Origin of the sequence: Pantoea sp. B9002, assembly GCF_013385945.1 — a bacterium.
GTDB lineage: Bacteria > Pseudomonadota > Gammaproteobacteria > Enterobacterales > Enterobacteriaceae > Pantoea.
On record NZ_JACAPA010000001.1, the window covers coordinates 115,343 to 156,676 of the forward strand.

Annotated in this window: 40 protein-coding genes (1 of these 40 running past the window's edge); 20 read left to right on the forward strand and 20 right to left on the reverse strand. The window is 54.3% G+C overall.

Annotated features, from left to right (window positions below; translation table 11 throughout):
* Positions 1 to 408, forward strand: partial view of an exodeoxyribonuclease III gene (gene xthA, locus HX773_RS00525; protein WP_176970008.1) — the 3' portion only. Its footprint begins 399 nt before the window's first position; only the last 408 of its 807 coding nucleotides appear in the window; its start codon lies off the left edge, out of view; the stop codon is at positions 406 to 408.
* A gap of 32 nt (positions 409 to 440) precedes the next feature.
* On the opposite strand, the gene HX773_RS00530 is transcribed toward xthA, so the two are convergent.
* The 4 genes from HX773_RS00530 to HX773_RS00545 all read right to left on the reverse strand — a co-directional run bounded on the left by HX773_RS00530 (position 441) and on the right by HX773_RS00545 (position 4,429).
* Positions 441 to 737, reverse strand: coding sequence for a YnjH family protein (locus tag HX773_RS00530; RefSeq protein WP_176970033.1), 297 nt, complete (start codon positions 735 to 737; stop codon positions 441 to 443).
* On the reverse strand, positions 737 to 2,659 hold the full coding sequence (locus tag HX773_RS00535) for a DNA topoisomerase III (RefSeq protein ID WP_176970009.1): 1,923 nt from the start codon (positions 2,657 to 2,659) through the stop codon (positions 737 to 739). Before HX773_RS00535 ends, HX773_RS00530 begins: the two co-directional genes overlap by 1 nt.
* A 21-nt stretch (positions 2,660 to 2,680) precedes the next feature.
* Positions 2,681 to 3,724: a selenide, water dikinase SelD gene (gene selD, locus HX773_RS00540; protein WP_176970010.1), complete on the reverse strand. Its 1,044-nt coding sequence runs from the start codon at positions 3,722 to 3,724 to the stop codon at positions 2,681 to 2,683.
* Between the two features lie 153 nt (positions 3,725 to 3,877).
* Positions 3,878 to 4,429, reverse strand: a complete 552-nt coding sequence (locus tag HX773_RS00545) for an NAD(P)H nitroreductase (protein WP_176970011.1) — start codon at positions 4,427 to 4,429, stop codon at positions 3,878 to 3,880.
* Positions 4,430 to 4,599: 170 nt separating this feature from the next.
* Between HX773_RS00545 and sppA the strand changes: the two genes are divergently transcribed.
* From sppA to pncA, 3 genes are all read left to right on the forward strand, one after another.
* Positions 4,600 to 6,459: a signal peptide peptidase SppA gene (sppA, locus tag HX773_RS00550; protein WP_176970012.1), complete on the forward strand. Its 1,860-nt coding sequence runs from the start codon at positions 4,600 to 4,602 to the stop codon at positions 6,457 to 6,459.
* A gap of 85 nt (positions 6,460 to 6,544) precedes the next feature.
* The gene (gene ansA / locus HX773_RS00555) at positions 6,545 to 7,558 is read left to right on the forward strand and encodes an asparaginase (RefSeq protein WP_101764219.1); all 1,014 of its coding nucleotides are present in this window, start codon (positions 6,545 to 6,547) and stop codon (positions 7,556 to 7,558) included.
* 15 nt (positions 7,559 to 7,573) lie between these two features.
* Positions 7,574 to 8,182 carry a bifunctional nicotinamidase/pyrazinamidase gene (gene pncA / locus HX773_RS00560; RefSeq protein ID WP_101764218.1) on the forward strand — a complete coding sequence of 203 codons (609 nt, stop codon included), beginning with the start codon at positions 7,574 to 7,576 and terminating at the stop codon, positions 8,180 to 8,182.
* 36 nt (positions 8,183 to 8,218) lie between these two features.
* Here the strand turns inward: pncA and HX773_RS00565 are convergent, their stop codons facing one another.
* The gene (locus HX773_RS00565; protein WP_101764217.1) at positions 8,219 to 8,500 is read right to left on the reverse strand and encodes a YeaC family protein; all 282 of its coding nucleotides are present in this window, start codon (positions 8,498 to 8,500) and stop codon (positions 8,219 to 8,221) included.
* Positions 8,501 to 8,502: 2 nt separating this feature from the next.
* Positions 8,503 to 8,913, reverse strand: coding sequence for a peptide-methionine (R)-S-oxide reductase MsrB (msrB, locus tag HX773_RS00570; protein WP_176970013.1), 411 nt, complete (start codon positions 8,911 to 8,913; stop codon positions 8,503 to 8,505).
* A gap of 338 nt (positions 8,914 to 9,251) precedes the next feature.
* On the opposite strand from msrB, the gene gapA reads away from it, so the two are divergent.
* Both gapA and HX773_RS00580 read left to right on the forward strand, forming a co-directional pair.
* On the forward strand, positions 9,252 to 10,250 hold the full coding sequence (gene gapA, locus HX773_RS00575) for a glyceraldehyde-3-phosphate dehydrogenase (RefSeq protein ID WP_007889697.1): 999 nt from the start codon (positions 9,252 to 9,254) through the stop codon (positions 10,248 to 10,250).
* Between the two features lie 75 nt (positions 10,251 to 10,325).
* Positions 10,326 to 11,198, forward strand: a complete 873-nt coding sequence (locus HX773_RS00580; RefSeq protein ID WP_176970014.1) for a D-hexose-6-phosphate mutarotase — start codon at positions 10,326 to 10,328, stop codon at positions 11,196 to 11,198.
* A 23-nt stretch (positions 11,199 to 11,221) separates the two neighbouring features.
* On the opposite strand, the gene HX773_RS00585 is transcribed toward HX773_RS00580, so the two are convergent.
* Both HX773_RS00585 and HX773_RS00590 read right to left on the reverse strand, forming a co-directional pair.
* The gene (locus HX773_RS00585) at positions 11,222 to 12,073 is read right to left on the reverse strand and encodes an aldo/keto reductase (protein ID WP_370463573.1); all 852 of its coding nucleotides are present in this window, start codon (positions 12,071 to 12,073) and stop codon (positions 11,222 to 11,224) included.
* An 80-nt stretch (positions 12,074 to 12,153) separates the two neighbouring features.
* A complete protein-coding gene (locus HX773_RS00590; protein ID WP_176970016.1) occupies positions 12,154 to 12,903 on the reverse strand; it encodes a MipA/OmpV family protein in 750 nt (249 codons plus the stop codon).
* Positions 12,904 to 13,311: 408 nt separating this feature from the next.
* Here HX773_RS00590 and yeaG point away from each other — a divergent pair, with 408 nt between their 5' ends.
* The 6 genes from yeaG (at position 13,312) to HX773_RS00620 (ending at position 22,034) form a co-directional block, all read left to right on the forward strand.
* Entirely contained in the window at positions 13,312 to 15,246 is a 1,935-nt protein-coding gene (gene yeaG, locus HX773_RS00595; protein ID WP_008110364.1) for a protein kinase YeaG, read from the forward strand.
* Positions 15,247 to 15,337: 91 nt separating this feature from the next.
* Positions 15,338 to 16,615, forward strand: a complete 1,278-nt coding sequence (locus HX773_RS00600) for a YeaH/YhbH family protein (RefSeq protein ID WP_176970017.1) — start codon at positions 15,338 to 15,340, stop codon at positions 16,613 to 16,615.
* Positions 16,616 to 16,845: 230 nt separating this feature from the next.
* Positions 16,846 to 18,573: a potassium/proton antiporter gene (locus HX773_RS00605; RefSeq protein ID WP_101764211.1), complete on the forward strand. Its 1,728-nt coding sequence runs from the start codon at positions 16,846 to 16,848 to the stop codon at positions 18,571 to 18,573.
* 77 nt (positions 18,574 to 18,650) lie between these two features.
* On the forward strand, positions 18,651 to 18,884 hold the full coding sequence (locus HX773_RS00610) for a DUF1480 family protein (protein ID WP_110866277.1): 234 nt from the start codon (positions 18,651 to 18,653) through the stop codon (positions 18,882 to 18,884).
* Positions 18,885 to 19,261: 377 nt separating this feature from the next.
* Positions 19,262 to 20,728, forward strand: coding sequence for an undecaprenyl-phosphate galactose phosphotransferase WbaP (wbaP, locus tag HX773_RS00615; protein WP_008110368.1), 1,467 nt, complete (start codon positions 19,262 to 19,264; stop codon positions 20,726 to 20,728).
* A 112-nt stretch (positions 20,729 to 20,840) separates the two neighbouring features.
* Positions 20,841 to 22,034 (forward strand): multidrug effflux MFS transporter, encoded by a 1,194-nt coding sequence (locus tag HX773_RS00620; RefSeq protein ID WP_176970018.1) that lies wholly within the window; start codon positions 20,841 to 20,843, stop codon positions 22,032 to 22,034.
* Here the strand turns inward: HX773_RS00620 and dadX are convergent.
* Positions 22,027 to 23,097, reverse strand: a complete 1,071-nt coding sequence (gene dadX, locus HX773_RS00625; protein ID WP_176970019.1) for a catabolic alanine racemase DadX — start codon at positions 23,095 to 23,097, stop codon at positions 22,027 to 22,029. The two genes, HX773_RS00620 and dadX, sit on opposite strands and share 8 nt — an antisense overlap.
* Before the next feature lie 21 nt (positions 23,098 to 23,118).
* A complete protein-coding gene (locus HX773_RS00630) occupies positions 23,119 to 24,420 on the reverse strand; it encodes a D-amino acid dehydrogenase (protein WP_176970020.1) in 1,302 nt (433 codons plus the stop codon).
* Positions 24,421 to 24,914: 494 nt separating this feature from the next.
* Here HX773_RS00630 and HX773_RS00635 point away from each other — a divergent pair, with 494 nt between their 5' ends.
* Positions 24,915 to 26,450, forward strand: a complete 1,536-nt coding sequence (locus HX773_RS00635; RefSeq protein ID WP_176970021.1) for a SpoVR family protein — start codon at positions 24,915 to 24,917, stop codon at positions 26,448 to 26,450.
* Positions 26,451 to 26,488: 38 nt separating this feature from the next.
* Here HX773_RS00635 and fadR read toward each other — a convergent pair whose 3' ends face one another.
* Positions 26,489 to 27,208 carry a fatty acid metabolism transcriptional regulator FadR gene (fadR, locus tag HX773_RS00640; RefSeq protein WP_008110376.1) on the reverse strand — a complete coding sequence of 240 codons (720 nt, stop codon included), beginning with the start codon at positions 27,206 to 27,208 and terminating at the stop codon, positions 26,489 to 26,491.
* Between the two features lie 320 nt (positions 27,209 to 27,528).
* Between fadR and dsbB the strand changes: the two genes are divergently transcribed.
* A complete protein-coding gene (gene dsbB, locus HX773_RS00645) occupies positions 27,529 to 28,059 on the forward strand; it encodes a disulfide bond formation protein DsbB (protein WP_176970022.1) in 531 nt (176 codons plus the stop codon).
* A gap of 39 nt (positions 28,060 to 28,098) precedes the next feature.
* Here dsbB and HX773_RS00650 read toward each other — a convergent pair whose 3' ends face one another.
* The 3 genes from HX773_RS00650 to HX773_RS00660 form a co-directional block, all read right to left on the reverse strand.
* Positions 28,099 to 28,545, reverse strand: coding sequence for a YcgN family cysteine cluster protein (locus HX773_RS00650; protein WP_008110381.1), 447 nt, complete (start codon positions 28,543 to 28,545; stop codon positions 28,099 to 28,101).
* A 64-nt stretch (positions 28,546 to 28,609) separates the two neighbouring features.
* Positions 28,610 to 29,269 carry a fumarylacetoacetate hydrolase family protein gene (locus tag HX773_RS00655; protein ID WP_176970023.1) on the reverse strand — a complete coding sequence of 220 codons (660 nt, stop codon included), beginning with the start codon at positions 29,267 to 29,269 and terminating at the stop codon, positions 28,610 to 28,612.
* Positions 29,270 to 29,536: 267 nt separating this feature from the next.
* Complete coding sequence (locus HX773_RS00660; protein ID WP_176970024.1) at positions 29,537 to 29,812, reverse strand: YcgL domain-containing protein; 276 nt, start codon at positions 29,810 to 29,812, stop codon at positions 29,537 to 29,539.
* Positions 29,813 to 29,965: 153 nt separating this feature from the next.
* Here HX773_RS00660 and minC point away from each other — a divergent pair, with 153 nt between their 5' ends.
* Genes minC through minE form a run of 3 tightly spaced genes read left to right on the forward strand, consistent with a single transcriptional unit; the run spans position 29,966 to position 31,795 of the window.
* Positions 29,966 to 30,676 (forward strand): septum site-determining protein MinC, encoded by a 711-nt coding sequence (gene minC, locus HX773_RS00665; protein WP_176970025.1) that lies wholly within the window; start codon positions 29,966 to 29,968, stop codon positions 30,674 to 30,676.
* Between the two features lie 33 nt (positions 30,677 to 30,709).
* On the forward strand, positions 30,710 to 31,522 hold the full coding sequence (minD, locus tag HX773_RS00670; RefSeq protein WP_007889662.1) for a septum site-determining protein MinD: 813 nt from the start codon (positions 30,710 to 30,712) through the stop codon (positions 31,520 to 31,522).
* Positions 31,523 to 31,525: 3 nt separating this feature from the next.
* Positions 31,526 to 31,795: a cell division topological specificity factor MinE gene (gene minE, locus HX773_RS00675; RefSeq protein WP_007889661.1), complete on the forward strand. Its 270-nt coding sequence runs from the start codon at positions 31,526 to 31,528 to the stop codon at positions 31,793 to 31,795.
* Positions 31,796 to 31,850: 55 nt separating this feature from the next.
* On the opposite strand, the gene rnd is transcribed toward minE, so the two are convergent.
* The 5 genes from rnd to HX773_RS00700 all read right to left on the reverse strand — a co-directional run bounded on the left by rnd (position 31,851) and on the right by HX773_RS00700 (position 38,272).
* Entirely contained in the window at positions 31,851 to 32,972 is a 1,122-nt protein-coding gene (rnd, locus tag HX773_RS00680; protein WP_176970026.1) for a ribonuclease D, read from the reverse strand.
* 98 nt (positions 32,973 to 33,070) lie between these two features.
* Positions 33,071 to 34,747, reverse strand: coding sequence for a long-chain-fatty-acid--CoA ligase FadD (fadD, locus tag HX773_RS00685; RefSeq protein ID WP_176970027.1), 1,677 nt, complete (start codon positions 34,745 to 34,747; stop codon positions 33,071 to 33,073).
* A 209-nt stretch (positions 34,748 to 34,956) separates the two neighbouring features.
* Positions 34,957 to 35,550 carry a Slp family lipoprotein gene (locus HX773_RS00690; RefSeq protein WP_176970028.1) on the reverse strand — a complete coding sequence of 198 codons (594 nt, stop codon included), beginning with the start codon at positions 35,548 to 35,550 and terminating at the stop codon, positions 34,957 to 34,959.
* Positions 35,551 to 35,610: 60 nt separating this feature from the next.
* Entirely contained in the window at positions 35,611 to 36,309 is a 699-nt protein-coding gene (tsaB, locus tag HX773_RS00695) for a tRNA (adenosine(37)-N6)-threonylcarbamoyltransferase complex dimerization subunit type 1 TsaB (RefSeq protein WP_176970029.1), read from the reverse strand.
* Positions 36,310 to 36,361: 52 nt separating this feature from the next.
* On the reverse strand, positions 36,362 to 38,272 hold the full coding sequence (locus HX773_RS00700; RefSeq protein ID WP_176970030.1) for an ATP-dependent DNA helicase: 1,911 nt from the start codon (positions 38,270 to 38,272) through the stop codon (positions 36,362 to 36,364).
* A gap of 124 nt (positions 38,273 to 38,396) precedes the next feature.
* Between HX773_RS00700 and HX773_RS00705 the strand changes: the two genes are divergently transcribed.
* Entirely contained in the window at positions 38,397 to 38,741 is a 345-nt protein-coding gene (locus tag HX773_RS00705; RefSeq protein ID WP_061718729.1) for a RidA family protein, read from the forward strand.
* Positions 38,742 to 38,755: 14 nt separating this feature from the next.
* Here the strand turns inward: HX773_RS00705 and HX773_RS00710 are convergent, their stop codons facing one another.
* Positions 38,756 to 38,953: a YoaH family protein gene (locus HX773_RS00710; protein WP_008110398.1), complete on the reverse strand. Its 198-nt coding sequence runs from the start codon at positions 38,951 to 38,953 to the stop codon at positions 38,756 to 38,758.
* A 110-nt stretch (positions 38,954 to 39,063) separates the two neighbouring features.
* Between HX773_RS00710 and pabB the strand changes: the two genes are divergently transcribed.
* Positions 39,064 to 40,422: an aminodeoxychorismate synthase component 1 gene (gene pabB, locus HX773_RS00715; protein WP_176970031.1), complete on the forward strand. Its 1,359-nt coding sequence runs from the start codon at positions 39,064 to 39,066 to the stop codon at positions 40,420 to 40,422.
* Position 40,423: 1 nt separating this feature from the next.
* Positions 40,424 to 40,993 (forward strand): CoA pyrophosphatase, encoded by a 570-nt coding sequence (locus HX773_RS00720; protein WP_101764192.1) that lies wholly within the window; start codon positions 40,424 to 40,426, stop codon positions 40,991 to 40,993.
* The last annotated feature ends 341 nt before the right edge of the window (positions 40,994 to 41,334 follow it).

A 41,334-nucleotide genomic window follows, 5' to 3' on the forward strand; every position in this document is an offset into this window, starting at 1 on the left:
AGCTATCTTGAGCAACAGCTAGCCGTCGATAAACCGGTGTTGATCATGGGTGACATGAATATCAGCAGCACTGATTTTGACATCGGCATTGGTGAAGATAATCGTAAGCGCTGGCTGCGTACCGGAAAATGCTCGTTCCTGCCTGAAGAGCGCGAGTGGATGGATCGCTTGCTTAAGTGGGGTTTGGTTGATACCTGGCGCGATAAATTCCCGGAAACCAATGATCGTTTCTCATGGTTTGATTACCGCTCGAAAGGCTTTGACGACAATCGTGGTCTGCGCATCGATCTGCTGCTGGCAAGCCAGCCGCTCGCCTCGCGCTGTATTGAGAGTGGCATCGATTACGATATCCGCAGCATGGAAAAACCGTCGGATCACGCCCCGGTTTGGTCGACGTTTAAACTGTGATGAAGCAGCGTGGCGTCAAACGCCACGCGCTTTTATTTGATGATCTTCCAGATAAGCGGATTGGTTCCTAATACCTTTTCGTCCCTTGCGCACTGCAACAACACGCCTTCTGCTTTCACCACTGCACCTTCAGAATAACTGCGGTTCTCATAGGTACAGCACTGCATGCAGTTGCTTTGACGATTGTTTTGCCCTTGTGTCCACACTTCTGGCGGCAGATCCACCACCACATCGGTATTGCCCATACGATTGTTTTCCGGCTGGCGGTTGGCCAGCGCCGAGGTGCTGCATAACAACAATCCGCCCAGCAACATCATTGCATAACGCATCACTCTGTCTCCTTGGCTTTGCGACGAGCCGTTTTCGGTTTGGCTTTCTTTTTGGCCCCAGGCGCAGTCAATCCGCGAAAGGCCTGTAGCGACGGTCGCTGGCGTGCTTCACCAATCAGCCCAATCAAGGTGCTGACCAGCGGCTGCATAAACTCATCATAGCGACAAGACTTCTCACTGATACGGGTAAGCGTCGATTCCCATTGCGCCGTCATATCTGGCCGGGCGGCCATTTCTGGCAGCGCATGGATCAATGCCCTACCCGCATCCGTCGAATGAATATAGCGGCCTTTTTTCACCAGGAAAGTGCGGCGGAACAGCAATTCGATAATGCCCGCACGCGTTGCTTCCGTTCCTAAACCATCGGTTGCACGCAGCACTTTCTTTAATTCTTTATCCTGCACAAAGCGGGCGATGCCGGTCATCGCAGACAACAGTGTCGCATCGGTAAACGGACGCGGCGGTTGCGTCTGCTTCGGCAGCACTTCGCCGCGCTCGCACAGCAGCTCATCGCCTTTAGCAACGACCGGCAGCGGCGTGCCATCGTTCTCCTCGTCACGCTCTTTGCTGCCGAGCAGCGCACGCCAGCCGGCTTCGGCCAGAAAACGCGCTTTGGCGATAAATTTTCCGCCGCCGATATCAAGATCAATAACGCATTTGCGGAACACCGCATCCGGACAAAACTGCATCAGATACTGGCGGGCGATCAGGCCGTAAATATTGGCTTCATTTTCGGTCAGACTAACCTTACTGGCTCGCGCGGTGGGAATGATGGCATGGTGCGCATCGACCTTTTTATCGTCCCAGCAGCGGTTCTTCTGATCGGGATTGAAATCCGCTGGCGGTGTCAGATTGGGCTGATGCGCCTGAATGGCGTTCAACACCGCATGGCGTCCGGCAAAGTGCTCATCGGGCAGATAGCGACTATCGGAACGCGGATAGGTGATCAGCTTGTGGGTTTCATACAGCCGCTGACAGCAATCCAGTACATTTTGCGCGCTGAGGCCAAAGCGCTTGCCGGCTTCGATCTGCAAGCCAGAAAGCGAAAATGGCAGCGGTGCAGTATCCGACTCGCGTTTGTCGTTATATCCGGTGACCAGCGCCGGCTTACCGTTGATGCGCTCAAGCACGTGATCTGCCAGGGGACGATGCAGCAAACGGCCCTCTTCATCCTGCCACGGCTCACAGGCGTCGCTCGGCACCCAACTGGCGACAAAGCGTTCATCTTTGGGCGTGACAATGTGCGCTTTAACTTCGAAATAGTCCTTCGGGATAAAGTTCTCGATCTCTTCATCGCGGCGCACCACCAGACCAAGCACCGGCGTCTGCACGCGGCCAACCGACAGCACGCCATCGTAACCGGCGTTACGGCCCAGCAAGGTAAAAGCGCGCGTCATATTGATGCCGTAGAGCCAGTCGGCGCGCGCACGCGCTAATGCAGACACACACAGCGGAATGAATTCGCGGTTCTCACGCAAGCGCCCAACCGCGCGTTCAACCGCCGAGGGATTGAGATCGTTAATCAGGCAGCGCTGCACCGTTTTGCGTTTCTCTGGCGCGAGCTGCAGGTAATCCAGCACTTCATCCACCAGCAGTTGACCTTCACGATCGGGGTCACCCGCATGCACCACCATACTGGCTTGTTGCAGCAGGCCTTCAATCACTTTTAACTGCTTCGCCACGGAAGGACGCGGCTGCAAGCGCCATTTTTCCGGAATAATCGGTAAATCAGCCAGATTCCAGCGCGCATAACGGCTGTCATAACTGTCGGGCTGCGCCTGCTCCAGCAGGTGCCCAACACACCAGGTCACAACCTGGTCATTCCCGCAGGCAATATAGCCGTCTCCGCGTCGATGCGGTTTCGGCAACACGTCGGCAATCGCACGCGCTAAGCTGGGTTTTTCGGCAATAAACAAACGCATGGATGGCGTCGTTCCTTAACGTCAGGTAACTACGGTAATCAGTGGACGATCGGCTTCGGCGGCAAAAAGTTCGCCAATCGACGTTGCTTGCACGCCTGCTGCAGAGGCGCAGCGCTGGAACGCATCAATGGCGCTGGGTTGAACCGCCACCAGCAGACCGCCGGAGGTTTGTGGATCGCACAGCAGCGCGCGGGTGGCGTCATCAAGCGGTGAAATCTGCTCGCCATAGCTGGCGAAGTTGCGGCTGGTGCCACCAGGCACCGCTCCTGCAGCGATATAGTCATCGACGCCCGCCAGACGCGGTACCTGCGCCGCAATCACTTCGGCACGCAATCCTGAACCCTGACAGATTTCACTTAAATGGCCGAGCAAGCCAAAACCGGTGACATCGGTCATGGCGCTGACGCCCGCCAGTTTGGCGAATTCCGCTCCGGCTTTATTCAGCTGGCACATTACATCGGCGGCCAGCGACTGGTGTTCAGGCCGCAGCAGGCCTTTTTTTTCAGCGGTGGTAAGAATGCCAATGCCTAATGGTTTGGTGAGGAAGAGATGACAACCAGCCTGCGCCGCGCTGTTCTTTTTCACGCGCGCCACATCGACGATACCGGTCACGGCCAGGCCGAAGATCGGCTCGGGTGCATCAATCGAATGGCCGCCTGCCAGAGCGATTCCCGCCGCCTGACAAGCGGCACGCCCACCTTCCACCACCTGCTGCGCCACTTCCGGACTCAGTACATTCACCGGCCAACCTAAAATAGCGATCGCCATGATCGGTTTCCCGCCCATCGCGTAGATATCGCTGATGGCGTTAGTGGCGGCGATACGACCAAAGGTAAAAGGATCGTCGACGATCGGCATAAAGAAGTCGGTGGTGCTCACCACCGCGCTACCGTTGCCGAGATCGTATACCGCGGCGTCATCACGCGTTTCATTGCCCACCAGCAGTTGTGGATCGTGAAACGGGCTGAGCTCACTGCGCAGAATGGTTTCCAAAACCTGCGGCGAAATTTTGCACCCGCAACCCGCACCGTGGCTGTATTGCGTTAAACGAAGAGGTTCACTCATGGCGACTTCCTTATGCGATGAACAGAAGGCGCTATGTTAGCCTGGCTGTCAGTGGGTAGTAAGTGTTGCACGACCTAACCTCGATCTTTCGCACAGGCTCTGTGCAATCTTTGCAACGGCGCCTAAACTGCCGCAAAAGTCCAGCATTGTCTGTCAGAAATAACTGACAAACTGCGCGGTATCCGGCGCAACCACGGTGGTGTTGGCTTTCAACTGCGGCGTGCCAAGATAGAGGAAACCGACAATCGCATCCTGCTCGCGGCAGCCAAAGGCTTCGCGCACTGACGGATGATCGGTCCACGGGCCGCTACGCCAGATGCCGTTAAATCCTTGCGCCACCGCGGCCATCTGCATTGCCATCACTGCACAGCTGGCAGACGCCAGCTGCTCCCATTGCGGCACTTTGGCGTTCTCTTCACAATGCGCCACCACGGTGATGATCATCGGCGCGCGAAAAGGCGCGGAGGCCGCTTTGTCGATCGCCTTCTGCTCAAGGTTGCTGTCACGCGCGGCCTGTTCCAGCAAGTTAGCAAAGCGCTCGCGTCCCTCATTTTCGACAATAATGAAACGCCAGGGCTGCAATGTGCCGTGATCGGGGGCGCGCATCGCGGCGTGCAGAATATTTTGCAACGCTTCACCCGCCGGAGCCGGTTCTGCCAGACGTGACGCCGAGCGGCGATTAACTAATAAATCCAATGCATCCATTATTCTTCTCCCGTGAATAAAAAAGCGTGGGCTAATCCTGGCACAGCACGATCTTTTGTAACAGTCTGGCGCGATTTCCTGCTGACTTTTCGCACGCCGCTCTTTAGGATGAACCCGACATCGGGGCAGACCGCGTGCTGGCTGCCCTGCTACGTGAATATGGAGAGTTTATGCGCACTTTGTGGCGAATTATTTCCGGTCTGTTCCGTTGGACCTGGCGGGTACTGAATTTTATTCGGGAATTTATTCTTAATTTATTTCTTATTGTTTTGATCCTGGCGGGCGTCGGGATTTGGCTGCAGGTATCCAGTTCCAACAGCAGTGAACCTGTACAGCAAGGCGCATTGAAAATCGATCTGAGCGGAGTGCTGGTCGATAAACCTTCCGTCAGCAATCGTCTGAGTCGTATCAGCCGTCAACTGTTAGGCGCCAATAGCGATCGCCTGCAGGAGAATTCCCTGTTCGACGTCGTCGATGCGATCCGCCAGGCAAAAACCGATAAAAATATCACTGGCATCGTGCTGGAGCTGCGTGACTTTGCCGGTGGCGATCAACCTTCGCTGCAATATGTGGGTAAAGCACTGCGCGAATTCCGTGACGCTGGCAAACCTATTTATGCGGTCGGCGACAGCTACAGCCAGGCGCAATACTACATCGCCAGCTACGCCAACAAGGTGTATCTCTCACCTCAGGGCACGGTCGATCTACACGGTTTCGCCACCAATGGTCTCTACTACAAGACTTTGCTGGAAAAGCTGAAAGTTAACTCGCATGTCTTCCGCGTAGGCACGTATAAGTCGGCGGTTGAGCCGTTCCTGCGTGACGATATGTCACCGGAAGCGCGCGACGCTGATGGGCGCTGGATCGGCCAGCTGTGGCAGAATTACCTGAATACTGTGGCAGCCAATCGTCAGATCACACCAGAACAGCTGTTCCCGGGTGCAGCCGGCATTATTAGCGGCCTGCAGGCGGTACAAGGTGATACCGCGAAATATGCGCTGAACAATAAGTTAGTGGATGTGCTGAATACACGTGCAGCCGCCGATCAGGAACTGGTGAAAACCTTTGGCTGGGACAAGGCAAATAACGATTACCGCAGCGTGAGTATCTACGATTACACCGTTAAACAGCCGCCGCAGAGTCAGGATGGCAATATCGCCGTGATCCTTGCCAGCGGTGCGATTATGGACGGTGAAGAGAGCGCTGGAAACGTCGGCGGTGATACCACGGCGTCGCAAATCCGCGATGCGCGTCTGGATCCTAAAATCAAAGCCATTGTGTTGCGTGTCAACAGCCCAGGCGGCAGCGTCACAGCATCGGAAGCCATTCGTGAAGAGCTGGCGGCAGCCCACGATGCGGGTAAACCGGTGGTGGTCTCGATGGGCGGCATGGCGGCTTCCGGCGGTTACTGGATTTCAACGCCTGCTGATTACATCGTGGCGGCACCAAGCACGCTAACCGGTTCCATCGGTATCTTTGGCGTGATTAACACCGTTGAAAACAGCCTGAGTTCGGTGGGTGTGCATACTGACGGCGTCGCCACATCGCCGCTGGCGGATGTCGCCACCACCAAAGCGCTGCCAACCGAAGTGCAGCAGCTGATGCAGCTAACCATTGAGAATGGCTATCGTAATTTCGTGGGCCTGGTGGCGACCTCGCGTCACAAAACGCCTGATGAGATCAATGCGATTGCGCAGGGCCACGTCTGGACCGGTAGCGATGCCAAAGCCAATGGTTTGGTCGATGCGTTGGGTGACTTTGACGATGCCGTGGCGAAAGCCGCTGAGCTGGCGAAAGTCGCTAAGCCGGAGTTGAGCTGGTATCAGGATGATCCGGGCATGATCGATCTGCTGTTGAATCAGATGAACGCGTCGGTTCAGGCGGTATTGCCGGCAGCGCTGAAAGTCTGGCTGCCTGCGCCGATGCTGGACGTAATGAGCGCAATGAAACAGCAACCTGGCTTACTGAATAACCTCAACGATCCGCAAAATCGCTACGCTTTCTGCCTCAACTGCGGCAACGTACGCTAATCTTTACAGCCCGGCCGCTGGTCGGGCTGCTTTTCGTTGGCAATCCCCTTATACTGCGCGTTTTACGGCAAGTCTGAGTTCCTTCATGCAAAAGAAAAATATCTACGTAGCCTACACCGGCGGCACCATCGGGATGCAGCGCTCTGCGCAGGGCTACATTCCGGTATCTGGTCATCTGCAGCAGCAGCTGGCAAACATGCCCGAATTCCATCGGCCTGAAATGCCGGATTTCACCATCCATGAATATCAGCCGCTGATGGATTCCTCGGACATGACGCCGCAGGATTGGCAATCGATTGCGAACGATATTAAGCAAAACTACGATCGCTACGATGGCTTTGTGATTTTGCATGGTACCGACACCATGGCCTTCACCGCTTCGGCGCTCTCCTTTATGCTGGAGAATCTCGCTAAGCCGGTGATTGTCACCGGCTCGCAAATTCCCCTGGCAGAATTGCGCTCTGATGGGCAGCAAAACCTGCTGAACTCGCTGTACGTGGCGGCCAATTATCCGATCAGTGAAGTTGCCCTGTTCTTCAACAACACGCTGTTCCGCGGCAACCGTACCACCAAGGCGCATGCTGACGGCTTTAATGCCTTCGCGTCACCCAACCTGGCGCCCTTGCTGGAAGCGGGCATCCATATCCGTCGATTAAACACCCCGCCCGCCCCGCAAGGTCACGGCGAGCTGATTGTGCATCCGATTACGCCACAGCCGATTGGCGTGGTGACGATTTATCCGGGTATCTCTGCCGACGTGGTGGGCAACTTTCTGCGTCAGCCGGTGAAAGCCTTGATCCTGCGTTCTTACGGCGTTGGCAACGCGCCGCAAAATGCTGAGTTCCTTTCGGAACTGCAACAGGCCAGCGATCGCGGCATCGTGGTGGTGAATCTGACGCAGTGTATGTCCGGCAAAGTGAATATGGGCGGCTATGCCACCGGCAATGCGCTTGAGCATGCGGGCGTGATCAGCGGTTTTGATCTCACCGTGGAAGCCACATTAACCAAACTGCATTTTTTATTGAGTCAGAACCTTACCAGCGCGGAAATTCGTGCCAAAATGCAGCAGAATTTACGCGGCGAACTGACTGAAGATTGATACGGAGCGAAACCAATGAAGCGGGCATTGATAATCATCGATATTCAGAACGATTTTTGCCCCGGCGGCCCAATGGCGGTGCGTGAGGGTGACCAAACGGTTGCCGTCGCCAATCGATTTGCGCGTGAGTTTCACGATCGGGGGGAATGTGTGGTGGCATTGCAAGACTGGCATCCAGCCAATCACGGCAGTTTCGCCTCGATCTCCGGTGAGCCGGTTTACACGCTGGGCGAATTAAACGGTTTAGCGCAGATCTGGTGGCCCGATCACGGTATTGAGAACTCTGTCGGGGCGGATTTCCATCCCGATCTCGATCGCTCTCTGATTGATGCCGTGTTCCATAAAGGGGGCGATGTTGAGGTGGATAGCTACAGCGCCTTCTTTGATAACGGCCATCGACGCAAAACAGAACTCGACAGCTGGCTGCGCGAGCGCGGCATTAGCGATTTAGTGATGTTGGGTATTGCGACCGATTACTGCGTCAAATACAGCGTGCTGGATGCGCTGGAGTTAGGTTACAACGTGGAGGTGGTTAAAGAGGGCTGCCGCGGTGTGAATCTGAATCCGGATGACAGTGAAATCGCTTTCGCTCAGATGGAAGCACAAGGTGCGGTATTAATCTGAAAATAAGGGGCTGGTGAGAACCAGCCCTTTTGATTTTTAGTGCAGATTGATGCGCGTGACATCGGGCTCAATGCCGAACTCTTCTTTCAGCTGTTTCTTCGATTTCATCACCATATCCCCACCTTTGCTGATGGTCATATGTTGCGGATCGTCATTGTGGCGAGCCTGCCATAACATCACCAGCTGCAGGCAATTCTCTTTCTGCTCTGGCGTCAGCGCAACGCCATCTGGCCATTTGCCGATTTCAACCGCCGTGGAGAGTCGCTCGTACACTTCCGGCGTCATCGCCTCCAGCATCGCTTCCAGTTCCTGTTTCATGCTTAGCCCTCTTGCTGATTGCCCTGCTCATCCGTGAAGTTTAGCGAGGCGGAGTTCACGCAGTAGCGCTCGCCGCTCGGCTGTGGGCCATCCGGGAACACATGTCCCAAATGCGCATCGCAGTTGCCACAACGAATCTCAACCCGGTGCATGCCGTGTGAATCATCTTCCAGATAGCGGATAGCGTCGTCACTGTAAGGCTGATAAAAACTTGGCCAGCCACAGCCTGAATCGTATTTGGTTTCGGAGAGAAACAGCGGCGAATTACAAACTAAGCAGTGGTAAATCCCTTCCTGCTTGTTGTGCAGCAAGGCGCCCGAGAAAGGGGGCTCCGTTCCACGATGCTGAGTGACATAGCGCTGCATTTCGGAAAGCTGCGCGATTTTTGCGTCGGGTGCAGTGTCTTTAGCCATTTTGAGTTCCGGAGTGTCATTCTGAAAAAATCGACTAGTATTCTAACAAACGTACAACATCTATCGGGTCTTTTTTCGTGCTAACGCATCCGACATCTGTTCCACAGCACGATTTTGTGATGGCGATCACCCTTTGCAAAAGTCATCCCTTTTCAGCCCGCATTCGGCGTAACATAGGCGCGCAATAAGGGTGCTGCGTAAGCGATTGCGCAACGAATTATTCCTGGTGTTGGAATTGACCTGTCGCAACAATTGACACGATTCCGCTTGACGCCTGGTAAGGTTTTTGTAATTTTACAGCCAACCTTTTATTCACTAACAAATAGCTGGTGGAATATATGACTATCAAAGTAGGTATTAACGGTTTTGGCCGTATCGGTCGCATCGTTTTCCGTGCTGCGCAGCAGCGTTCTGACATCGAAATCGTCGCGATCAACGATCTGCTCGACGCCGATTACATGGCATACATGCTGAAGTATGACTCTACTCACGGTCGTTTTGACGGCACTGTAGAAGTGAAAGACGGTGCACTGATTGTTAACGGTAAGAAAATCCGTGTTACCGCTGAGAAAGACCCGGCTAACCTGAAGTGGGACGAAGTGGGTGTTGACGTTGTTGCTGAAGCGACCGGTATCTTCCTGACCGACGAAACTGCACGTAAACACATCACCGCTGGCGCGAAGAAAGTGGTTCTGACTGGTCCATCTAAAGACAGCACCCCGATGTTCGTACGTGGCGCTAACTTTGACAAATATGCTGGCCAGGACATCGTTTCTAACGCGTCTTGCACCACCAACTGCCTGGCTCCACTGGCTAAAGTTATCAACGACAACTTCGGTATCGTTGAAGGTCTGATGACCACCGTTCACGCAACTACCGCTACTCAGAAAACCGTTGATGGCCCGTCTCATAAAGACTGGCGCGGCGGCCGTGGCGCAGCGCAGAACATCATCCCATCTTCTACCGGTGCAGCTAAAGCAGTTGGCGTTGTTCTGCCAGAGCTGAACGGCAAACTGACCGGTATGGCGTTCCGCGTTCCTACTCCAAACGTGTCTGTTGTTGACCTGACTGTTCGCCTGGAAAAACCAGCGACTTACAAAGAAATTTGTGCAGTGATCAAAGCTGAGTCAGAAGGCAAAATGAAAGGCGTTCTGGGCTACATCGAAGACGACGTGGTTTCTACCGACTTCAACGGCGAAACCCTGACTTCAGTATTCGATGCTAAAGCAGGTATCGCTCTGAACGACAACTTCGTGAAACTGGTTTCCTGGTACGATAACGAAACTGGCTACTCACACAAAGTTCTGGATCTGATTGCACTGGTTGCTTCTAAGTAAGCTAACCGGCTAAACAGACAAGGGGTGACTTCGGTCGCCCCTTTTTTTCGACTGGATAAAAGAGAAGGTCTGACCATGCAAGATACGCTTTATACCCTTCCGGTAGTGAATCAAATCACCCCTTATCTGTCACAACGTCAGCTGGGTGATTTGCCGATTGTGGTGATCAGCCATCCCAAAGTGCGTGCGGCGATTGCTCTACAAGGCGCGCATCTGCTTTCGTGGCAACCCAGCGGCCAAAAACCGGTGATTTGGCTCAGTGAAAAGACCCCGTTTACCACGGGTAAAGCAATCCGCGGCGGCGTGCCGATTTGCTGGCCATGGTTTGGTCCTGCAGGTGAACCGGCGCACGGTTTTGCACGCAATATGCCATGGACGCTGACCGCCCATGACGAAAACGAAGATGCGGTATTGCTGACGTTTACGCTGGAAAGCAACGCACAAACTAAAAAGCTGTGGCCACACGATTTCACCCTGCTCGCTCGCTTCCGGATTGCCGAACATTGTGAAATTGAGCTGGAAGCCTACGGCGATTATGAAGCCACGGCAGCGCTGCACAGCTACTTCCAGATTGCGGATATCGCGCAGGTCGAAGTGAGCGGATTGGGTAACAGCTTTATCGATAAGGTTAACGATAATGCTGTTGGCGCATCAGACGGCAAGCAGACCTATCCAAACCGCGTGGATCGTATTCACACTGCAGCGGATGATTGCAGCGTGATTCACGATAAAGCGGGCAAACGCCAGATCGAGGTCTATCACCATTATCAGAGTGACGTTGTCACGTGGAACCCAGGTCCAGAGTTGTCATGCAGCATGGGTGATATGCCAAATGAAGGCTACAAAACCATGGTGTGCGTCGAAACTGCGCGTATTAGCAAGCCGTTAAAAAGTGCGGGCGAATCCCCTGCGCGTTTGGGCACCACGATTCGTATCGTCAATAAGTAATAAGATGCGGTGCCGTTGCGCCGCTAAACCACATCCAATGCAGTTTTGGATTGTGGCGCAGGAAACGTCCGATCGATGATGCTCAGCTCTTCATCCGTCAGATTGATGCTAAGCGCGGCCGCGTTTTGCTGCACATGTGAAACGCTGCTGGTTTTAGGAATAGCCAAAACGCCTTGCTGACGTATCACCCAGGCCAGCAGCACTTGCGCCACGCTAATGCCCTTCTGTTGTGCAATTTGCTGAAGATGCGCATCGTCAAACAGCGCCTGTCGCAGTCGTCCAGCCTGTGCCAGCGGGCAATAGGCCATAATCGGCATCTCGCGCTGCTGACACTGCGGCAACAGATCATACTCAATCCCGCGCGACGCTAAGTGGTACAGCACCTGATTGGTTAAACAGGCCTTGCCGCCGGGCTCATGCCACAGCTCCAGCATATCGTCATGGTCAAAGTTCGAGACGCCCCAGTGGCGGATTTTGCCCTGCTGCTGCAAGGATTCCATCGCGCGGATGGTTTCTTCTAAAGGCACATTGCCCCGCCAGTGCAGCAGGTAGAGATCGAGGTAATCGGTTTGCAGACGGCGCAGGCTGCGCTCGCAGGCCTCGATAGCATCGACTTCACCGGCATTCCAGGGATACACCTTCGATACCAGCCAGGCTTGATCGCGACGTCCACGTAACGCTTCACCAACCACTTCTTCGGCACCGCCTTCCGCATACATCTCTGCCGTGTCGATAACCTTGAGTCCGAGATCTAATCCCGCCTGCAGTGCCGCTACTTCCTGGCTGCGCAGCGCTGCGCTTTCACCCATATACCAGGTTCCCTGGCCGATAGCGGGTAAAGCAGATTCACCGTGAAATTGAATAGTCTTCATCACTCCTCCTGTTGCGCTAAGTTGGGGCTCTGGATTGGTGCAATGTAAGAAAAACGCCTCATTACGAGGCGTTTATTTGATCATCAGAAGCTGTAACTGATGCCGGTCCAGAGTGTGAACTGGCCACTCTTATCGACCATCGGGCTGTCTTTGATTTCGCTGTCGAAGCGCGTGTAACGACCTGACAAGCTGGCGTTCCAGCTTTGGCTGATTTGGTAGCTGGCATTCATCTCAACATACGGCGACCAGCTGTCGTCAGGATGATACTCAGAGATGCCGGTACGCGCGCTTTCATGAGAGGAAACACCGTAGTAATAACGGTTCTGATTGGCGCTGTTCCACATGGCACCAATGCCCGGCGTCAGGCTGAATGCGCCGAAATCGAAGCGATATAAATAGGTGAGATCCCAGATCAACCCATTACTGTTATTGAGCACATCACCCAGCAAAGCGGTGCGCACGATGCCCCAATCGGCAACATGGCGATAATTGGCGCCGGCCATCAGCGTCATACGGCGCTTATCCAGCGCTTTCATGTCACCCAAATCGTTGTCTTTCGGATCGTACTGCTGCGGCGATCCCAGCACCGTCAGCGACAGCTGATTCTGCGGGTCTTTCCACAGGTAATAGCCGCCTTGCAAGCTGCGGAACCAGAAGTTTTCACCTTCATAATTAATCACCGGAATAGGCAGATAGCGGTCTTGTCCGCCCCGATAAGGTGACTGCGCATAAATCACCGAAGCGCCAAGAGATAAGGGTTCTGCATGAGTGCCGAACGCCGCAAAATAACAAGGAACAGCCAGAGCAAGCGCTTTAAGTTTGAATTGGTTCACAATTTATTCAGTCCATTAATATAACAATCACACGCAGAGTCTAACCAAATTTTTGCTATCGGTTAACGTTTAATGATGCTCTGTAACCGGCTTAGCGAAATATTCTGAGTGGCTGCATCGCTCTCGCGGCTTAGGTTGATTGCCTCAGTGCTTATGAGACTTTGTTATTGATATATCGCTGAATAAGGAGAAAAGTGGCTGCAGGTTTTCTGAATGCCTTCTACAGTTAAATGTATGACGAGACTTTTTTGTACGAGCAGAGTAACCATAAGTATTGTGTATCCCGATAAAAAAACGTCAGGTTGGCATAAGGGTTGCTGTACTCAATAAAGAATATCTTCCGGGAGCTGCTACAAACTTTTATTACGCTCCTTTACCTGTGCTAAAAACGAAAGGACGGGCATCGCTATGAATATATTCGATCACTATCGTCAGCGTTATGAAGCTGCCAAGGACGAAGAGTTCTCATTGCAGGAATTCCTCGCCATCTGTAAACAGGATCGCAGTGCATACGCCAACGCTGCCGAGCGACTTTTAATGGCCATCGGTGAGCCGGTGATGGTTGACACTGCGCAAGAGCCACGCCTTTCCCGCATCTTCTCCAACCGCGTCATGGGACGCTACCCGGCCTTTGAAGAGTTTTATGGTATGGAGGAAGCGATTGAGCAAATCGTCTCCTATCTGAAACACGCCGCGCAGGGTTTGGAAGAGAAGAAACAGATCCTTTACTTACTGGGCCCGGTGGGTGGCGGTAAATCCTCCCTGGCTGAGCGCCTGAAAGCACTGATGCAGCGTGTGCCGATCTATGTGCTGAGCGCCGACGGCGAGCGCAGCCCGGTAAACGACCATCCACTCTGCCTGTTTAACCCGCAGGAAGACGCCAATATTCTGGAAAAAGAGTATGGCGTGCCGCGGCGTTATCTTGGCACCATCATGTCGCCTTGGGCGGCGAAACGCCTGCATGAGTTTGGCGGCGATATTACTCGCTTCAAAGTGGTGAAAGTGTGGCCGTCAATTCTGGAGCAAGTAGCAATTGCCAAAACAGAACCTGGCGATGAGAACAACCAGGATATCTCTGCGTTGGTCGGTAAAGTTGATATCCGCAAACTGGAAAATCACGCGCAAAACGATCCTGATGCTTACGGCTATTCAGGTGCCCTTTGCCGCGCAAACCAAGGCGTGATGGAATTCGTTGAGATGTTTAAAGCACCGATTAAAGTGCTACATCCGCTGCTGACCGCCACGCAGGAAGGTAACTACAACGGTACCGAAGGGATCTCTGCCCTGCCGTTCAACGGCATCATTCTGGCGCACTCTAACGAATCAGAATGGGTCACCTTCCGTAATAACAAAAACAATGAGGCCTTCCTCGACCGTGTTTACATCGTCAAAGTGCCTTATTGCTTACGCGTTTCCGAAGAGATCAAGATCTACAACAAACTGTTGGATCACAGTGAGTTGACCACTGCGCCATGCGCGCCGGGCACGCTGGAAACCCTGGCCCGCTTCTCGATTCTGTCGCGTTTGAAAGAGCCGGAAAACTCCAGCATCTACTCGAAAATGCGCGTTTACGATGGCGAGAGCCTGAAAGATACCGATCCAAAAGCGAAATCCTGGCAGGAGTATCACGATTACGCGGGTGTTGATGAGGGCATGAACGGCCTTTCAACCCGCTTCGCGTTTAAAATCCTGTCGCGCGTGTTCAACTTTGACCATGCCGAAGTGGCGGCCAACCCGGTGCATCTGTTCTACGTCCTGGAGCAACAAATTGAGCGCGAGCAGTTCCCACAGGATCAAGCCGAGAAGTATCTGGAGCACCTGAAAGGCTACCTGATTCCGAAATACGCCGAGTTTATCGGTAAAGAGATTCAGACCGCGTATCTGGAGTCCTACTCTGAATACGGTCAGAACATCTTTGATCGCTACGTCACCTACGCTGATTTCTGGATTCAGGATCAAGAGTACCGCGATCCTGACACCGGACAGCTGTTTGACCGCGAATCGCTGAACGCCGAGCTGGAAAAGATCGAGAAACCTGCCGGGATCAGTAACCCGAAAGATTTCCGTAACGAGATTGTCAACTTTGTGCTGCGTGCCCGTGCGCAGAACAGCGGACGCAATCCGAACTGGACCAGCTACGAAAAACTGCGCACGGTCATCGAGAAGAAAATGTTCTCGAACACCGAAGAGTTGCTGCCGGTGATTTCGTTTAATACCAAAACTTCAACGGACGAGCAGAAAAAACACGATGATTTTGTCGATCGCATGATGGAAAAAGGCTATACCCGCAAGCAAGTACGCCTGCTGTGCGAGTGGTATCTGCGCGTGCGTAAATCTTCATAATCGTTATCTGTAAGCGTCGCGGCGCTACGGTGCTGCAACAGGAGGCCGGGTTTTCCCGGCCTAAGCTTGCAATGCAGTTTGGGGGATTTTTATGGCCTATTTTATCGATCGGCGTCTCAACGGTAAGAATAAAAGCGCCGTCAATCGGCAGCGCTTTCTGCGCCGTTATAAGTCGCAAATCAAGCAATCGATCTCCGAGGCCATCAATAAGCGTTCGGTGACCGATGTCGAGAGCGGCGAATCGGTCTCGATTCCAATTGACGATATCAATGAACCGAGTTTCCATCAGGGTCGCGGCGGCAGTCGCCATCGCGTGCATCCTGGGAACGACCATTTCGTGCAAAACGATCGCATTGAACGTCCGCAAAGTGGCGGCGGAGGCGGCGGTAGCGGCCAGGGCAACGCCAGTCAGGATGGTGAAGGCCAGGACGAATTCAGCTTCCAGATATCTAAAGATGAATATCTCGATCTTCTGTTCGAAGATTTGGCACTGCCGAACCTGCGCAAGAATCAGCATCGTCAGTTAAACGAGTACAAAACCCATCGCGCGGGCTACACCTCAAACGGTACGCCGGCTAACATCAGCGTGGTGCGCTCGCTGCAGAACTCGCTGGCACGTCGTACGGCGATGACGGCGGGTAAACGCCGCATGTTAAACGAACTGGAAGCCACGCTAACCGAAGTGGAAAACAGCGAACCGGCGCAGTTACTGGAAGAGGAGCGTTTACGTAAAGAGATCGCTGAGTTGCGCGCGCGCATCGATCGCGTGCCGTTTATCGACACCTTTGACCTGCGCTACAAAAACTTCGAGAAGCGACCAGAACCTTCCAGCCAGGCCGTGATGTTCTGCCTGATGGACGTGTCAGGTTCGATGGATCAGGCCACCAAAGATATGGCGAAGCGTTTCTACATTCTGCTGTATCTGTTCCTGAGCCGTACTTACAAGAACGTCGACGTGGTTTATATTCGCCATCACACTCAGGCGAAAGAGGTCGACGAACAGGAGTTCTTCTACTCGCAGGAAACGGGCGGCACCATTGTTTCCAGTGCACTGAAGTTGATGGATGAAGTGGTTAAAGAGCGTTATGACCCGTCACAGTGGAACATTTACGCGGCGCAAGCGTCGGATGGTGATAACTGGGCCGATGATTCGCCGCTCTGCCACGAGATCTTAGCCAAACATATTCTGCCGGTTGTGCGTTATTACAGCTACATCGAGATCACGCGCCGCGCGCACCAGACCTTGTGGCGCGAGTATGAACATCTGCAGGCGATGTTTGATAACTTCGCAATCCAACATATTCGCGAGCCAGAAGACATCTATCCGGTATTTAGAGAACTTTTCCACAAACAGGCTGCAGAAGCCTGAGTCTATAAGCCGGTCACTGACCGGCTTTTTCTTTGCAGCAGCCCCGCTCACTTCGCGCCATTTCCTGTTGTTTTTTCATACAAATTTAGCTGTATATGGGATGCGGCCCCACAGAATGAAAAAATGTGCAATTAAGCGCTGACAAGCTATTGATAAGGCATTATCTTTCCACCTTGTCTGTGTGAATCCCCCGCAGTTTGTCTTTTTTGCCCCGCCGCAGGAGAACGCCGTTGAATACCAGCATGATTTACAGTTTGTTCATTATTGGGTCCGTGCTGGTAGCAGCAAGTATTTTGCTCAGTTCCTTTTCATCACGCCTTGGCATTCCGATTCTGGTGATCTTCCTGGCTCTCGGCATGTTGGCCGGCATTGATGGCATCGGTGGCATCGCCTTTGATAACTATCCCGTCGCCTATCTGGTCTCTAACCTGGCTTTAGCCATCATCTTGCTCGATGGCGGAATGCGCACCAAAGCGTCTTCGCTAAAGGTAGCGCTCGGCCCGGCATTATCGCTGGCGACCGTCGGCGTGATGATCACCGCAGGTTTAACCGGCGTTGCCGCTGCCTGGCTGTTTAAGCTCGATCTGATGCAGGGCTTTCTGATTGGCGCGATTATTGGTTCTACCGATGCTGCCGCCGTGTTTTCGCTGCTGGGTGATAAAGGCCTCAACGAACGTGTCAGCTCCACGCTGGAGATTGAATCTGGCAGCAACGACCCGATGGCGGTGTTTCTCACCATCACGCTGATCGACATGATCCAGCAAGGCCAGTCCGGCCTGAGCTGGATGTTCGTGGTGCATCTGGTGCAGCAGTTTGGTCTCGGCATCGTATTGGGCCTTGGCGGCGGCTGGGCGCTGCAGCAGCTGATCAATCGTATCAATCTGGCGCAGGGTTTATATCCGCTGCTGGCGGTGAGTGGCGGCATCATCGTGTTTGCGTTAACCACCGTGATGGAAGGCAGCGGCATTCTGGCGGTGTATCTGTGCGGCTTCCTGCTGGGCAACAGCCCGATTCGCAACCGCCACGGTATTTTGCAAACCTTTGACGGCATGGCATGGCTGAGCCAAATCGGCATGTTCATTGTGCTGGGCTTGCTGGTGACACCGTCCGATTTGTGGCACATCGCGGTGCCGGCGATGATTCTGTCGCTGTGGTTGATTCTGGTGGCGCGCCCATTGTCGATTCTGGTTGGTCTGTTACCGTTCAAAGGCTTCACCGGACGCGAACGTATCTTCATCAGTTGGGTAGGCTTACGTGGCGCAGTACCAATCATCCTCGCCGTATTCCCAATGATGGCCGGGCTGGAGAACGCCAAGCTCTACTTCAACATCGCCTTCTTTGTGGTGCTGGTGTCGCTGATGCTGCAAGGCACCTCGCTGGGCTATGCCGCGAAGCGCGCCAAAGTGGTGGTGCCGCCCACTGCCTCGCCGATTAGCCGGGTTGGGCTGGATATTCATCCGGAGAATCCGTGGGAGCAATTCATCTATCAGCTGAGCGCCGACAAATGGTGCGTTGGCGCAGCGCTGCGTGATTTGCAGATGCCGCGCGAAACCCGCATCGCCGCCCTGTTCCGGGATAACGCGTTAATGCATCCCAACGGCAATACGCGCCTGAAAGAAGGCGATGTGCTGTGCGTGATTGGCCGTGAACGCGATCTCCCCGCCTTAGGTAAAATGTTCAGCCAATCGCCGCCGGTATCGCTGGATCAACGCTTCTTCGGCGACTTTATTCTGGATGCAGAAGCGCGGTTGCGCGACGTGGCGCAAATCTATGGGCTGGAGTTAGATGAACAGACCAACGATCAGCAGTCATTAGGACAGCTGGTGATGAGTTTACTCGGCAGCACGCCGGTGGTTGGCGATCAGGTGGAATGGAAGCAGTTAACCTGGACGGTGGCAGAAAAAGAAGATAATCAGATTGTGAAGGTCGGCGTGCGCGTGAGCGAAGACAAGGATTAATCCGAGGCTTTATCGCTCGTAAACTGCGTGTGAACGACTATGCTCACTATTCAACCCAGTTAATACGGGAGAATATAATGGGACGCGTGGTGAAGATTGGTCAATATGAAATCGTTGATGCAGAGTTCAATAGTGACAATGGCGACACTGTCAGTATTCCCTGCCATACCAATCCCGGCCTGAGTGACCAACTCGACGGCTGGGATGTGGATACCAGTGTACCGGCATGGATTGATGAAGAGGCTGTCGATCTGCAAATCGGACACTATGACAAGCAGCAGGACCTGTGGGTACTAAAAAAACCCGCCTGACCAACTGGCGCCGCCATTGATGGAAATGGCGGTCATTCCGAAAGTTTGTCTTAAAATGAAGCGTTATATTCGCGATTAATTAACTTTTAACCTTATATTTCAATTAAATAGCCTGTTATTTCTTTAGTCATTTATTTCCTTTTCAGACTATTTCCATATTAACTCTGTCAAATAACTCCTGCATACTCTTAAACGTTGCTGCAGCTTTTCGTGACGTGCATCACGTCTCAAACGGTCCTTTCCTTGCAGCGCTTATGGCAGCACTGACTTATATCTCGCTGAAAGAATTATTCTTTCCATTTTTCAGCGGACCACTCCTGAGCGCGTACTTGATTCTGGTCAGGCCATCTTTTACTTAAGAAAAGAGAGCAGGTTTTATGGCAAGTACTTTGATAATGAATGATGCAACCCGCTCGTGGAGCGGACTGCGCAAAAACCTCATCGCAAAAGTCGCACTTAGTTTCTCGGATTTAATTGCATTAAATCTGGCATTGTTTTTATCTGCCGCCACCGTTCAAGGTATTTGGGGCGAACTGGATACCTTTATTCCGCCTCAGCAGATTGAATACCGGTTTATTGCCCAATTTAGCCTTTCTATTCTTTGCACCGCCTGGTTCTGGGTGCGTATGCGTCACTACACTTATCGCAAGCCGTTTTGGTTTGAACTGAAAGAAGTGATTAAAACCCTGTTCGTTTTCTCTCTGCTTGATCTGGCGTTGATTGCCTTTTCAAAATGGGACTTCTCGCGCATGGTTTGGGTGTTCAGCTGGACTTACGCCCTGCTGCTGCTGCCGCTGATGCGTGCCGTGGTAAAACGCGCCATTAACCGCGCAGGTCAGTGGCAGAAGGAAACCATCATCATTGGTTCCGGTAAAAATGCCATGGAAGCCTATGCGGCGCTGCAGAGCGAGGAGATTCTCGGTTATAACGTGCAGGCGTTTATCTCGCTGGATGATGACCAACAGCATGAGAAGGTTAATGGCGTTCCGGTGATCACCTGGAAAGACATCAACTGGCAAACCATGGACCGTGACAACACGCAATTTATCGTCGCCACCGAATTTGAGCAGCAAGTGGTGCGCGATAAATGGCTGAAGTTCCTGTCCAAAATGAAGTGCCGTTCGATTTCCGTGATCCCAACGCTGCGCGGCGTGCCGCTGTATGGCACCGACATGTCATTCATCTTCAGCCATGAAGTGATGATTTTACGCGTCAGCAATAACCTGGCGAAACGCTCTTCGCGCTTCCTGAAACGCACCTTCGATATCGTGGTGGCATCAATGCTGCTGCTGTTCCTCGGACCGGTATTTGGACTGCTGTGTGCGATGGTAAAACGTGACGGCGGCAATGCGATTTATGGCCATGAACGCGTTGGGCAAGATGGCGTGAAGTTTAAGTGCCTGAAGTTCCGCTCGATGGTGACCAACTCGCAGGAAGTGCTGCAAAATCTGCTGGCAACCAGCGAGGAAGCGCGTGCCGAATGGGATCGTGATTTCAAACTGAAAAACGATCCGCGTGTGACCAAAATTGGCAACTTCCTGCGCAAAACCAGCCTTGATGAGCTGCCACAGTTGTGGAACGTGATTCGTGGTGAAATGAGTCTGGTCGGTCCGCGTCCGGTGATTGAAGCAGAACTGGAGCGTTATGCCGGTGATGTGGATTACTACCTGATGGCGAAACCGGGCATGACCGGCTTGTGGCAGGTCAGCGGACGTAACGACATCGACTACGATACGCGCGTCTACTTCGATTCCTGGTACGTGAAAAACTGGGCGTTGTGGACTGACATTGCGATTCTGTTCAAAACCGCTGGCGTAGTGGTTCGTCGCGACGGCGCTTACTAATACCCTCGAGGCGATGCCTGTGCACTTCGGCAGGCATCGCTTTTTTATCCCTTTCTTTTTCCCCTAAGAGTCATTACCCTTCCGGATTGTTTAACAGGTCGTCCGGTTCGTAATGCAAAAATTCACCTTAATACTTCTTAGCCTGGTGCTGCTGGCGCCGCTTGGCATTGATCTCTACCTCCCTACATTGCCGCAAATCGCCGAAGGTCTTAACAGCCCGGTGAGCCTCATCCAAATCACTATTCCCCTGTTTTTATTGGTGATGGGCATCGGCCAATTGATCACCGGTCCGCTGGTGGATAATTTTGGTCGTAAGCCGCTTGCGTTGATTGGCCTCGCGCTTTATATCATTGGCAGCGCGATTGCCGCCACGAGCACGCTGTGGCCTGTGTTCTTCCTCGCCCGCATCATTCAGGGCTGTGCCGTGTGCTGCACTGCTGTTGTGGCCTTCAGCGGCGTGCGTGACCGTCTCAGTGGCGAGGATGCCGCACGCGCTTACGGCTTTCTCAATGGTGCGCTGAATATCGTTCCCGCGCTGGCGCCACTGCTGGGTGGGATCCTCGCCGAAGCCTACGGCTGGCGGATGCCGTTCTGGTTCCTGTGCGGCTATGCGGTGGTGATTGGGCTGATTGTGCTGCTGTGGCTGCCAGAAACGCGTCCAGCGGACACCTTACGCGTTAAAGGTTTACCGCTGGCGCAGTACGCTGCTATCGCCCGTGAACCGCGCTTTCTCGCCTTTGCCTTTGCTAACGCCGGCGCGCTGGGCATGGTGCTGACCTATGTGTCGCTGGCGCCGCACGTGCTGATGACCGAAGGCGGCCTGACGCCGCTGCAATTCTCCTTCGCCTTTGGCGCCAACGGTTTTTGGATCATGCTGGTCAGCGCGTTCGTGAACAAAACCATTCGCAAAGCGGGACGCCCGTTCTGCCTGGCGATGGGTTTCGCCACCATGTTGATTGGCGCGATTCTGCTGATGATGGGCACCACGCTGTTGCCGGCGGCGTGGCAAAACCATTGGGCGCTGTACATGATTCCCGTAGCGGTTTCCGTTGCCGGCCTGGCGTTCACGGTCGGTCCCGCCACCAGCTACGCGCTGGAGCCGTATCAGCAGCAAGCGGGCGTGGCCTCAGCACTGCAGGGATTTATTCAGATGGCGTGTGGTGCGGGCGGCAGCATGGCAATCGTGGCATTGCCCGTTGCGGAGAAGTCGTCACTGGCATTGATGATGCTGCTGGGTGCAGCGCTGGCGATGACCGCCTGGCGCTGCAGTAAGAAAATGCACGGTCGCGTGACCGCGCTTAAATAACCTCAACCGGAACGCGTGGCGCGAGCGCACACATCAGCTCGTAGCCCACCGTTCCGGCGGCTTTTGCCACCTCATCGATCTTCACCTGATTGCCCCACAGCTCCACCTTCGAACCGATGCCGGCCTGCGGGCAAGGTTCCAAATCGATCATCATCATGTCCATGGAGATGGCGCCCAGCGTTTGCGTGCGAATGCCATCCACGCTGACTGGCGTGCCGGTGGGTGCGTGACGTGGATAACCGTCGGCGTAGCCACAGGCGACGATGCCGATACGCTGCGTGCCGCTGGCGTGATAGCGATAACCGTAACCCACGCCATCACCCGCATTCAGTTGTTGCACGCCAATGATTTCGCTGGTGAGCGTCATGACCGGCTGCAATCCGGTGCTGGCGATATCCTGCCAGTCGCCGCTCGGTGACGCGCCATAGAGAATAATGCCGGGACGCACCCAGTCAAAATGCGCTTCAGGATGCCACAGCGTAGCCGCAGAGTTAGACAGAGAACGCGGACAATCGAGCCCTTCCGCCGCCAGTTCGACGCGCTTCATCGGCTCAACTAATCCTTGCGGATTCTCTGCATCAGCGAAGTGCGCCATCAACGTCATTGCACCGACGTTCGGCAAAGCACGCAGTTTTTGCCACGCCGCATAAGCCTGCTCAGGACGGAAACCAAGCCGGTTCATGCCGCTGTTGATTTTGAGATAAACATCAACCGGTGCCGACAGCTGCGCTTTTGCCAGCGCCTGAATCTGCCAGTTGCTGTGCACGCTGGTGGTGATGCGATAGCGATCGATCAACGCTAAATCGTCGGCATGGAAGAAACCTTCCAGCAGCAGGATCGGTTTTTTCCAGCCCTGCTCACGCAGCAGGATCGCCTCTTCCATATTCAGCAGCGCGAAACCATCGGTTTCCGCCAGGCTTTGCCACACGCGAGCCACACCGTGACCATACGCATTGGCTTTCACCACCGACCAGACGCGTGATTGCGGGGCCGCCCGGCGAACAACGGCCAGATTATGACGCAGTGCCTGTTGATTGATGGTGGCACCGGTTGGACGTGACATGCTTTTACTCTCCCTGAGGTCTCAGCGCGCCGCGCTGGCGTTACGCAGCGGCGAAGAATGTGGCTCAAAACCTGGCAGGTAGCGCAGCACTGACAAATCATCTGCGGCAATCGCCGGTTTCTGACCGGAAATTAAATCAGCCAGAAGCTGACCGGAACCACAAGCCATCGTCCATCCCAGCGTACCGTGACCGGTATTGAGATAGAGATTGGAGAGCGGCGTGCGCCCGACAATCGGCGTACCGTCTGGCGTCATCGGACGCAATCCGGTCCAGAACGTGGCCTGTTCGACAAATCCGCCTTCAGGATAGAGATCGCGGACCACCATCTCCAGCGTTTCGCGTCGTGCCGGCAACAGTTTGGTGTTAAAACCAACAATTTCTGCCATGCCGCCCACGCGAATGCGATCGTCAAAGCGCGTCACCGCCACTTTGTAGGTTTCATCGAGGATGGTGGAAACCGGTGCGGCGTCAGAATTCTTGATAGGAATCGTCAGCGAATAGCCTTTCAACGGGTAAACCGGGATGGCGAGCATGTCTTTCAGCAGCGCGGTTGAATAGGAACCGAATGCCACCACGTAAGCATCGGCTTTAATCACCTCATCGCCGCACTTCACGCCATAAATGCGATTGCCCTCACGCAACAACTGATCAACCGAGGTGTTGTAGCGGAAGGTCACGCCCGCCGCCGCTGCCATCTCAGCCAGACGTTGAGTGAACAGTTGGCAGTCGCCGGTTTCGTCGTTAGGGAGACGCAAACCGCCGGTGAGTTTATGCGCCGTGGCCGCCAGCGCGGGTTCGACATTTTTGAGCTGATGCGCTTCCAGCAACTCATAGGGAACGCCCGCATCACGCAGCACGGCGATATCTTTGCTGGCACTTTCGAACTGTTGCTGAGTGCGGAATAGCTGCAGCGTGCCGCCCTGCCGACCTTCATAAGCAATGCCGGTGCTGGCGCGCAGCGTTTTCAGGCAGTCGCGGCTGTACTCCGCGATGCGCACCATGCGGCTTTTATTCTCTTGATAGTGCTGCATGTCGCAGTTACGCAGCATATTCCACATCCATTCCAGCTGGAACTTGCTGCCATCGAGACGAACCGCCAGCGGCGCGTGACGCTGGAACATCCATTTGACCGCTTTCAGCGGAACACCCGGCGCCGCCCAGGGCGCCGCATAGCCCGGTGAGATCTGTCCCGCATTACCGGCGCTGGTTTCCAGCGCGGCGGCAGGTTGACGATCGATAACCGTGACCTCATGTCCGGCCTGCGCCAGATACCATGCGCTCGCTACCCCAACGACACCACTACCAAGAATCACTACGCGCATAAGCCCCTCGTCGCAGCAAAAGAATAATTAACTATCAACCAAGCCCAAGGCAGCATAACCCGACCGCCACTTAAATCTTACATTCGACCGACTTATTTCACATGTTTTTTACCTGACTGCACACTGAAATCATGCAAGAGAGCCAAAATCAGGATTTTTTATGCCTTAAATCCCTTAATCAGCCATTTATTATGCGGAGGGCAGCGGTTTTGACTTTTTTCAGGAGAAAGCGCCGCAGTCATACAATCCACTTATAAACAGAGCATTGTTCTGCAAAATGCAACAAAACCAACACTTGTCATCAGTATCGGCTTAACTAACGCTTTTTGAATGATTTTCTGCCAAAAGAATTCGATTGAGATTCAGTTTCGGATAGGCGACAGTGGACTATCATTGAAGTGTTCGCTCAGTTTTATTGGGCCATCTTTACTCAGGATGAGGCCTTAAACGATCGTGACAGGTGATTCCTGCCGCTTGCAAAACAGAGGTGCGCTATGACGACAATCTTTGACGAGCCAACCCGCAACAGTAAACGACTCAGTGATGGTCCCGACTGGACCTTCGAACTGCTGGATGATTATCTGGCGGAAATTGACCGCGTAGCCAAAAGTTACGGACTGGAAACCTATCCGCACCAAATTGAAGTGATCACCTCCGAGCAGATGATGGATGCCTACTCCAGCGTGGGTATGCCGATCAACTATGCACACTGGTCGTTCGGCAAGAAATTCATCGAAACGGAACAGCGCTACAAGCATGGTCAGCAAGGTCTGGCGTATGAGATCGTCATCAACTCTAATCCATGTATCGCCTATTTGATGGAAGAGAACACCATGACCATGCAGGCGCTGGTGATGGCGCACGCCTGTTACGGTCACAACTCTTTCTTTAAAAATAACTATCTGTTCCGCAGCTGGACCGATGCCAGTTCCATTGTGGATTACCTGCTGTTTGCGCGAAATTACATTACCGACTGCGAAGAGCGCTATGGCGTGGAGGAGGTTGAGCGGCTGCTCGATTCCTGCCATGCGTTGATGAACTACGGTGTGGATCGCTATAAGCGTCCGCAGAAAATTTCGCTGCAGGAAGAGAAAGCTCGCCAGCAGAGCCGCGAAGAGTATTTGCAGAGTCAGGTGAATACGCTGTGGCGTACCCTGCCGCGTAAAGAGAAGGAGTCGGTGCACGTTGAGGCATCGCGCTACCCTTCTGAACCGCAGGAAAACCTGCTCTATTTCATGGAAAAAAATGCGCCGCTGCTGGAATCCTGGCAACGTGAAGTGCTGCGCATTGTTCGCAAGGTCAGTCAGTATTTTTATCCGCAGAAACAGACGCAGGTAATGAACGAAGGCTGGGCTACGTTCTGGCACTACACCATCCTTAATCATCTGTATGACGAAGGCAAAGTGTCGGAACGTTTCATGATGGAGTTCCTGCACAGCCACACCAACGTGGTGTATCAGCCGCCGTATAACAGCCAATGGTATAACGGCATCAACCCGTATGCGCTGGGCTTCGCGATGTTCCAGGACATCAAACGTATCTGTCAGACACCGACCGAAGAAGATCGCTACTGGTTCCCGGACATTGCCGGTTCCGACTGGCTGAAAACCATGCATTTCGCCATGCGCGAATTTAAGGACGAGAGCTTTATCAGCCAATTCCTGTCACCAAAAGTGATGCGTGATTTCCGCTTGTTCACGGTGATGGATGATGACCGTAACAATTTCCTCGAAATTGCGGCGATCCATGATGAAGCAGGTTATCGCGCCATTCGTCAGCAGCTGTCGGCGCAGTACAATCTGAGCAATCTGGAACCTAACATTCAGGTCTACAATGTGGATTTGCGTGGCGACCGCTCATTGACGCTGCGTTATGTGCCGCAACAGCGTGCGCCACTCGATAAGAGCCGCAAAGAAGTGTTGAAGCATGTGCACCGTTTGTGGGGCTTTGATGTGATTCTGGAGCAACAGAATGAAGACGGCAGCGTCGAGTTGCTGGATCGTTCGCCCACGCGCGGCCCAACGCTGTAAGGCAAAAAAAACCGGACTGTCGAAGTCCGGTTTTTCTTTTATCGCTTGCTGGCTAAATCGTCCGGCATGCTTTTCTGCATCTTGTGCCAAATCTCACCGCTGCGGCGGCCGTATTCACGCACGCTATCGACAATCTGCTCCTGCGAAGGATTAGCCACGCACAGGTCAGCCAGCTGGCGATAGAAGTTACGCGCCAGTTCACGCGCTTCCAGACTGGAGAAGTAGTGACGACCAACGCGGGTATACAACCCTTTGAGGCCATTCAAAATCAGACCATAAATCGGGTTACCCGATGCAAACGCCAGGCCGCGGAACACGCGATAATCCAGCTCGGTGTAGGCTTCGGCTTTATCTTCCTCGATCAGCGCATTCTCCAGCACTTCGCGCGCCTTCTCTGGATGATGACGCAGCGCACGGCTGATAAAAATCGAAGAGATGTTAGTACGCACCGACAGCAGATTATCAATCAGCTGCGGGACGCTATCGTGATCGAGTCGGGCCAGGGTTTCGAGGATGTTTAAACCGGAGGTTTCCCAAAAATCGTTAACGCGCGTCGGTTTGCCATGTTGAATGGTTAACCAGCCATCGCGCGCCAGACGCTGCAACACTTCACGCAACGTGGTGCGGGTCACGCCAATCAGTTCAGAAAGCTCACGTTCGGCAGGTAGAATGGATCCCGGCGGAAAACGACTGTTCCAGATGCTTTCAATAATATACTCTTCAGCAAATCCCGCGGGGCTCTGCGCCTTAATCACCATAGCATTTATTTCTCGTTGCTTTCTTTATCGTAATGCGACTCATCATACCAGAGCGGCTATAGCGGAAATAGCCTGCCAATCGATTAAAAGCGCGCGCTGGCGCAAAATTCAGCCGTGAATTCAGACCAAACGACGCTGGCAAGCACACGTTTGCGCTGCGCCTGCAGCTTGCACTTATCGGATGAAGCGCGTGGACGGATCTTTTTTGCCCTCAACGCGACTTAAGTCATTTTTGTACATGATTTTTTCCGGTTACCTGGCTGGCACGGTTGCGCTTTTGGTTTACACTGCGAAACATTAACGGTTACAGGAAAAGCAATATGTTGCGATATTTGAATCAATGCTCGCGTGGACGCGGTGCCTGGCTTCTGCTGGCCCTGACGGCGTTGGCGTTTGAATTGACGGCTTTGTATTTTCAGCACGTCATGGGGCTGCAACCCTGCGTAATGTGTATTTATGAGCGTTGCGCGCTGTTTGGCGTGATGGGCGCGGGCATCGTGGGTGCGATTGCGCCGAAAACCCCGCTGCGCTGGGCGGCGATCCTCATCTGGATTTATAGCGCGATTGAAGGCACTCGTCTCTCTTACGATCACACCATGATTCAGCTGCATCCGAATCCGTTTGTCACCTGCGACTTTGCCGCGCGTTTCCCAAGCTGGTTGCCGCTGGATAAATGGTTGCCTTCGGTGTTTGTGGCCAGCGGTGACTGCGCTGAGCGCGGCTGGACTTTCCTGACCTGGAGCATGCCGCAGTGGATGATCGTGATTTTCGGCGCTTATCTGCTGGTGGCGCTGCTGGTGTTGATTGCACAACCGTTCAAACCGAAACGCCGCGATCTGTTCGGACGTTGAGTTCAAAAAAACAGGCAGCCTTGGCTGCCTGTTTTATCTTTAACCGTTGCGATCCGGCCGATCGATTATATGCTCTTCCCAATCCCGCACTTCACTCTCACGCACCGCAATAAAACGCACTGAAATGCGTTGCGCATGCATCGCCTTTTTAGAACCGGCGATCAGCGGATGCCAGGCCGGCAAGGTTTTGCCTTCTCCTAACACGCGATAGGCGCAGGTACGCGGCAGCCATTCAAAGCTGGTGAGATTTTCACGCGTCAGCTTGATGCAATTCTCTTCTAACTCAAAACGATGCTCGTAGTTACGGCATTGGCAGGTTTTGATATTCAGCTGATTGCAGGCCACGTTGGTGAAGTAGATTTCGTCGGTATCCGCATCCTGCAACTTATTCAGGCAACATTGGCCGCAGCCGTCGCACAGGGATTCCCACTCTGCGTCGTTCATTTGGTCAAGGCGTTTAGTCTGCCAGAAAGGTTGTTCAGTCATGATGGCGGTCCGGGTTAGCAAAGAGACCGCACCTTATAAAGGTTCAGGTGCGGTGATGCAAGTTTTACAGAACGCGCGTCGAAATACCGTGACCCGCCAGCGATACTTCCAGCTTATCGCCAGAACGCATCGGGCCAACGCCTTCCGGCGTACCGGTCAGCACCACATCGCCCGCGCGCAGGGTGAAATACTGGCTCATATAGGCAATCAGCGGCAGAATTTTGTGGATCATATCGGCGGTCGTTCCGTGCTGACGCACTTCGCCATTAACGATCAGCTTCAGTTCGGTGTTCTGTGGATCGCCACTGAACTCGGCAACCGGAATAAAGCCCGATAGAGGACACGAGTTATCGAAACCTTTGGATTTTTCCCACGGTTGGCCCGCTTTCTTCAAACCGGCCTGCACGTCACGTAAGGTCAAATCCAGCGCGACGCCATATCCGGCAATCGCCTTCGCCACATGCTCTTCGCTCGCCTGCTTCAGCGTCGAGCCAATCAGCACCGCCAGCTCCACTTCATGATGCACTTCACCAAATTGTGCCGGGATCGACAGCGGCTGGCGTAGATCGCACACTGCGGTTTCCGGTTTGATAAACACCACCGGTTCGGTTGGCGTGGCACTTCCCATTTCCTTTATGTGCTTCGCATAGTTGCTGCCGACGCAAACCACTTTGCTGACCGGATAATCCAACAGAGCGCCCTGCCAGTTACGATGCTGATACATGCTATTCCCCTGCTTTGGTTGTGTTTGCCGCCAGTGCATCTGGCGATGAAGTCTGGCTCAGTGCCGGAACGCGACAGGCTGAGGTGGAATATATTAGCGGGTTTATGGCTGCAGGCGTGGCGGAAATTGTCAAAAGTCGTTAATCGTATACAACAAAATCAGCTAAACGCCGGGATAATTGCCCGCAATAAAGGGTTAAAGCGGGCAGTTAATTAACGCAAATAGCACTGATTATTTCTACAGGATATATTTACAGAGGAATCTGAATTAATCTTTTTTACCCTGATCGAGATGAATGTTGAGCAGACTTTCAACCGGCGGTGGAATTTGCAAATAAAAGCCGTGTTCGCTTAAACCTTGCTTAACTTTATTGATATCCGCGTTAGCCAGCTTGTCACGCTTATCCAGCGACAGCACCATTGCCAGCTGGGGTTTGCCGAAGCCACGCAGCAGTTCTTCCGGTACTCGTGAGAAATCGTCTTTTTTTTCAACATACAGATAAGTCTGTTCACGTTGCGGGCTTCTGTAGATCACACAAAACATATTTTTTACTCGAATTAACCGATGGCGTCACTTGCCTGAATATAGCAGTAACTATAACATGCTTGCAGAACTTCGAATATTGACCGTTTGATGTTATTGCCGATTTTATCGGCGTACATTTAAGGGTCGTAAAACAGGACTGAGTCAGCACAGATGTCGCAAACGCCAATCGAATTCAAGGGAAGCAGTTTTACCCTGTCAGTCGTTCATCTGCATCATTCGCAACCCGAGGTGATTCGTCAGGCGCTACAGGACAAAATCGATCAGGCACCTGCCTTTTTGCTGAATGCGCCGGTGGTGCTGAATGTTTCAGCGTTAACCGGCGACATTAACTGGAAACAGATGCAACAAGCGGTGATGGCGACCGGTCTGCGTATCGTTGGTGTCAGCGGTTGCAAAGATGAAGCCCTGAAAAAAATGATTGCCCGCGCGGGTTTGCCGGTCCTTTCTGAAGGTAAAGAGAGCCGCAAACAAGCCGCTGCGCCGGTCGCTGTAGCCGCGCCAGTTGTTCCGGCGGTGGTGGCTGATGCCGCCAGTAAAACCCGCATCATTAATACGCCAGTGCGTTCGGGCCAACAGATTTATGCGCGCAATGCCGATCTGATCGTCACCAGCAGCGTCAGCGCCGGTGCCGAACTGGTCGCCGACGGTAACATCCACATTTACGGCATGATGCGCGGTCGCGCGTTGGCCGGCGTCGGCGGACAACGTGACAGCCAGATTTTTTGCACCAACCTCGCCGCAGAGTTGGTCTCTATTGCCGGGGAATATTGGATGATCGATCAAATCCCGGCGGAATTCTTTGGTAAAGCGGCGCGCCTCAGCCTGATTGAGGGCGCGCTTACCATTCAGACACTTAATTAAGCCCCTTTTCTTTCGTTAAGGAAATCAACATTTATGGCACGCATTATTGTAGTTACATCGGGTAAAGGGGGCGTTGGCAAGACCACGTCAAGCGCGGCCATCGCTACCGGGTTAGCGCAGAAAGGCAAAAAAACCGTCGTCATCGATTTCGATATCGGTCTGCGTAACCTGGATTTGATCATGGGCTGTGAACGCCGCGTGGTTTATGACTTTGTAAACGTCATTCAGGGCGATGCGACGCTGAATCAGGCGCTGATTCGCGACAAGCGCACAGAGCAACTCTACATTCTGCCGGCTTCACAGACGCGTGATAAAGATGCGCTGACGCGTGAAGGCGTTGAAAAAGTGCTGAACGATCTGGCAGCGATGGAGTTCGACTTTATCGTCTGCGACTCACCCGCAGGTATCGAAACCGGCGCACTGATGGCGTTGTACTTCGCCGATGAAGCCATCATCACCACCAACCCGGAAGTCTCTTCAGTACGTGACTCCGACCGTATTCTCGGCATCATCTCTTCGAAATCTCGTCGTGCAGAGAACAGCCAGGATCCGGTGAAAGAGCATCTGCTGCTGACCCGTTACAATCCTGGCCGCGTAACCCGTGGCGATATGCTGAGCATGGAAGATGTGCTGGAAATTCTGCGCATTCCCCTGGTTGGCGTTATCCCGGAAGATCAATCTGTCCTGCGCGCCTCTAACCAGGGTGAGCCGGTGATCCTCGACGCAAACGCTGACGCCGGTAAAGCCTATGCTGATACCGTAGATCGCCTGCTTGGCGAAGAACGCCCCTTCCGCTTTATCGAAGAAGAGAAGAAGGGTTTCCTTAAACGCCTGTTCGGGGGATAACCAATGGCATTACTTGATTTCTTTTTATCCCGTAAGAAGAACACAGCCAATATAGCCAAGGAAAGGCTGCAGATTATCGTAGCCGAACGCAGAAGGGGCGACAGTGAGCCCCACTATCTGCCGCAGCTGAAGCGCGATATTTTGGAAGTGATCTGTAAATACGTAAAAATTGACCCGGATATGGTGACCGTTCAGCTGGATCAGAAAGGGGATGATATCTCGATCCTCGAGCTCAACGTGACACTGCCGGAGCCGGAAGACGTTCCTAAATGATTAAAGCGGTTTCCTGATTTTCCCCTGCGGTGTTGCGCAGGGGAAAATGCTTCCGTTAAAGTGCCTGCAGAATCTCGTCGATACCCGCTTTCAGCAAATCGCCCCGCCAGCCTGTCTGTAACTCAGGTGTGCGCGACGCATTTTTCAATCCCCAATGCACGCTCAGTACCTGATTAATCTGGCGACGTGATGCCAGCAGTTCCTGGCTGAAACCACTCGCTTCACTCACCTGTTGCACCAGCGCTTTGATGGCTTTGAACGCCTGTTTGTAGTGCGGATGATCGATAAGATTGGGCAGCGGCTGCGGCAAGGTCGCTTCATCCTGCGCCTGCGCTTCAGCCACCAGCGCCACCATTGCTTTACCGTGGAAGCGGATTTCATGGCCGTTCAGCCCTAAATGATCCAGCTCACCAAGGCTACCCGGCATAAAGCGCGCTACTTTCCACAGATTCTCTTCGCGCACCACAAAGTTCACCGCCATATCTTTCTGACGCGCGAGGTTTAAACGCCACGCGGCCAGGCGCTGCAACGCCGCCAGCTGACGCGGACGCAGCTGCCACGCATTGGTGATGTCGCGCCAGGCTTCTTCCGGTTGCAGCACATCCAGACGACGCTGGCACAGCATATTACATTCGCTCAACGCCGCCGCCATGTTGCCGGCTTCTTCAGTTTGCGCCACCAGCTGATGGGCAATCGGCAGCAGATAGGCGACATCGGCGGCGGCATATTCACATTGACGTTCTGTCAACGGACGCGCCAGCCAATCGGTACGCGATTCGCTTTTATCCAGCTCGATTTGGTTGAAATGCATCACCATCGAGGCAAAGCCCCACGACAGCGCCTGACCGGTAAACGCCGCCAGAATTTGCGTATCAATCATCGGATCGGGCAGGCATTTAAAGCGATGCAGGAACACTTCCAGATCTTCGCCACCGGCGTGCAGGAATTTGGTGACCTGCTTGTCCTGCAGCAGCGCCACAAACGGCGTCCAGTCACTGATATTAAGCGGATCGATCAGGATCAGCTGGTCGCCATCAAACAGCTGAATCAGGCCGAGCTGCGGATAGTAGGTGCGTGTGCGCACGAATTCAGTATCCAGCGCCACGGCGGCGTGCTGGCGTGCTTTCTCGCACACGGCGGCCAGTTGGTCATTTTGGTCGATCAGGGTGTAATTCACGTTGTCTTTCTCGCTGCGGCAAACTACGCGCAGCGCTCCATGTTAAAAGCAATAAAAACGCCGGACTGTGCCGGCGTTAACCTGAGGAGAATGGCGCGTTACTGCCCTTCTCGCTTCGCCTCATCACGCAATTCGCGACGCAAAATTTTGCCCACGTTGGTCTTCGGCAACTCGTCACGAAACTCGATAATCTTCGGCACTTTGTAGCCGGTGAGCTGGCGACGGCAATGATCCAGCACTTCTTCTTTCGTCAGTGAAGGATCTTTCTTCACGATGCACACTTTTACCGCTTCGCCCGACAGATCGCTGGGAACGCCAATCGCCGCGGCTTCACGCACTTTCTCGTGCTGCATCAGCACATCTTCGATCTCGTTAGGATACACGTTAAAGCCTGACACCAGAATCATGTCTTTCTTACGATCGACGATGCGAATAAAGCCTTCGCTATCAACGGTAACAATATCACCGGTATGCAGCCAGCCATTTTTCAGCACTTCATCGGTAGCGTCGGCGCGCTGCCAGTAGCCGGTCATCACCTGCGGTCCGCGAATACACAGCTCGCCCGGTTCACCTGGCGCCACATCCTTGTCTTCATCATCAACGATGCGTACATCGGTGGACGGCACCGGCAAACCGATGCTGCCGGTATGACAGGTAATGTCATACGGATTCACTGACACCAGCGGCGAACACTCGGTCAGGCCGTAGCCTTCCAGCAGATAGTGTCCGGTGAGTTTTTCCCAGCGCTCGGCGACCGCTTTCTGCACCGCCATGCCGCCGCCGGCTGACAGGCGCAGCGTGGAGAAATCGAGCTTATTGAAGTTGGCATCATTCAGCAGCGCATTGAACAAGGTGTTGACGCCGGTGATGGCGGTAAACGGGAACTTGCTGAGCTCTTTGACAAAGCCAGGAATATCGCGCGGATTGGTAATTAGCAGGTTGGTGCCGCCAAGATCAAGGAACAGCAGCCCGTTCACCGTCAGCGCGAAGATGTGATAGAGCGGCAGCGCGGTCACCACTTGCTCTTTGCCCGGACGCAGCAGCTTGCCGTAAGTGGCTTTAGTCTGTTCCAGGTTGGCCTGCATATTGCGGTGCGTCAGCATCGCGCCTTTGGCCACGCCGGTGGTGCCGCCGGTGTATTGCAGGAAAGCGAGATCGTCGTTGGTCACGGTCGGGCGCTGATAGGTCATCTCTTCGCCCTGCGACAAAGCGCTGCGGAACGGCACCGCGCCCGGCAGATGGTATTTTGGCACCAGCTTTTTCACGTATTTGACGACGAAGTTCACCAGCGTGGCTTTCACCGGCGCCAGCTGATCGCCCATACGCGTTAACATCACATGTTTGATGGGCGTTTCGGCCACCACTTTTTCCAGCGTGTGGGCAAAGTTCGAGACAATCACAATGGCGCTGGCGCCGCTATCAATCAGCTGATGCTTGAGTTCACGCGGCGTGTAGAGTGGATTGACGTTAACCACCACCATGCCAGCGCGCAACACGCCAAACAGCGCGACGGGATATTGCAGCAGGTTCGGCATCATCAGCGCCACACGATCGCCCTGCTTCAACCCTAAACCTTGCTGCAGCCAGGCGGCAAAGGCGCGGCTTTGCTTTTCCAGCTGCCGATAAGTCATTGGCTGGCCCATATTGATGAAAGCCACCTGATCGGCGTATTGCTCTGTTGCGTGCTCGAAAAGATCGACCAGAGAAGCGTAACGATCCGCATTAATTTCCGCAGGGACATCTGCCGGATAGCGTTTGAGCCAAACCTTATTCAAAGAATCACCCCGATAATCTTGTTGCGTAGCCATCGCCGCCTCGACAATCAATGTTGTTAACAATATTTTAACTGATTGTACCAGTTTGCCTGTTTCGGCATTTTCAGGTTGCGAAGCGCATCACTAAATTTCGCGCATCGATTGCGCGCCCAATAAAAAGGCCCGTTCGCAAGCACCGCGACCGGGCCGTAAATAACACAATTAATAGCTTACTCGGTGAGGATAGTTTGCACCTGCGCCGGTTGGCCGAGGTTCATGCCCCAATACGGATTCGGTCCCCAATATCCGGGACGATGGCGCGTTGGGCCATACCAGATGTAGGGATCAATCGGCTGCGGCGGCGTCATCACCTGTTGCGTCAAATGCCAGCGCTGATAGCCGCGCACATCGATCACCACAAAGTTGTAGCTGGCCTTACCGATATCGCCTTTCTCGATGCCTTTGATGTTGCCCAGCACCGTGATGTATTGGTTATTCAAATCCACCGGATCAACAAAGCCGCGGATGTCAGCAAAGATGCGGCCAACAGAAGCTGCACCTAAACGCGGACGCGCGCTCTCATCCAGCGGTTGAGTCGCAATCTCCACGCGCGTTAAGCCGTTAAGATTGGTGACTTTCACCACTTTCCCGCCGAAGCGTGATTCCTGGCCGACAAACAGTTGCGGCGCGTTCATCACGCGCAGTAAATCTTGCTGTGGAAGCTCAGAACTTCCTTTAATTGAATCTGGCACCGAAACACAGCCGCTGAGCAGCATTGCGCAGGCTAACAGAGCGCCAGACATCCCTTTACGACTTATTGGCATAGCACTTCTCCTGTTATTTCTCTGATTAGACTGAGCACGCGAAAATAAGTTGCGCGTGACCTAGCGTCCCGGCAACTTTTTCCATGCCACTTCATTGCGCAGATAAACCGGCTCGGCATTCTCCACCGCGACCGCTTCATCACGCTGCCAGGCGCTGAGCGCCAGCGGCAGCATATCTTCGGCTGCGGGTAACAATACGTCTGAGGCAATAAGCTGTGCGCCTGGCGAGGTCAGCAGATGCGGATAAGCTTGCCAGCCGGTGCCAACAACGGTCCATTCGCCGCCTAATGCGGCAATACGTTGCTGCGCCACGTCGGGTTTGATCACCGCTTCGGTTTCCGCACCCTGCCATTCGCCGTTTTCGTCGCGCTGATATTCAGCCCAATAGAGTTCGCCCATCCGTGCGTCGATTGCGGCCAGCACGCGCGTCGCGCCGGTTAAACGCCACGCGCCCTGCGCCATGGTCGCTAACGAGGAGACGCCGATCATCGGCAGATTCGCGCCAAGCGCCAGCCCTTGAGCAATGCCAATGCCGATACGCACACCGGTAAAACTGCCCGGTCCACGGCCAAACGCCAGCACGTCAAGCGCGGTCAGCTCCAGCTGCTGCGCCTGCAACAGCTCCTGCACCAGCGGCAGAATACGTTGGGTGTGATCACGCGGGGCGATTTCAAAGCGGGCATCAATCTGCTGCAGATTTTGCAGCGCGGCAGAACAGGCTTCTGTCGCCGTGTCCAGGGCTAAAATTCGGGCGGACATAACAACCTCAGAGAGTCAAAATGGCGCGCATCTTATCACAGCCTGGCACAAATTAGTGATCCACTGGTTGACGGACAAATTCGATGGCGCGCGCAATATCGCGGGTGCGCGGCGTGGGTGGCAAACTGTTCAGGAACAGGCCGCCGTAAGGGCGAGAAACCAGACGCTGATCGCAAATCACCAGTACGCCGCGATCTTCGGTATCACGAATCAAACGTCCCACGCCCTGTTTCAGGGTGATCACCGCATCGGGCAGTTGCACATCATTAAAGGGATCGCCGCCGCGCAAGCGGCAATCTTCCATGCGTGCTTTTAGCAGCGGATCTTCCGGCGAGGTAAACGGCAGCTTGTCGATGATCACCAACGACAGCGCATCGCCGCGCACGTCGACACCTTCCCAGAAGCTGCTGGTGGCGACCAACAGCGCGTTACCGGCTTCCAGGAACTGCTTCAGCAGCTGTCCTTTACTGGTTTCACCTTGCAGCAACACCGGCAACGTCATAGAAGCACGAAACTCAATGGCTAACTCGCGCATCATCTTGTGCGAGGTGCAGAGGAAGAAGCAGCGGCCTTTATTGGCATCAATTAGCGGCTTCATCATGCGCGCCAGCTGGCGCGCGCCGCCGGGATGATTGGGTTCCGGCATGTTGCGTGGCACGCACAGCAGCGCCTGCTGGGTGTAATCGAACGGGCTGTCGAGGATCATGGTAGTGGCGTTATCCACGCCAAGGCGGCTGGAGAAATGGCTCATCTGCTCATTCACCGCCAGCGTGGCAGACGTGAAAATCCACGCCGCTTTGCGGTTATCCATCACTTCCCGGAAGCGTTCCGCCACCGACAGCGGCGTCAGCGCCAGCGTGAAATGGCGGCTGTTGCACTCATACCAATAGCTGAAGCCGGGCTCATCAATGGCGCGCAGACGTTTCAGGCGGGTGCGATACAGCGCCGCGCGCTCAAAAGCGGCGTCCAGCAGCGCGGAACGGCCGAGTGACAGTTTGATCACGTCGTAACAGAGTTCGAGCGCATCATCCAGCAAGGTAAACATGCGCATGATGTTGTTGTCGCTTAGCAGATCGCGCAGGTTGCCGCGAAAACCAGGTTCGCCGAGCGTCAAACGGAAATCCTGCGCGCACTGCGCCAGGCGATCGGCAGATTTCTGGAGCTGCTGTACATCCCGCACTTCGGTGCGATAGGCGATGATGATGTCTTTGGCGAGATCCTGCAGTTGACGGCTCGACAGCTGCTGACCGAAATACTGGCTGGCGATATCGGGCAGCTGATGCGCTTCATCGAAGATCATCACATCGGCCTCCGGGATCAGTTCGCCAAAGCCGCCCTCTTTCACCACCAGATCGGCGAGAAACAGATGATGGTTCACCACCACCACATCGGCGTCCATGGCTTTTTTGCGCGCTTTGACCACGAAGCAATCTTTATACAGCGGGCAATCGCTGCCGAGGCAGTTATCGTTGGTGCTGGTGACGAACGGCCAGATGGGACTGTCTTCGGCCACGCCGTTGCAGTTGCTGACGTCGCCATCGGTGGTTTCTGACGACCAGCCGCGCACGCTGATCAAATCGCCCAGCGCCTGAACGCTGAGATCGCCGCCGGTTTGATTCTGCTGCTCAAGACGTTCGAGGCATAAGTAGTTGGAGCGCCCTTTCAGCAGCGCAGTTTTGCCGCTGAACTTTAAGGCGCGTGCGATGGTGGGCAGATCGCGATTATAGAGCTGATCCTGCAACGCTTTAGAACCGGTGGAGACGATGACTTTTTTCTTCGCCCGCAATGCCGGCGCCAGATAGGCATAGGTTTTACCGGTTCCGGTGCCCGCTTCAACCACCAGCTCGCCGCCTGTTTTCACCGCCTCGGTTACCGCTTTGGCCATTTGGCGCTGTGCTTCACGCGGTTTAAAGCCCGGAATTGCCTGCGCCAGTGCGCCATCAGCTGCAAAATCGTCTGCCACACTTCCTCACATCAAAAATAAAAACCACTGTAATTATGTCAGGATTCCCGGCGGGCAACCACAACAGATGACATGCGCCCCTGGGATATGGCAGGCTAGCGCAGCAAAATTAAAGGAGAACAGCATGACCATTACGCGTATTGATCCAGAGCACCGCATGTCGGAAGCCGTGGTGCATAACCAAACCGTCTATTACACCAGCGTACCGGAAAATCTGGATGAAGATGCGGAAGCGCAAACCGCCAATGCGTTGGCGGTGATTGACGCCATTCTGACGCGCGTGGGATCGGATAAGAGCAAGATCCTCGACGCCACCATTTTTCTGGTGGAGAAAAGCGATTTCCCGGCGATGAATCGCGCCTGGGATGCGTGGGTTTCACCGGGCAATGCGCCGGTGCGTTGCACCGTGCAGGCCGGTTTGATGAACCCGAAGTATAAAGTCGAAATTAAAATCATCGCCGCGCTGTAAAATCCGTTCGGGCGTTATTCGTTGTCGTCTTCTTCATCCTCGTCGTCTTCGAACATCGCCCGAATGGCTTCACCTTTATAGGTTTGACGAATCTCCTGCGCCACTTGCGCAATCGCCTGTCCGCTCGACATACCGCCCGCCATTAATTCCTGAATGCGTTCAACCGCTTGCTGCTGTTGCTCGTGGGATAACGCTGGAAGACCTGTAAACATAATTCACTCCTGGTGCATGGGGGACGCATTATTACCACGTGGAACAAACGGGTGCCAGCAACAAAAAAATATGTCAGGCTAGCGACCTGCTTGCTGAAGTGATTTGTCCCATGATGGTAAAAAGCCTCGTTCTGAAGTATACGCCCGAAACGCTGTTAGACCTTTTTGCTCCGCTGGCCCACCAACGCTGGGCGATGTTGCTGACCTCCGGCCAGGCCAATCACGCGGATAACCGCTTTGATATCCTCACCGCCGATCCGCGCGCGACGCTGACCACACGCGGTGCCAGCACCGAAATTATCTGCGGTGATGAAGTCATTCACTCCGCCGCCGATCCGCTGCTGCTGGTGCAACAGCAATGTGCCGCGCTGGGCGTCACGCCGGCTTTTGATGCCGGATTACCCTTTCAGGGCGGCGCCCTTGGCCTGTTCGGTTACGATTTAGGACGGCGCTTTGAAGACCTGCCGCAGCGCGCGCAGCAGGATCTCACCACGCCGGATATGGCGGTGGGCATTTATGACTGGGCGCTGATCGCCGATCACCATCTGCAAAAACTGACGCTGGTTTCGCTCACTGATGCCGGGCAGCGCTGGCACTGGCTGCAGGCGCAAACCGCGCCGCCAGCCGAACCTTTCGCCTTGACCAGCGAGTGGCAATCGAATCTCAGTTTTGACCAGTATGCGCAGCGCTTCCACGCGGTGCAGGCCTATATTCAAGCCGGCGATTGCTATCAGGTAAATCTGGCGCAGCGCTTTCAGGCGGGCTATCGCGGTGATGAGTGGCAGGCATTTTTGCGTCTGACGCAGGCGAATCGCGCGCCGTTCAGCGCTTTCCTGCGTTTGCCAGACAGCGCGCTGCTGAGTTTATCGCCTGAGCGCTTCCTCTCTTTACAGCAGCAGGAGATTGAAACGCGTCCGATTAAAGGCACTTTGCCGCGTCTTGCTGATGCCGAAGCCGACCGTTTGCAGGCAGAGAAGCTCGCGAACTCGGAGAAAGATCGCGCTGAGAATCTGATGATTGTCGATCTGCTGCGCAATGACATTGGCCGCGTCGCCGTGCCCGGCAGCGTCAGCGTACCGGAACTGTTCGTGGTTGAACCTTTCCCGGCGGTGCATCATCTGGTTAGCACCGTGCGTGCCCGTTTGCCTGAGACGCTGAGCGCAACCGATCTGCTGCGTGCCTGTTTCCCTGGAGGTTCCATTACCGGCGCACCGAAGATCCGCGCGATGGAGATCATCGAAGAGTTAGAGCCGCATCGCCGCAATGCGTGGTGTGGCAGCATCGGCTACATCAGCCTGTGTGGCCGCATGGATACCAGCATCACCATTCGCACGCTGATTGCGGAAAACCATCAGCTTTACTGCGCCGCCGGTGGCGGATTGGTGGCGGACAGCAACCTTGATGCCGAATATCAGGAAACCTTCCATAAGGTGAACCGTATTTTGCCCAGCCTGCGTGATGGAACCTGAAATGAATTTAACCCTTGAGCAGTTCCTCAGCCGCTTTGTCCTGCAACCGCCGCTGCATGCGCCGAAAAGCGCCATCAGCGGACGCCGTGCGGCGGTGCTGGTGCCGGTGATCGACGGTGCAGAACCTGGCTTGCTGCTCACGCGCCGCTCATCGCATCTGCGTAAACACGCCGGGCAAGTCGCCTTTCCCGGTGGCATGCAGGATGCCACTGACACCTCGCTGATCCACACCGCACTGCGTGAAGCGCAGGAAGAGGTGGGGATTCAGCCGGAACAGGTGCAGATCATCGGCGTTCTGCCGCCGGTGACCAGCAGCACCGGTTTCGCCGTTACGCCGGTGGTGGGCATTATTCCGGCTGATTTTGCTTTGCAGCTCAATCCGGACGAAGTGGAAAGCGCCTTTGCCATGCCGCTGTCGGAAGCATTACGTTTGAGCCGCTACAGCGATCTCACCTTGCGCCGTGGTCATCGCCAACATCAGGTCTGGCTATCTTGGTATGAGGATTACTTTATCTGGGGCATGACCGCCGGGATTATTCGTGCGCTCGGTCAACAAATCGCCTTGCCGTAAATCCCCGTAATGCTTTTGAGTTAAGTAATCTTTCTGCTTTAAATCTGGAGTGGGCTCTGACACATCTGCTGCGTCACGGGCCGTCCTCGCGCCGCTAGCGCGGTGCCTTCGGCTTTCACGTCGTGCCGACGGACCGTTCGCGGATCGGCCGTCCTGGCCGGCCCCGAACTGCCTCACGCATCCATGCGTGAGGCTCCTGGCCCAACGTAAAAGCCTCAGCGCTGCGAATGGCCCTTTTGCCGCAGCAGAAGCGCCAGCGCCTCTGGCAAAGGTGCCCTTTTCAGCAGCACACGCTGTAGCTTCGGAGCAGGCCGGGGCCACTTTTGGGCCGGCAATCCGCA

Excerpts from the sequence above, each read along its gene's own strand:
- HX773_RS00530 (WP_176970033.1), bottom strand. The coding sequence starts at position 737 with ATGCGTTATGCAATGATGTTGCTGGGCGGATTGTTGTTATGCAGCACC.
- HX773_RS00535 (WP_176970009.1), bottom strand. The coding sequence starts at position 2,659 with ATGCGTTTGTTTATTGCCGAAAAACCCAGCTTAGCGCGTGCGATTGCC.
- selD (WP_176970010.1), bottom strand. The coding sequence starts at position 3,724 with ATGAGTGAACCTCTTCGTTTAACGCAATACAGCCACGGTGCGGGTTGC.
- HX773_RS00545 (WP_176970011.1), bottom strand. The coding sequence starts at position 4,429 with ATGGATGCATTGGATTTATTAGTTAATCGCCGCTCGGCGTCACGTCTG.
- sppA (WP_176970012.1), top strand. The coding sequence starts at position 4,600 with ATGCGCACTTTGTGGCGAATTATTTCCGGTCTGTTCCGTTGGACCTGG.
- ansA (WP_101764219.1), top strand. The coding sequence starts at position 6,545 with ATGCAAAAGAAAAATATCTACGTAGCCTACACCGGCGGCACCATCGGG.
- pncA (WP_101764218.1), top strand. The coding sequence starts at position 7,574 with ATGAAGCGGGCATTGATAATCATCGATATTCAGAACGATTTTTGCCCC.
- HX773_RS00565 (WP_101764217.1), bottom strand. The coding sequence starts at position 8,500 with ATGAAACAGGAACTGGAAGCGATGCTGGAGGCGATGACGCCGGAAGTG.
- msrB (WP_176970013.1), bottom strand. The coding sequence starts at position 8,913 with ATGGCTAAAGACACTGCACCCGACGCAAAAATCGCGCAGCTTTCCGAA.
- gapA (WP_007889697.1), top strand. The coding sequence starts at position 9,252 with ATGACTATCAAAGTAGGTATTAACGGTTTTGGCCGTATCGGTCGCATC.
- HX773_RS00580 (WP_176970014.1), top strand. The coding sequence starts at position 10,326 with ATGCAAGATACGCTTTATACCCTTCCGGTAGTGAATCAAATCACCCCT.
- yeaG (WP_008110364.1), top strand. The coding sequence starts at position 13,312 with ATGAATATATTCGATCACTATCGTCAGCGTTATGAAGCTGCCAAGGAC.
- HX773_RS00600 (WP_176970017.1), top strand. The coding sequence starts at position 15,338 with ATGGCCTATTTTATCGATCGGCGTCTCAACGGTAAGAATAAAAGCGCC.
- HX773_RS00610 (WP_110866277.1), top strand. The coding sequence starts at position 18,651 with ATGGGACGCGTGGTGAAGATTGGTCAATATGAAATCGTTGATGCAGAG.
- wbaP (WP_008110368.1), top strand. The coding sequence starts at position 19,262 with ATGGCAAGTACTTTGATAATGAATGATGCAACCCGCTCGTGGAGCGGA.
- HX773_RS00620 (WP_176970018.1), top strand. The coding sequence starts at position 20,841 with ATGCAAAAATTCACCTTAATACTTCTTAGCCTGGTGCTGCTGGCGCCG.
- dadX (WP_176970019.1), bottom strand. The coding sequence starts at position 23,097 with ATGTCACGTCCAACCGGTGCCACCATCAATCAACAGGCACTGCGTCAT.
- HX773_RS00630 (WP_176970020.1), bottom strand. The coding sequence starts at position 24,420 with ATGCGCGTAGTGATTCTTGGTAGTGGTGTCGTTGGGGTAGCGAGCGCA.
- HX773_RS00635 (WP_176970021.1), top strand. The coding sequence starts at position 24,915 with ATGACGACAATCTTTGACGAGCCAACCCGCAACAGTAAACGACTCAGT.
- fadR (WP_008110376.1), bottom strand. The coding sequence starts at position 27,208 with ATGGTGATTAAGGCGCAGAGCCCCGCGGGATTTGCTGAAGAGTATATT.
- dsbB (WP_176970022.1), top strand. The coding sequence starts at position 27,529 with ATGTTGCGATATTTGAATCAATGCTCGCGTGGACGCGGTGCCTGGCTT.
- HX773_RS00650 (WP_008110381.1), bottom strand. The coding sequence starts at position 28,545 with ATGACTGAACAACCTTTCTGGCAGACTAAACGCCTTGACCAAATGAAC.
- HX773_RS00655 (WP_176970023.1), bottom strand. The coding sequence starts at position 29,269 with ATGTATCAGCATCGTAACTGGCAGGGCGCTCTGTTGGATTATCCGGTC.
- HX773_RS00660 (WP_176970024.1), bottom strand. The coding sequence starts at position 29,812 with ATGTTTTGTGTGATCTACAGAAGCCCGCAACGTGAACAGACTTATCTG.
- minC (WP_176970025.1), top strand. The coding sequence starts at position 29,966 with ATGTCGCAAACGCCAATCGAATTCAAGGGAAGCAGTTTTACCCTGTCA.
- minD (WP_007889662.1), top strand. The coding sequence starts at position 30,710 with ATGGCACGCATTATTGTAGTTACATCGGGTAAAGGGGGCGTTGGCAAG.
- minE (WP_007889661.1), top strand. The coding sequence starts at position 31,526 with ATGGCATTACTTGATTTCTTTTTATCCCGTAAGAAGAACACAGCCAAT.
- HX773_RS00690 (WP_176970028.1), bottom strand. The coding sequence starts at position 35,550 with ATGCCAATAAGTCGTAAAGGGATGTCTGGCGCTCTGTTAGCCTGCGCA.
- tsaB (WP_176970029.1), bottom strand. The coding sequence starts at position 36,309 with ATGTCCGCCCGAATTTTAGCCCTGGACACGGCGACAGAAGCCTGTTCT.
- HX773_RS00705 (WP_061718729.1), top strand. The coding sequence starts at position 38,397 with ATGACCATTACGCGTATTGATCCAGAGCACCGCATGTCGGAAGCCGTG.
- HX773_RS00710 (WP_008110398.1), bottom strand. The coding sequence starts at position 38,953 with ATGTTTACAGGTCTTCCAGCGTTATCCCACGAGCAACAGCAGCAAGCG.
- pabB (WP_176970031.1), top strand. The coding sequence starts at position 39,064 with ATGATGGTAAAAAGCCTCGTTCTGAAGTATACGCCCGAAACGCTGTTA.
- HX773_RS00720 (WP_101764192.1), top strand. The coding sequence starts at position 40,424 with ATGAATTTAACCCTTGAGCAGTTCCTCAGCCGCTTTGTCCTGCAACCG.